We start from the raw sequence: 42,994 nt of genomic DNA on the forward strand, positions 1-42,994 counted from the left end.
GGAGAGTTTCCAACTGAAGAAACGGTGGATGCTGATCTGATCAATGCGGGTAAGCAGACCGTAACAGCCCGGCCCGGCGCTGCATTTTTCTCAAGTGCCGAGTCCTTTGCCATGATTCGTGGTGGACACGTCAATATTGCGATTTTAGGGGCAATGGAAGTTTCCGAACAGGGAGATCTGGCCAACTGGATGATTCCGGGCAAGAAAGTTAAGGGCATGGGCGGAGCCATGGATCTGGTTGCAGGTGTACAAAAAGTCGTAGTGCTGATGGAGCACTGTGCGAAAGATGGAACACCAAAAATTGTAAAACAGTGTAGCCTGCCACTTACAGGTAAAGGTGTAGTCCACCGGATTATTACAGATTTAGGGGTAATGGATGTCACCGAACAGGGAATCGAGCTGATTGAACTGGCTGAACAGGTAAGTTTTGAAGATATTCAGGCTGTAACCGGAGTCAGGCTCATCAATACAATTTCTACAGAACTGGCAGATTAAAATATTTAAATACAAATTTTAAAGTGGTTGTAAACAGCCACTTTAATAAGCTTTGGGAACTAAAAAATTTAATTCAATTAGGATATAAATTTAAAGTGAATAATTAACTATTAAGGACGTGTTAAACTTTGTAAAAAAAAATTAAGAGTGTATCTATAATATATTTTTTTTATATTACATATAAGAAAGGAATCCAAATAATAAGAATTATTCTCTTTTAAATCAATCTATAAAATTGCCTATAATTTCTACAAAATATAAAAATTATCTCCAGTCAGCTAATTTTATAAATAAATTAAATACTTATAAAAGTTTTTATTTAGCCTGCATTTATACTGACAATGTTTACATAAGTTCTCGAATTAGTTGCATTTTTCAATATACAGTTTGCTAAGCATATTGCAAACTGATCATGAGCTTATCAATGACCCTTTTATTTCACTCCAGAGATCTCAAGGTCATTGTTCTCCTCAGCTGGGATAAGAAAGTCAGATAATGGCTTTCTTAGCTCCCATTTAGGGCCCCTTCACTCTCGCTCCCAACCAGGGGCTCTTTTTTTACCTATTAGTTTTGATAGCAGCCGTATCATTAAGCGCAGTAAGATTTTTCTGGTCGTCTCTCTGCTGATTGTTATATTTAGTCTCAATAGCCAATTCAATCATTTCCAGTTTTTCCAAGGTAGCCTCCCGACCAGCTTGCATGCTGGCTTCACGCCCACGCACATCAAAAATATGGGCTTTTTCATGTAAGTCAGGCTGGATCACTATATCAGCATACTTCAACTCTTCATTAGCTAGCCGGTTCTGCATGATGTTAATATTCTGATTAAACAGCCCCCAGACATTTGAAGTTTCGGTATGAGTAGGCTGTGCCAGAATATCAACTGCAATAATAATATCAGCGCCCAGATCACGTGCCACCTCAACCGGTACCGGACTGGTCAGTCCCCCATCAACATATTCTTTATCACCAATACGGGTAGGAATAAACATGCTCGGAATAGATGCCGATGCGCGTACTGCCTGTCCGGTATTTCCATAGTTAAATACAGTACGGGCACCCTCTTTGAGTTCAGTGGCTACTGCATAAAAAGGTATTTTCATTTTTTCCAGCGGCATGTTATCAACCTGCTGATTAATATAGTCTTCAACTTTCTTGCCATCAAAAAAGCCTTTCATATCCAGGGTAATATCGCGTACATCAGTGGCTTTCATATTAAGAGCAATACTCCGCAGCTCTTTTGCAGATTTTCCACTGGCATATATAGAACCTACAATACTGCCCGCACTGGTTCCCACAATAAAATCTGGACGGATTCCCTGCTGCTCCAGAACCTCAATTACCCCTATGTGCGCATAGCCCCGGGCACCGCCGCTACCCAAGACCAAAGCCACAACTGGCCGCTGCTCTAGTGTTTTAATCTGAGCAAAAGGAACCTTTTCAAACTGTGCCCGTGCATCAGTGACCATCTGTGCAGCCTGTGGCTCAGATGTTTTAAAATGTTGGCAGCCGGTCAGGCCGACCAGACTCATCCAGAGTAAGCAGAATGTGAGCTGTTTCATGGGCACTTGAGAGATCTGAGTTATTTTTCTGAAAAAGGAATTGTAGAAGTACATTTCAGAAATTGCTGTATAAAATTTATTTAAATTGTCATGATTGGACTTTAAACTCAAGCCATTTGTGAGAAGAATATCGATCATGAATTTATCTGTTCAGTATCTCACTATTTTTCTTATTTTTTTAAAACTGGGTTGTACCTCATTTGGAGGACCAGCTGCACACCTGGTCTTTTTTCACCGCACCTTTGTTGAAAAATATTGCTGGCTGACTAGCGATGAATATACGCAACTGGTCGCATTAGCCCAGCTTCTTCCCGGCCCTACCAGCAGTCAGGTTGGACTCGGTATCGGTTACTTACAAAGGGGTTATGGGGGCGCTCTTCTGGCTTGGCTTGGTTTCACCTTACCCTCTATAATTTTAATGCTGGGCTGTGCACTACTGAGCGTTTCCCTGTCTTCCTGGCTTTCTTCATCAGTTTTTCATACAGTACAACTTATCGTACTGGCCGTCGTAATTTTTGCTTTCTGGCAAATGTTAAAAAACTTCTGCAGTACGGTCTGGCAATTTATTCTGATGCTGACTTCAGCACTTATTATTTATGTTATACCGCTAGCCATGAACCAGCTGCTGGTGATTATCTTGGGTGGCGTGGCAGGATTATACTGCGTTCATACAGCGAAACTTGCTGCACCAATAGTTGTAAAAGATCAGCCAGAAATACAAAAAAATGTCTCTACACCCTTTCGTGCCTATTATTGGCTGTTGATATTTGTTGGCCTGTTTATATTACTTTTTATCATGCAATGGTGGGCACCTTCTTTTGCTGTACAAATATTTGAAAGTTTTTACCGTTCAGGCTCACTGGTATTTGGCGGAGGACATATTGTGCTTCCTCTCTTATATCAGGAATTGGTAACGTCCAGACTAATTGAAGAATCAAATTTTGAACTAGGTTATGCCTTTGCACAGCTTGTACCTGGGCCTTTATTTACTTTTGCTTCTTACTTGGGTGCATTTTTACCGGTTACTTCTTCCCCATTAATTAATGCAGCGATTGCTACAGCCGCCATTTTCCTTCCTTCATTTTTACTGATTTTTGGAACGCTGCCTTACTGGTCTATCTTATTAAGGCAGACAAAAATTCAGGCTGCGGTTTATGGAATCAATGCCGCAGTAGTCGGTTTACTGCTGGCAATGGTAGTGCAGCTCGGACAAAAAGGTATCCAGCACTGGAGTGATATAATTTTTGTTGGACTTGTTATTGCTTTACTGAACAGTAAAATTCCGGTTCTATTGAGTTTACCACTCTCATGTTTAGGCTATTTTTTATTTTCACTTTATTTCTGATCATAAAAAAGCTCCTCGCAAGGAGCTTTAAACAAGTTCTACCAAATATCTGAATCAACTTTCTTCTTGAGTTCCGGATACTTATCTATTTTAAATTCCGGCTCCTTAATGCCTTTTTTAAGCTGAGAGCTATAATCTTTCAATAACATTCGCAAGAAAGGCGTCAGGAGTAAAATAGCAAACAGGTTAATTGTTGCCATTAAGCCCATGGATAGATCCGCCATTGACCAGACCAGTGGTACGCTGGTAATCGCGCCAAAATATACCATTGCCAGTACCAGAAGACGAAATACAAACATGACTTTTGGCTGATTATTGATAAATTGAACGTTACTCTCAGCATAGGCGTAATTCCCGATAATAGAAGAGTAAGCAAACAAGAATAAAATCAGGGCCAGAAAATCATCACCCCAGCTACCGATCTGACTGACAATGCCATCTGGGTGAGCGTAACGCCCTCAAAACCTGCTTCATGATACAGACCGGAAGCCAGAATGATAATCGCAGTACATGAACACACTACAAAGGTATCTACAAATACTCCAAGCATCTGTACTAGCCCTTGGTCTACCGGATGTTTTACATCTGAAGCAGCTGCAGCATTCGGTGCAGACCCCATGCCGGCTTCATTTGAAAACAGGCCACGTTTAATACCTTGCATCATAGCCATCGATACCATTGCACCAAAAAAACCACCCGCAGCAGCATCAAACTTAAAGGCTTCAGTAAAGATCAGTTTGAATATATCTGGAAGAATACTGAAATTTATTATGGCAATATAAAGTGCAACTGCCAGATAGAGCACAGCCATTAATGGCACCATACGCTCTGCCACGACCGCAATACGCTTGATTCCACCAAAAATAATTGCTGCGGTCATAATGACCAGTACTACGCCAACCCAAGAAACTTCAAAACCCAGTCCACCCAGATCAAGCATAACATTTGCACGGTCCCAGCCCCAGGCATGAGCAGTTGCATCTACAATCGAGTTAGCCTGTACTGCATTAAATACAAAGCCATAAGCTAAAATAAGAGAGAGTGCGAATACAACGCCTAACCATTTCTGCTTTAAACCTTGGGTAATGTAATAAGCTGGCCCGCCACGGAATTGCTGGTTCTGATAATCACGTACTTTAAATAGCTGTGCCAGTGAGGACTCAACAAATGCTGAACTCATCCCCAGAAATGCAGTAAACCACATCCAGAATACGGCGCCCGGACCACCAATTGCAATTGCAATTGCGACACCTGCAACGTTCCCTACCCCAACCCGACTCGCCAGACCCGTAACAAAAGCCTGAAACGGGGTAATACCATGCTGATCTTCACCTTCTTTACGGCTGCCCTTCATTACACGGATACTGTGTAAGAACAGGCGAATCTGAACTGCGCCGGTTAAAAGTGTATAAAACACTCCAACCACCACCAGAAAGACCACCAGAAAATCCCATAAAGGATCATTAAAGAAACTTACCCAAGCCATTAAACGGGTATTTAGTTGTTCATCCATACAATCTCTTGCTACTCAAATTTGTAAAATATCGCCGACTTCAACCTCAATAAAAAAGCCCCGTATGAGGGGGACTTTTTTATGAATGCCTGTTAAGCAAAGAATTTTAGAATCAGCTGAATCACGGTTGCGTTGATCAGGTCAACAAAGAAAGCGCCACATAATGGTACGATCAAAAAGGCTTTATGTGATGGACCATACATATTGGTAATCGCCTGCATGTTTGCAACCGCTGTTGGGGTTGCGCCCATACCAAAACCACAGTGGCCAGCAGCCAGTACTGCGGCATCATAATTTTTGCCCATTACCCGGAAAGTAATGAAAGCTGCATACAATGCCATAGTTAAAGTCTGTGCGCCTAAAATCACTACCAGTGGACCTGCCAGATCAGCCAGTTGCCACAGTTTTAAAGACAGTAATGCCATAGCCAGATAAAGTGACAGTGAAGAATTACCAAAGACATCAATTGCACGATCAAAGATATCAACTTTGAATATACTTTCTAGAACGTTACGCAGAACTACCCCACCGCCCAAAGCCCATACAAAGGTTGGTAGTTCAAACCAGGTACCTTTACTGTAACCCGTCATAAACTCGGCAAAGGCCAGACAGGCAGCGAACATGCCCAAGGTCGTAATCGCATTGTCAGCAGTAATCAGGCGTACCTGATGCGGATTTTCAAAAGGTGCAAGCTCGGGAAAATCGGGTGCAGGATGTGTATCCCGATCATTAATCTGACGCACGGTGCGTGGCTGAGACAGGTTGTATCGGTTAATTAAAAGTTTAGCCAATGGGCCGCCAATAATACCGCCAATAATCAGACCGAATGTTGCACTGGCCATCCCCAGAGCAAGTGCGCCTTGAATACCGTGTTCAACTTCCAGGATTTCGCCCCAGGCACCCGCTGTACCATGCCCACCGGTCAGAGTAATTGAACCTGCTATCAGACCGATCAGCGGATCAACTCCCAGCAAACTGGCCAGACTCATACCGACTGCGTTTTGTACTACAATAAATGAAGCAACACAGATCAGGAATACCACCAAACCGATACCACCTTCTTTTAGCTTCATAAAGTTGGCACTTAGGCCAATGGAAGCAAAGAAAATCAGCATGAAACTGGTCTGTAACTCACTGCTAAAAGTAATACTGTAACCCCAGAGGGAATGCACAAGTAACGAGACTACCGCAGCAACCAGACCACCGGCCACAGGTTCGGGAATGTTATAACGACTCAGAAAACCAATCTTGTTTACAAGGAAGCGGCCAAGAAGTAAAACAATTACTGCTGCAATAAGCGTGTAAAACGCATTAAAGGTAAATTCCATAAGAAGATCCATCAAATATGGCTAATGTCTTTCTTCATACTTTATTTTATATAAAATGCCGATTTTATAATCTATAGGCAACTTTACTTCAAATAAATTAAAGCATGCTGTAATCACAAGAATGTATCGCGTCTTTAAGTTAAGGATACATGAACTGTTCTATCTAAGAACGGAAAGTATCAAAACTCGACTGTATTACATCTTGTCTTATATTGAAGAAACATGGCCTTTGCATTTGGACCCCCATCCGGGATGCAAAACACAGCAACTTTAATGTATGGGTAAATACATGTTGAAACTGCTGAACAGGCTTAATACTGAGAGATAAACTCATTATAAGCTCCAAACTGTTGAATGAGTTCTTCTATAGAATACTACCTAGAAGTTGACTCGATGGAAGTTAAATTATCTTGGGTGTACAGATTAAAAAATTTGCTGATTATGCAGTTTTTTTTAAGGGATGTCTTGGGGGGATTGCAAATTTATCTACGACCTTAGTCTGACCTTTTTACTTCATTTTTATTGGAATTAGTCGAAAATATAAGAAAAATTCTTATTTGAATATAAAAAAACTGAGACATGTGCCTCAGTTTTTATTTTATTTACAATGATTTAGAAATCGTATTTAGCCATCATGCCAATGCGATTATCTTTACCTTTGTCACCGGCAGCAGTTTCACGCTCACCATACACATATTCAGCACCAAAAGTGATTGGTTTAACCGGATTAAACATTACGTTTAACCAGCCTTGTTGTAGCTGATCATTTTGCGAGCCAGTTGCATCATCATAGAATATTGCGCCGTAGCCCAAGGTACTACGCCACTGCGGTGTGAACTTGTAGGTCGCGCCTAAAGACACAGCATTAAATTCATTCAGCTCAATACCATCGCCCTCAGGGGTATAACGGTTTTCTGTGTAAAGCAGGAACTTGTCATCACCCTTAACATGAGAATAATCAGCATTTAAGGTTAATTGGTCAGTTGGTTTAAAGTTGGCACCCACTGCCAGACCCCAGCCTAATTCTGTTTCATCGAAATAAGGCGCTGTGCTATTTAAAGCTCTCGCGCGCACTTCCTGTAACAGCGCACGACCAGTTACTACGCCTGCACCATCAGCAAATTTATGGTTAATTTTAGCAGTAGCTGCTGGCAGGCGGTTATCATCATTACCTTTTTCCAGACCCAGGAAGTAGCGGGTATTGGCATCTAGAGTATGGCTATAACGTACCATTGGAGTACGGTAGGTTCCGATACCCAGCGGTGCATTAAAGTCGAGCATTTCTGGTGTAGTTTCAGAAGAAAGGAATGATGAAGTAGTCTGACCAAACAACCAGTCATTATAAGTCAGGTAGGCATGACGAATACGTACTGTGTCATTGCTGCTTCCACCACGGAAATCGACTTCAACTTTACCCCCAATATCTGCACCCTGGATTGGAGTTTTAAAATCCACTCCGATACGTGTAGTAGTCGCAGTTGCATCAAACCGATCTTCAGTGGCTTCCTTATCTGACGCATTATCCAGAGTTACTGTATTAATGCGGTTAAAGATCCCTCTTCCACCTTCAAACTGATAAGCTGCATCACCACGGACAAAACCATAAAGCTTAACTTCCGCACCATTTGCTGTGCGGGCTGTTAAACCGGTTGCAGGCGTAGCAGGTGCCGGCGGGCTGGCATTATTTCCAGACTGCTGAGATAAAGGTACAACTTGAGGTGTAGCTTGCAGTGCTGAAGAACTTGCTACAGTATTTTGCCCCTGATTGGAAGCTTGAGGTAAATGCTGGTGAATCAATGCCTTAAGTTCTTTAACCTCAGCACGAAGCTGTTGAAGTTCTTGTTGTTCTGTCATGGCATGTGCCGAGTTCATCATCAGTGCAGCAACTGCAACCGCGAGTCCCTGTGGCAGAAAAGCTTTTCGGCTAGATACTTTGCTCATCCTAATCTCCAGAAATATTATTATGTCCGCATCCGTGCAAGGTTGGCCAGGTCAGCCTGCAAGTTCAATTATGCTATTCCTTAAGTACTGCCAAACTCTTTTAAAAGTACTGCACTTAAATGCTTACAAAAATTAAAATAAAAACGCTAAAATTCCGTTGTTAGTAACATAATGTGTATTACTTAGGGCTAATGTAACAAGTTCTCTTTGTTATTAAAATCAGTTTTAACGTCTATCTTTAAATTTACGATCGTTTTTTGTGATATAAAACACAAATACCTTATTATTCTTAAGGTTATAAACCGGTATATAAAGCTATTATTTTATTTATAAGACTATTGTATATAGTAGAAGTAACTATAAATCAGCCTGAACCCGGTATTTTTATGAACCCTGAGCAAGTTCGCCATGTCGATGAAGCCATCACTTCCCGTCATTCAGTCCGCGCATTTTTATCCACTCCAGTAGACCCAAAACTGATTCGGGATATTCTTTCAGTAGCCAGCCATGCGCCTTCCGGTACCAACACTCAGCCTTGGAAAGTATATGTTGTTTATGGCCAAAAGCGTGATGCTCTAGTTGAAGCCGTATGTCAGGCCCAGATTGAAAGCAGTCAACATCCAGAACTGGCAGCACAATATAAAGAAACTTTTGCCTATTATCCCTCTACCTGGATTTCCCCTTTTATTGACCGGCGTCGTGAGAATGGCTGGGGACTATATGGTTTGCTAGGCATTCAAAAAGGAGAAAAAGAAAAAATGGCTGAGCAGCAGTTACGTAATTTCAAACTGTTCGATGCACCAGTTGGCCTGTTTTTTACCGTTAATAAAATTATGGGAATCGGGTCGAAGATGGATATTTCCATGATGATTCAGAATGTGATGGTTGCCGCTAAAGCTCGCGGTTTAGATACTTGCCCGCAAGCTGCCTGGAATCATTTTCACCCCCTGGTTTTAGAAATTCTGGGCGCTGCGGAAGATGAAGAACTGGTTTGCGCAGTTGCGCTAGGTTACGCAGACCCAGAAGCACTGGTTAATACGTTTATTACTCCACGCGAACCGGTAGAAAATTTTGCAGTTTTTCTGGATTAAACCACAAGAGATCTTTTATAGATTCCTTTAACTTTAATCCTTAAAGAGCTAGAGAGTTTCTAGTTTTAAATATACTGGCCACACCAATTACGATAAAGAACAGCATTACCAGTGCCATATTTAGCAGGGGGCTCCAGAACAGAAAATTCAGGATTAATCCGCCAACCAGGCCACAGGCAAATTGCATACTCCCCATGATTGCGCTGGCTGTACCGGCACGACTGCCTTGCTCGGCCATCGCCAAGGCCATTGCATTTGGTCCGGTAAAACCAATACCCGATACAGCCAGAAACAGTCCTGACATCACAATAGCAAGTGCAGTATCGTCATACAGTCCTGCACCAAGCAGAATAAAAACACCCATTAACTGGAGAATTCCACCAAGCTTTAAACGCTGTATGATCGACATATTTCGGGCCAAGCGTTTATTAATGGATGAAAATAGGGTAATCCCTACAGCATTAAATCCGAAAGCATAGGCAAAGTGCTGCTGACTTAGATGATATTGATCAATCAGGACGGATGCAGCTGAACTGATATAGCAAAACAGTACTGCGCCAGTAAAACAGCCAATCACCATCGGACCACGGAAACTTTTATCCTGAAAAATTGTTTTATATAAACTGAGCACCTGTCTCGCACTTAACTTTAAACGACGTTCAGGTTGCAGGGTTTCCTTAAAAAATAAAGCGACACAAATACAGCAAATTATCCCAATCAGAGCTAAGGCAACGAAAATAGCATGCCATTCAAAATAGATGAGGAGCAAGGCGCCTAAGGCCGGTGCCATAACAGGCGCGATTCCCATCACAATCATCATACTGGCAAAAGCCTGTGCAGAAGCTTGAACATCCAGCCGGTCACGGATTGCAGCACGGGCAATCACAACACCCACACATCCGCCTAGAGCCTGTAATATTCGGCTGAAAATCAGGCTCCATTCACTGGTAGCAAATGCACATAGCAGACTGGCCACGACGTACAGAAGCAAACCAAAATAGAGAGGTTTTTTCCGTCCAATACGGTCACTGACCGGACCATAAATCAGCTGTCCGACAGCAAGTCCCAAGAAATAGGCTGGCAAGGTATTGGCCACCATTTGTGTACTGACGCCAAATTCCTCTGCCATGCCGGGTAAAGCCGGCAGATACATGTCGATCGAAAGCGGGCCTAAAGCAGTCAGCGAGGCCAGCAGCATCAGCCATGGCAAGCTGTAGTGCGAACGGCTATTATCCTTGGATAGGTCCATAGATGATTGATGAATTTATAAGATTAAAGACAAGCTTACACGCTCCATAGTATGATTTGTCATAGTGATTCGTGAAGTTTCACATTATGCAGTGCCTTTGAATAATTTTTATACAACCTGTTCTTAAAAAGGTGTCGATTGAAAGCTTGGCTTACCCGTGTTCAGCAGGCCACGTATAATACGTCCTTCATGTATAACGTGCGCATGATTATTGCCTTTACTGCAACCGCATTTGTGCCTTATCTGCTGGGTCAGCAACTGGCGACCATTCCTTTAACTTTGGGTGTAGTCGCGGCTGCACTAAGTGATATTGATGACCGTTTTTCAGTCAGGATTATGAATCTAGTCTATACCTATATCGGGTTCTTTATCACGGCTGCTTCTATCCAGTTTCTGTTTCCCTATCCAGTCCTGTTTGCAATCGGGCTGATCATTTCCTGTATTGGCTGGATATTGCTCGGTTCTCTGGGTCGGCGTTATGCAACTATTTCATATGGCTGTCTGGTTATTTCAGTTTACTCAATGTTGGGAGTACACCTGTTTGATCACTGGTATAGCCAGCCTTTGCTCTTGGTCGCAGGCGCAGTCTGGTATGGAGTGATTTCCACCATCAGTTTCCTGCTATTTCCAGTACGTCAGGTACAGGATAAACTTTCCCAATGCTATTCGGCACTGGGTGATTTCCTGTTTGCCAAATCTGCCCTGTTTGATGTTGATATGACACCCGACAGCTATCAGCAAAGTATGATTGACCTATCACTTGAAAACGGCAAGCTTGTGGGTATTTTCAATGAAATGAAAACTGCCCTGCTCACCCGATTAAAAGGTGACCGGGGTCAACGTGATACCCGTCGCAGTCTGCACTATTATTTTGCGGCCCAAGATATTCATGAGCGGGTTGACTCAGCTCATATTGACTATCAGAAACTTGCGAAAATCTTTGAACATAGTGACATCTTGTTTCGTTTTCAGCGCATTCTCACTATTCAGGGCAAGGCCTGTAAAGACTTGGGTGAAAGTATTTTAAAGCGGACGACGTACCAGCATAACCGCCGCTTCAAGCATGCATTTGAAAACCTGCGTATTTCATTAGAGAAGCTGCGGGACGAACAGTATTATGATCAGGTTTGGGTAAATGCACTGTTTGCCTTGTATCGCAACCTAAAATCGATTGATGCCCAGCTGCGTAATGTTGAAACTGAACGTTATGTAGTTGAAAGAAGCAGATACCTTGAAAACCAGCTTAAAGATGATGATTTAAAAGGCTGGGATGATATTGTAATTCGTATCAAGCAGCATCTGACACCAGAATCTGTCCTGTTTCGCCATGCTGTGCGTTTATCAATTGTACTGTTTATAGGGTATGTGTTCGTACAACTCACCAATATTCAATATGGTTACTGGATTTTGCTCACCGCCCTATTTGTAAGCCAGCCCAACTTTAATGCTACCAAGCGCCGCTTACGTTTGCGTATTGTAGGTACACTGGTCGGTATTATTATTGGATATGCCATTTTATATTTTGTACCTTCAATAGAAGGCCAGCTTTGTTTACTGGTATTAAGCGGCGTTCTGTTTTTTGAGCTGCGCAGTAAACAATATGCCCAAGCTACTGCATTCATTACCATCTTAGCCCTTATCAACTTCAACTTGGACGGAATGGGATTTACCGCCGCCTTACCGCGTATGATAGATACCCTAATCGGCTGCGCGCTGGCATGGTTCGGTGTCAGCTTTATCTGGCCTGACTGGAAATTTCGCCGATTGCCACGCAGTATTCAGCGAGCACTCAGTGCACAGTGCGACTATTTAAATGAAGTCGTTCAGCAATATCATGAGGGCCGTAACAATGGTTTAACCTATCGGATTGTTCGCCGTAGCGCGCACAATACCGATGCTGAAATGGCATCTCTCATTTCTACCTTGGCAACTGAACCCGATTTTGATCCGTTACAGAAAAGTCGGGCATTCGAATTTTTATGTCTGAGCCATACCTTTTTAAGTTACATAGCAGCATTAGGTGCTCATCGGGAACAGGTAAAAGACCAAGAGATTCTTAAACTGCTAGATCAGGCTTTAGATGACATACGCGGCGCTCTGTTACGTGATGAGACACCAGACCTGAGTGCCCAGAATATACTTATTGCAACTCGCGAACGTCTCAGACAAAATCATGAAGAAGATCAAAAGTCTCTGATTATTCTGCAACAACTTTCACTAATGCTCAGTATTTTGCAACAGCTCAGTACGCTCAAGCAAAGCCTTAGCAATGAGCAGGATAATGCTGCGACCGAATTGGCTTCCTTGTAATTCAGTCTTAAATTGGCACAATATACTCCCTGAACGGGCAGAATTAATGCTAAACTTTGAAGAGTTTACCATTCATTATTTGCACTATGAACGCGAAAAATACTTATAGCTATACTTTACAGCCGGTCAATTACGAAGTTTCAGAAGCCGAACAGCGTCAGGTTCAGTTGCTGATCTGGCGTAGTACCAACAAGATCGGTATGAAAGCCTGGGCCATTATGGGCGTAATTGTCGTTCTGGCTATTTTGGGGATTATCTTTCTTAAAAACTACTCAACCATTTTCTGCTGGGTAGCTCTGGTTGGTGTAGCGCTTTACCTGCTGGTACGCAAATATGGTCTGGAGTGGTATGTTAAGCGCAAAATGACTGAATTTCCGGTTCAGGAAATCAAGGGAATTCGTTTGGGCGTTCAGCCACATGGCATTGTTATGCGCCAGAAAATGGGTATGCAGGAAGGTGTAGGAACCATCGGCTGGAAAGATGTTTATGAATGGTATGATGCGCCGGACTTTATTCTGATGAATTTTAAAGTAAAAGATCAGCCAGGTGCATATATCCTGCCAAAGCGTATGGACAGCAAGAATTTCTCTTTTGCCGTTATTCGCAAGCATCTCAAAGAAGCTGTGGGTGAACCTAAAACCATCTGAGTATTTTAAAATTCAGAGTTAAAAAACCTTCTGCTTATGGAGGTTTTTTATAAATTACTTAAAATAAATGATAATGAGAATGTCTATTAATCGCAAAATCCATTTTATCTACTTAATTTTTGTTTATAATCGGTGCCATTCTTGGCACATGATAATTTCACTACGCACATGTTTAAAAAAACATTTTTCCAAGTTCACTGGTTTCTGGGGATTACTGCGGGGCTGATTCTCTCGATTATGGGAGTAACGGGAGCAATTTACTCCTATGAACAGCAAATCTTAAAATGGATTAATCAGGACAGTTATGTAGTTCAGGCCGAACAACGTGACAAGCTGACACCTGCCGAGCTGTATCAACATTTCCATCAGCAGTCGCCTGAGCTTAAAATTAACAGTATTACAGTCGACACTGATCCAGCTGCTTCTTCTACAGTCAATATCGAGAAAAAAGGAGAGCGCCGCGGTTATAACATGATGGTAAACCCCTATACCGCAGAAGTTCTACCTGAAATTCAAGGACGCAAGTTTTTCCAGTTTATTCAGCAGCTGCACCGTAATCTAACAGTAGGCCCGGTCGGCAAACAGATTACCGGTGCCTGTACATTAATGCTGATTTTCTTTGTGCTAAGCGGACTCTATTTGCGCTGGCCCAAAAAACATTCATGGCGTCAGTGGTTTTTCATTAAACCCCGCTTAAAGGGACGCAACTTTATCTGGGATTTGCATGCCGTAGTTGGGACTTGGGTAGTGATCTTCTATCTGATTTTGGCCTGTACCGGCTTATTCTGGTCATATGAGTGGTGGCGTAATGGTATGTTTAAGGTACTGGGTGTAGAACGTGAACAGCCTGCTTTACAGGGAGGTAACCAGCCACGAGGGCAAGAAAAAGAATTGCAAGCGTCTACCGGTAGAAGCGGTGGACAGCAGACAGGTGACCGTGAAGCTGATCGTAAGCGTGGTCAGGGCCTTCCTCCCGAACAGGTACAATTGGCACTGACTCAAGCCTGGACAGGCTTTAATACACAAATTGGACGTGAATATTCAAGTCTGACCCTGACATTACCTAAAAAACCGGATGGTAAAATTGAGCTGTCCTTTACAGATGCTGTGCCTCAACATGAGCGCGCCCGCAATAAAGCAGTCTTCGATTATCGGACGTCTCAACTTGAAAATCTTGAGCTTTATGAAGATAAAAAGCTGAATGAAAAAATCATGAGCAGCATGTTACCCGTGCACCGGGGCAGTTTCTTTGGATCGGTTTATCAGTTTTTGGTTATGCTGGCAGCACTGGCCATGCCACTCTTCTTTGTTACAGGCTGGATGCTGTATTTAAAACGCCGCAAGCAGAAAAAACTGACACAGGCTGCACGTAACAGCAGTACTGCTCATTCTATTGATCCGAATGCAAAATCCTGGCTCATTACCTATGCTACTCAAACCGGTATGTCTGAACAGCTGGCGTGGCGTACTGCAACCAGCTTACAAGAAGCCCGACAACCGGTTACTGTCAAACCGATACAGCAGCTGCATGAGGCTGACCTTAAACAGGCAGAGCATGTATTATTTGTAGTGAGTACCTACGGTACTGGTGAAGCTCCAGATCTGGCCACTGGTTTTGTTAAAAAGCTAATGAAGAGTGATCTGGATTTAAGCCACTTGAACTATGCTGTTCTGGCCTTGGGTTCACAGGAATATCCTGACAGTTATTGCAGCTTTGGGCATGAGGTGAATCACTGGTTAAAACGCTCTGGTGCTCATCCCCTATTTGATGTCATTGAAATTAATAATGGCAGTAATGAAGATATTCAGCGTTGGAATCAGGCCCTGGCTCGGGCTACCCGGCTTGATTTAAGCAACATGAATATTGAAAAAGTATTTGACCAGTGGATACTGGATAAGCGCGAGCTGCTTAATCCGGGCAGCTTGGGTCGTCCGGCCTATAATGTCGAGCTGAAAGCCAAGCATGATGTAATCTGGCAGGCGGGCGATATTGCCGAGATACAGCCGGGCAATAGCCAAGCACGTATTCAAGACTTTCTGAACCAGCATCAGCTGGATGGCAATACGCAAGTAAATTCAATAAATATGAGCCTTGCAGAGGCTTTATGGGATCGTGACCTGACCGGAACGGTTGAAGTCTTTAATAGCGTTGATCAGTTACTGGAACAGTTACCTGCCCTGCCTTCACGCGAGTATTCGATTGCCAGTATACCTTCACAGCAGGTTTTGCGTCTGGTGGTACGTCAGTGTGAAGGAGCAGATGGTCTTGGTTTGGGGTCAGGCTGGCTGACCAAGCATGTACCCTTACACTCACCGGTGGCACTACGCATTCGTACCAATGAATCTTTCCATCTGATCGATGATAATCGTCCAATTATCTGTATTGGTAATGGAACAGGTATCGCAGGACTGATGAGCCTGCTGCACAGCCGTGTACGCCAAGACTATACGCAAAACTGGCTGATTTTTGGTGAGCGCCAACGCAACTGTGACTACTTCTATCAGTCTACCCTAGAAGCGTGGCAAACTACAGGTATGTTGCAACGTCTGGATCTGGCCTTTTCACGTGATCAGGAGCAGCGTATTTATGTACACCATATTTTACGTGAACATAGCGAAGAGCTAAAAAGCTGGATTGAACGTGGCGCAGTAATTTATGTCTGCGGCAGTATTAACGGAATGGCAAGCGATGTAGATCAGGCCCTGATCGATATTTTGGGTGAATGCTGTGTGGATGATCTTCGCCAAAATGGCCGCTATCGCCGTGATGTTTATTAAACTTTAGACTAGATGTAAAAAACCGGGCATATAGCCCGGTTTTTATTTACAAGTTTTGAAATTAACGGAAAAGGCCCGTCTGATAATTTGCCTGTCCTACGCCCGTCGAGGCCTGATAAGGATGAGTAAAGTCTTGCAGACCAGCCGCAGCTTCCTCAACATCTTTACCTTCCTTAACCACGAAACTGTCAAAGCCGGAACGTTTCATATAGTTCAAAACGTCCTTAAAAATATCACCTACTGCACGTAGTTCACCTTGAAAGCCCTGACGACGCAGTAACGCTGCAAAGGAATAACCACGGCCATCATTAAAACCGGCAAACTCAATAAAGATGGCATCCAGTGCATTTAACGGAAACTGGTGATCTTCTGGTGAGTCATTGACTGTCAAATAAAGTGCCTTTTTACCTTGTACTTGTGCCAGCTGCTCCAGCTGTGCTGTAGTCAGTAGGACATCCCCCGTAGGTAACTGACCATCTTCACCAATCAGCTGATAGGTATTATCCGCAATCGTGCTATCTTTATAAAGCACAGGTAATGCTGTATTAAGCATATGCACGCTCCTTAAAGGTCTGAATTCCTACGCGGCGGTAAGTATCAATGAATTTTTCATTGTCTGTACGCAAATCCAGATATGTATTTAAGATTTCTTCAATAATATCTGGTACCACTTCAGCTGCAAATGAAGGCCCGAGAATGTCGCCAATAGAAGCGTCATGGTCAGCATTACCACCGAGTGTAATCTGGTAAAACTCAGCGCCTTTTTTGTCTACCCCTAAAATACCGATATTACCGACATGATGATGACCACAGGCATTCATACAGCCTGAAATATTCAGATCAAGCTGACCCAGATTATACAGCGTATCCAGGTCTTCAAAACGGCGGGTAATCGCTTCAGCAATCGGAATAGACTTGGCATTTGCCAGTGAACAGAAATCTCCGCCCGGACAGCAGATAATATCTGTCAGGAATCCGATATGTGCACGTGCCAGGTTCTGTGCATCAAGAGTCTGCCATAATTCAAACAGGTCTTTTTGTGGCACATCGACCAGCGCAATATTCTGCTCGTGGGTAGTACGCAGTTCACCAAAGGTATAACGGTCTGCCAGGTCAGCAATCAGATTCATCTCTTCCGTAGTCATATCACCAGGCGCCACACCAGCACGCTTGAGCGAAATGGTTACAATACGGTAACCCTGCACTTTATGAGCATGGGTATTGATATTAAACCAGTGCTTGAACTTAGGATGAGCTTCAAACAGTTCAGCAAAGTCTTCATCAGCCAGATTCTGGTAATCAAATGGTGTGAATTCTTCATCCAGCTTTTTAAGAACTTCTGGCTGAATTTTCAGACTTTCACGAGTATGTGCAAATTCGGCTTCGACTTTCTCTGCAAATACTTGTGGTGTCAGGGCTTTAACCAGAATCTTGATCCGTGCTTTATATTTATTGTCACGGCGTCCATGCAGGTTATAGACACGTAATACTGCTTCCAGATACGCAATCAGGTCTTCACGTGGCAGGAATTCACGGATTACACTGCCAATGATAGGAGTACGGCCCAGACCGCCACCTACCATAATTTTATAACCCAGCTCGCCCTGTGCATTACGTATAATATAAACACCAATATCGTGAAACGCAGTCGCAGCGCGGTCAACTTCTGCAAGTGCTGAAACAGCAATCTTGAATTTACGCGGCAGGAAAGCAAATTCCGGGTGAAATGTACTCCACTGGCGGATCAGCTCGCAAGTTGGTCGCGGATCAGCAATCTCGCCTGCAACCACACCGGCATACTGGTCAGTCGTCGTATTACGTATACAGTTACCCGAAGTCTGGATCGCATGCATCTGTACTGTTGCCAGTTCAGCCAGAATATCAGGCACATCTTCAAGTGCCGGCCAGTTCAGCTGGATGTTCTGACGGGTAGAAACATGTGCATAACCACGGTCATATTTTTTTGAAATTTCAGCAATTTTTCTTAACTGCTTGGAATTCATTAGGCCGTAAGGTACCGCCATACGCAGCATAGGTGCGTAACGTTGTACATATAGACCATTCTGGAGGCGCAGTGGACGGTACTCATCCTCGGTAAGTTTACCGGCTAAATAACGTTCTGTTTGATCACGGAACTGTGCAACGCGTTCATTGACCAGCTGTTGATCGAAATCAGTATATAAATACATGGCGTACGGCTAGATTCATTATAACGGCTGATAGCATAACGAGCTTTGGTTCATCAACAAAATGCGTTTTTTACATATTTAATAGCGGTTTTATTGATAAAGAGCCAAAACACGATGATCAGTTGTTATTCTACCTGTTCCTGTGCAATTTACTGAGACGATTCAGGCCAGTTTCCCTCTCCTAGGCTCTGACCGCTAAATGTATAGCGTGCTTGTGATCGGGAGAACTTGATAGGACAAGCCAGCTGCGGTTCGGTTTTTTTCAGGTCTGCTGCTACAGGCACTTGAACAATCCATTTACGGGCTTGTGCTAAAGGAGAATTTAGGGCTTCATCCAGCCTCAGCACCGGTTCGACACAAATATCCAGTGCTGCAAAAGTATTACTCCACTCTGCCCAGGTTCTCCTTAAGATTTTAGCTTGAATAGCCTGTTTGACTTGTTTTCGGTCATCACTATCAAAAGAAGCACCTTTTTCTAGCAGAACAGGAAGATCCAAGACTTGGGCCAGACCTTGCATAAACTGCGGTTCCAGACTGCCGACAGATAGATAACGGCCATCTTTAGTCTGGTAATAGTCATAATATGTCCCGCCATTTAAGTGTTCCTGTTCTGGCATCTGCGGAGTTTGCCCGGCCAGAGCAGCGGAAGCAGCCATACTGTTTAAAGTCGCTACACAGTCTGTCATGGAAATATCAATATATTGTCCGAGTCCGCTTTGCTGACGCTCGATCACTGCAGTGAGAATACCGATGACTGCATGGAGTGAGCCTCCTGCAATATCTGCCACCTGAATGCCCAGAGGGGGTGGACCATCTTTTTCTCGTCCGCTATGGCCTGCGATACCAGCAACAGCAAGGTAGTTAATATCATGTCCTGCCCGGTCCCTATAAGGACCATCTTGACCATAGCCAGTGATTGAACAATAAATCAGTCGCGGATTAAGTTCGGCCAGTACAGCATAGTCTAGGCCTAAACGTTTCATTACGCCTGGCCGGAACTGCTCCACTACAATATCGAATTCACTTATTTTTTGCCTGATCAGTTCAATACTGGTCTTATCTTTCAAATCCAGAGTTACTGACTGTTTATTCCGGTTTAAATAACTGTGTGCAGTTGCCTGTCCATTAGCATAAGGCGGTAAAAGCCTGATCAAGTCGGGGCGAGTTGCAGACTCGACATGAATAACTTCTGCACCGAGATCGGCCAGATACAAACTGGCAAAAGGTCCAGGCAATAAAGTCGAGAAATCCAGTACCTTCAGTCCATTTAAGGGGGTAGTCATTATTGTTTTATCCAGATAAGGTTTCATTTCATCTTAAAAAGATAAAATCGGGTAAACAATGTCATGTTCAGCCATTTACCTTGATCATTTCGGCAATTTATCATGTAAAAATGGTAGTCTACCTATTGTAAATTGCCAATTAAATAATTTTTAGCGTCATTTAGGTCAACCACACGTGAACATAAAAGAGACTGAAGGATTTAACATGAGCCGTGATACGATTAGTATCCATTTCGTTAATGCGGCTCTGACTGGTGTAAAACGCCTCGGCATGGATGTAGAAACCTTACTTTCACATGTCGGTATCGAGGCCGAACTGCTACGCCAGCCGAAAGCTCGTATCTCGCCTGAACAGTACACCCGTTTCATTAAAATGCTATGGATGGTCACTCAGGATGAACACGTCGGTTTTGACGTACAGCCACGTCGGCTCGGCACCTTTGCCATTATGTGCCAGCTGATTATACATGCCAAAACTCTCGGTGATGCACTAGAACTTTCTTCACAGTTTTATAAGCTGTTTGGTGATGAATGGTCAGTTACGCTAGAGCGTGACAAGCATGAAGCACGGTTGGTGCCATTAATTCCTAAAAGTATGGACCCGGACCACTTTATTACTGAAAGTATGCTGATGATCTGGCATGGTCTGGCTTCTTGGCTGATCGGACGCCGCATACCGCTAGAACGGGTACATTTTGGTTATGCCCGCCCTGCCCATGCAGATGAATATGATGCGCTATTTTTTGCGCCGGTCATGCAGTTTGATGCACCACGTACTGAAGTAACTTTCGCTGCCGACTATCTGGACCTGCCCATTCGTCAGAATGATGAGTCATTGGAAGAGTTCCTGAAAACTGCGCCAGCACAACTGCTGGTGAAATTCAAAAATGTAAATTCTCTTACATCGCGTATTCGTGATGTGTTAAAGAGCCAGATTGGCGAAGAGATGCCAACCTTAAACGATGTTGCTTCCATGCTTTATCTGTCACCGCAGACCCTGCGCCGCCGTCTGGCCGCAGAAGGTAAAAGCTATCAGGGAGTTAAAGATGCCTTACGCCGCGATGCTGCCATTCACCTGCTGCTTAATCCGGAATTAACCCTGGAAGATGTTGCACAGCAGGTCGGTTTTAGTGAAACCAGCACCTTCCACCGCGCTTTCAAGAAATGGACTGGCGTCACCCCGGGTCTGTACCGCCAATTACATGGTTATCATTAAGTCTTAACTCAATTTCCGAGTTTTCCTCCGCCCAGGTGTAAACACTTGGGCTTTTTTATAATTATTTATATTCAGTATTGGCAAAAACCAACATTTAGCCTGATTCGTTCTCGTCATTGCACTCTGTTTGCTTTGCAGTACACTCAAAAATTAGAAAAACCAGTCATTCAATATAAAAAGGAAAAATTATGAGCGAGGCTTATATTATTGATGCCATTCGCACCCCGCGAGGAAAAGGGAAAAAAGACGGCTCACTTTATGAAGTTAAACCGATCAGTCTGCTCACCGGATTACTCAACGAATTACAGCATCGTCATCAGCTTGATACTTCTAAAGTTGATGATATTGTTTTGGGCTGTGTAACGCCTGTAGGTGACCAGGGGGCAGATATTGCCAAAACCGCAGCTGTCGCAGCGGGCTGGAATGATGACGTTGCCGGTGTACAAATTAACCGCTTCTGTGCTTCAGGCCTTGAAGCGGTCAATATGGCGGCAATGAAGGTTCGCTCTGGCTGGGAGGATCTGGTGGTGGCAGGTGGTGTCGAGTCTATGTCACGTGTACCGATGGGCTCAGATGGTGGTCCTTGGGCACTTGACCCGGAAACCAATTTACACAGTGGTTTTGTCCCACAGGGTATCGGAGCTGACCTGATTGCTACACTGGACGGCTATACCCGTGAAGACGTAGACCACTTTGCGCTACATTCACAGCAGAAAGCTGCACAAGCCCAGGCCAGTGGTTATTTCAAAAAGTCTGTAATACCGGTTAAGGACAAAGCAGGTGTTGTCATTCTGGCAGAAGATGAATTTATCAAGCCGAATACCACGGCTGAAGGGCTAGCCAAACTTAATCCGAGCTTTGAAATGATGGGCCAAATGGGCTTTGATGCAGTAGCCCTACAAAAATATCCGGTAGCACAAAAGATTCATCATGTACATCATGCCGGAAACTCTTCTGGTATCGTTGATGGCGCTGCACTGGTACTGATTGCCTCTGATAAAGCAGTGAAAGAACAGAATCTGAAACCTAGAGCTAAAATCTTGTCGACCGCTCTGGTTGGCACCGATCCGACGATCATGCTAACCGGGCCAGCACCTGCTGCACGTAAAGCACTAGAAAAGGCTGGACTGAGTATTGATGATATTGACCTGTTTGAAGTCAATGAAGCTTTTGCAGCAGTGGTCATGCGCTTTATTCATGAGCTCAAGGTTGACCCAGCCAAAGTAAACGTCAATGGCGGTGCAATTGCAATGGGACATCCACTAGGTGCAACTGGCGCCATGATTCTTGGGACCTTACTAGATGAACTGGAGCGTCAGGATAAAAAACGTGGCCTGGCGACTTTATGTGTCGGCGGCGGCATGGGAATTGCTACTATTATCGAGCGCGTATAAGGAGAATAACATGAGCGCAATTCAATACGAAAAGAATACAGACCAGATTGTAGTGCTGACCCTAGATTCCAGCGGCCAGTCAGCTAACACCATGAATGCCGAGTTCCGTGAATCGCTAGATAAAGTTGTTCAGCAGCTCAGAGCTGAAACTGAAGTAAAAGGTATTATTTTCCGTTCAGCCAAAAAAACATTCTTTGCCGGTGGAGATCTTGACGAGCTGGTGACTACCACACCGGCACAGGCAACTGAATTTTTTCATATGGTACAAAAACTCAAAGCAGATTTGCGCTATATCGAAACTCTGGGTATTCCAGTGGTTGCCTGTTTAAATGGTACAGCTTTAGGTGGTGGCTGGGAGCTGGCACTTGGCTGCCATTACCGTATCGCTTTAAAAGACTCTGAAACCAAATTCGGCTTACCTGAAGTGACCTTGGGTTTGTTACCGGGAGGTGGAGGTATTGTCCGGATGATCCGACTGCTGGGCATCCAAACTGCCCTGCCTTATTTAATTGAAGGAAAACAGTTTGGTGTAGAAAAAGCTTTATCACTGGGTCTAATTCATGCTACGGCAGATCATGAAGAAGAACTATTACAAAAGGCCTTTGACTGGATTCAGGCTCATCCGCAGTCACAGCAGCCTTTCGATGTTAAAGGCTTCAAGATTCCGGGCGGAGATCCAAAACCCCCTGCGGTTGCCCAGATGCTGGCGATTGCTCCAGCCATACTGATTGATAAAACGAAAGGCTGCTACCCTGCCCCTGAAGCGATTCTGGCAGCAGCTGTTGAAGGTGCGCAGGTCGACTTTGATACTGCACTTACGATTGAATCACGCGCTTTTACATATCTGGCCACCGGACAGGTGTCTAAAAATATGATCGGAACGTTCTGGCATGGCTTAAATGCCATCAAGTCAGGGGCTAGCCGTCCGGCAGGATATGAAAAATGGCAGGCTAAAAAGGTAGCTGTTTTAGGCGCTGGCATGATGGGAGCAGGAATCGCTTATGCTATTGCAATTAAAGGAATTTCAGTAATACTCAAAGATGTATCTATAGAAAATGCTGAAAAGGGTAAAGCCTACAGCCAGAAACTGCTTGATAAGAAAGTTAGTCAAGGCCGTATGAGTGCTGAAAAACGTGACCAGATTTTACAGTTGATCCATCCTACAGCTGATATAAGCACCCTGGAAGGTTGTGATCTGGTGATAGAAGCTGTATTTGAAAATCAACAGCTTAAAGCACAGGTTACCCAGCAAGCAGAAGTCTATTTAAATGAAACGGGTGTGATGGCATCAAATACCTCGACCCTGCCCATTTCTGATCTGGCACAGGCCAGTCGTAATGCTGCGCAGTTTATTGGTCTGCATTTTTTTAGTCCGGTCGACAAAATGCAACTGGTCGAAATTATTAAGGGACAGCAGACCTCGGCAGCCACACTGGCTAAAGCCTATGACTTTGTGCAGCAGATTGGTAAAACTCCTATTGTGGTCAATGACAGTCGTGGTTTCTTTACCAGTCGGGTGTTTGGCAAGTTTGTACAGGAAGGTCTGCGCATGCTGGCTGAAGGAATCCATCCGGCACGTATAGAAATGGCAGCGCTCAAGGCAGGTATGCCCGTCGGTCCACTCGCAATTCAGGATGAAGTTTCACTGACTTTAAGCGAGCACGTCGCAAAAGAAACCCGTAAAGCGTTACAGGCCATAGGTCAAGATTTACCCCTGACACCGGCTGATGAAGTGATTAAAACCATGATTCATGAATTTGACCGTAAGGGTAAAGCCGCAGGTCAGGGTTTTTATGAATATCCGGCCCAAGGTAAAAAATATTTATGGAAAGGCTTGAGCCGCTGGAATAAAAATAAGGAAGTGCCAGAGCAGGAGCTGATTGAGCGCTTTCTTTTTGTGCAGGCTCTAGATACCTTACGCTGTCTAGAGGAAGGTGTGCTGGAATCTGTAGTCGACGCCAATGTAGGTTCTATCTTTGGCATCGGTTATGCACCCTGGACTGGTGGTGCCATACAGTACCTGAACCACTACGGATTGGAACGTGCCTTGGCTCGTGCTGAACAGCTGGCTGCAGAATATGGCGAGCGTTTTGCTCCACCACAGCGGTTAAGACAACATGCACAATCTGGACTACCAATCGCTGCTTAATGATCAGAACAAAAAGACGCGATTGCGCGTCTTTTTTGTTTCTCATGTAGACATTTCATATTTAACCATTTTTAGCTTTTATATTTTAAACAAAAAATTCTTTTTTCATTTTCAGTATATTAGAAATCCCCAGTCTATTTCTTGACAGTTTTATGCTATAACTATACCCAGTTTAGTCAGTATTTTTTCTTACTTTGGATATTTATTATGGTAGATCATTCTTCTCCTGAGCATTCTCCATGGGGCTGGAAAGCACTGATTGTTGCCGTGATTCTAGGCTGTTTCTTTATGGGCTTTTTTTATCTGGCTGTAACCAATGAGCCAGACTATATGCCAAGTCAGCAGCAAAAAAATACTCAGCAGCATGCCTTTAAAAATGCACCGGCCATGTCACCTGAAGCCATGCAGGCAGCACAGGCTAACCAGCAAAAGGCTAATGCAACTCAGCAGCCGGATCAGCCCTCTACTGAAACCTCAACCGCTCCGGGCGAACATATTGAACATAGCCACGGTGATCAGGAACATTCTCATTAAACTGATGAATTAAAAGCATATGACAGATCTAACACGTAATGCACTTGTAGTAGAGGGCGGCGGTATGCGCGGCTCTTTCACCTGTGGTGTGCTCGATGCTTTCTTAAAACATGATTTTAATCCTTTCAGTTTATTTGTGGGGGTTTCTTCTGGCTCAACCAATGTAGCTAACTATCTTGCAGGCCAGATAGGAAGGAATATTGATATTTATCTGGATCATTCCCTGCGCCGTGAGTTCATCCACTATGGCCGTTTTCTTAAAGGGGGTGATCTGCTAGACATGCAGTGGATGTGGGATGTTGTTGAACAGGAATCACCTTTGGATCAGGATGCACTGTTCAGGCAAAATCCAGATTTTTATATGGTTCTGACTCATGCCATTCATGGCCATGCTGAATATGTACGCGCTAGTCAAGAGAACATTTTCGACGGATTACGTGCGTCTAGTTCCATCCCGGTACTGACCCGTCAACCCGTACTGGTAAATGGTGAACCTTATTTCGATGGTGGCGTAGCAGATGCCCTGCCAATACAGTGGGCAGCAGCCCAGCCTGATGTTACGCAACTAATGGTGATTCGTACCCGGCCAAAAAACTATTTTAAAGCCAGCAGTAAGGGTGACCAGTTTCTGGCAAAATATATAGTTAAAAAGAATCAAGGATTTGCCTTAAGTTTGCAAGAACGCTGTGAACGCTATAATCAGTCGGTAAAGTTCATTCGACAGGCTCAAACTGCACCGGTGACACAAAAGATTCTGGAAATCTGCCCACCAGATGACAAACGGCTTGCCAACCGTCTCTGCAAGGATAAACGAAAACTGCAATATACCTATGAAGTGGGATTAGATGTGGGTCTGCAGGCTATTGAGGCATGGAAAGCCTTGAGATAGTCCAAGGCTTTTATAATATTTTCAGTTTTGCGCTATTTCATTCTGGTTCACAGTGCACTAGTGCTTAGTTAAAGACTGAACAGATTTTCCAGGTTAACATTTGCAACCAATATCCTGTTGATCCCATTGGTCATTTAACAACAGTTCTAGAGAATGCTTGCGGATACCATACATCTCCTTTAAAGCCCTGATCTGTTCCAGTACAGACTGGTCAGGCTGCTTGAAGTTCTTGCGCTTGGTCGCGAGTATCATTTTGTTCTTACTGGTATGTTCTAAAGATATAAATTCAAAGACTTTGGTATCATAGCCATAAGCTTTGAGTAATAAGGCACGGATAGTATCTGTCAGCATCTCGGCCTGTTGTCCGGCGTGAATTCCAAATTGCAGCATTGGCTGGAGAACCTCAGGACTTTCTAGCTGAGGGCGTAATTCTTTATGACAGCATGGTGCGCACATAATCATGGATGCATTTAAACGGATACCGGTATGAATGGCAAAATCGGTTGCCACATCGCAGGCATGCAGGGCAATCATGACATCAAGATGCTCAGGATGATAGGTCCGCACATCTCCTTCAAAAAAATCAAGATGTTCAAATCCAGATTTCTGTGCGATTTCCTGACAGAAACTGACCAGATTAGGCCGCAGTTCTACTCCGGTAATTAAAGGCAATTTCTGTTTCTGTTCTTGCAGATAGTCATATAGAGCAAAGGTTAAATAGCCCTTGCCTGAACCAAAATCAACAATTCGTACTATATCTTGTGTAGTAATCTGTTCAAAAGCACCTGAGAAAATTTCAATAAACTTATTAATCTGTTTCCATTTACGCGCCATGCTCGGAATAATCTGGGCCTTTTCGTCGGTAATTCCTAAATATTTTAAAAATAGGCGATCTTGTGCAACATAACGCTGCTTTTCCCGGTCATGACTAATAAGCGGTGTATCTTTGCTGATTATGTCTTTTCTTTTTGTACGGGTAAGCATGACCTTTTTCTTGTTTTTCTTCAGCTGTAGTTCATGAGATGCAATCAGCAGGTTAGCCTGTTTACAGTCATGAAGCAGAGATGTAATGTGCAGCACCGCCTCTTCTAGAGTATAGTTTTTTGTGACATCTTGAGTCTGATAATGATACAGCCCAGAGAGTTTTACTTGATTTTGCAGCTCAACCAGACGGAAAGTAATCTTTTGCAGCCCCTCAAGCTTACCTTGATATTGACTTAATATCAGACGTTCAAAATGATTTAAATCAAGGGATTGCTGAAATTCTTTTAAAAATTGCTGTTCCTGTTCAGAAAAGCTTTCAGGAGATGTCATGGAAAGAATCCTGGATAAATTAGTAATAATTTTAAATGTTCTTACCTGAAAAGCAAAACTGTATTAATATACACTTGTACTTTTAAATATATTGGTTGGTTTATGACTTCTTCACTTGCGGAATCTTATCATCCGAGAGAAGAACAGTTTAATGCATATAGCCATGCAGTCGGTGCAGTACTTGCCGTGATCGCCGGTGTCCTGATGGTCATAAAAGGCAGTGATCTCCCGACTGGTCAGTGGATTGGATTATGGATATATGCAGGCAGCATGGTATTACTGTTCACCAGTTCAACGTTATATCACTTTTCCAGAACCGAGCAGCGCAGATTCTGGTACAAGAAACTGGACCACACAGCCATTTATTATCTCATTGCAGGTACTTATACGCCTTTTTTAAGTATTGCATTGCCTACCACTAAAGCACATAACCTGCTTATTGCCTTATGGGTCATTGCTGGTATTGGTACAATATTTAAATTAATTTTTATTCACCGTTTTCAAAAGATTTCCCTGCTGGCCTATCTGTTGATGGGTTGGATGGCGTTGCTAGTTATGGATGACATGCGGCAGTACCTGTCAAAACAGACCTTAACCCTTTTAATTGCAGGCGGTTTGGCTTATACGATTGGTGCATTGTTTTATGCCTTAAAAAGAGTAAGATATACTCATGCTATCTGGCATATTTTTGTATTGTTAGGCGCAGGATTACACTTCCTGGCGATCTATCTTTACGTAATCTAATTCATTTGTACTCACTTTTCAGTGACCCTGAACGAGATTAATGGATTAATTTTCGTTGTTTTTTTAAGAAATTACGCCTTTTTTAAAAAGATTACGCTTTTAAAACTAATATTTATTTTTACGAAGTGTAAGGTTACCCATGGCGTCATCAACTACTACAGCTGCTACCACCGAAGTAGCGACTAACTCTAAGGCTCGTGTTTTATTCGCGAGCCTCGTCGGCACGACGATTGAATTTTTTGATTTTTATATCTATGCGACTGCCGCAGTGATTGTTTTCCCTCACCTGTTTTTTCCGGCAGGAAGCGGTAGCGCGGCAGTACTCCAGTCTTTAGCGACTTTTGCTATTGCGTTTATTGCCCGCCCAATTGGTGCAGCACTATTTGGCCATCTCGGTGACCGGATTGGCCGTAAGGCAACACTGGTAGCTGCCCTTCTGACGATGGGTATCTCCACAGTCTGTATTGGTTTATTACCTACCTATGCACAGATTGGTATTATAGCTCCGTTATTATTGGCACTTTGCCGTCTGGGCCAAGGTTTGGGGCTGGGGGGTGAATGGAGTGGTGCAGTATTGCTGGCTACTGAAAATGCACCAGAAGGCAAGCGTGCCTGGTATGGCATGTTTCCTCAGCTTGGTGCTCCAATTGGCTTTATTCTGGCGACTGGCTCATTTCTGCTCCTAGGCGCTCTGATGTCTGAAGAAGCATTTTTGCAATGGGGTTGGCGTATTCCTTTTATTGCAAGTGCGGCACTGGTTATTGTAGGTCTGTATATCCGACTGAAATTACATGAAACCCCTGCTTTTCAGAAGGTGCTTGATAAACAGAAAGAAGTTAATATTCCATTTAAAGAAGTGTTTACCAAGCACTTTTCAATGCTGGTTTTAGGTACTGTGGCTGCGATCTGTACCTTTGTTGTCTTTTATCTAACCACCGTATTTGCATTGAACTGGGCCACAACACAGTTAGGTTATTCACGGGGTGAGTTTCTTGAACTGCAACTGATTGCAACTTTATGTTTTGCTGCTTTTATTCCACTCTCTGCAGTATTTGCAGAAAAGTTTGGCCGTAAAGCTACTTCTATTGGGGTATGTATAGCGGCTGCCTTATTTGGTCTGGTATTTTCTTCCATGCTGGAATCAGGTAGTACCTTGGTCGTATTCCTGTTCTTATGTACCGGCCTTGCAATTATGGGAATGACTTATGGGCCAATTGGTACGGTTTTATCTGAGCTGTTCCCGACTTCAGTACGGTATACCGGTTCTGCTTTAACATTTAACCTCGCAGGTATTTTCGGTGCATCATTTGCACCGCTGATTGCGACTAAACTGGCTGAAAATTATGGTCTGGCAGCAGTTGGTTATTATCTCTCAGCCGCTTCTATTCTTTCACTGATTGCGTTTATGCTAATCCGTGAAACTAAAAATGAAGATGTAAATAACCAGATCTAAGCTGAAGCAGTTATAAAAAAGACGGGAGAAGCCCGTCTTTTTTATATCAGGTGATGAAACTGCCTGCATCAAATTAATTCAATAATATCAATAGTTGGCGGTACACGAAAACGAAAAGGTACCCCAACCATTCCAGTCCCTACCGTTACAAATACATCTGCATGTTCGTGCTTGTACAAACCGCGTTTATGCCCCAGTATCGAGACTTTCTTCATAATATAGTTGGTTACCCAAGGCAGTTCGACCTGTCCACCATGAGTATGGCCTGAAAGCATGAGGGGACGTGTCGGTAAAGCAGGTACCATATCTACTGTATCTGGATTATGCGACAAAATTAACCAAGGCTTGTCTTGAGGTAACTCTGGAAGTAAGCGCATGTCTGTTTTACCTGCCCACAAGTCACCTACTCCAATCAGTCGGAATTCATCAAATTCAACAATCTTCCCCTCAATGTCGATGACATTGTTACTCTCTAATGCGTGTCGTAATAATTCCTGAATAGGCGGTCCCGGATACTGTTCGTCATGATTGCCGGTCACCGAATATACGGGTGCCTTAATCTCACGCAACATCTCAAGTTCTTTTGCCAGCTGGTTTTCAGGTTCATATGTCCAGTCTCCGGCAACCACAACAATATCAGGATTTTCCTGATTAATTTTATTTACAATAATCTTAAGCTGGCGTTCATGTCCGGAAAATAAACCTATATGCAAGTCAGCAACCAGAGCAACCTTAACCGGTTTTTGAAAAGGTTTTTCAGGATTTAAAGAGAACCGGTGCCGATGTACATGCACTAAATGAGGCTCAATAAAACGTGCATAGATCAGCACACTGCTGAGAAGAAAGACAAATACAGCTTCATGGATACTGAAATAACCACTCCAGCCTGCATACAGGCTAAAAAAGAATAAGGGAAAAAGCAGATAAGAAAGATAGAAAGCCAATAGATGCACAAAGGCTTTAAAAGGATGAATCGTTTCGGTACGCGATTGGCTGATCCAGGCTTGAGAGACTGCCCAGAGCGCAATGAGTCCAAAGCTCAGATAAAAGTAAAATACTAGGGATGTCAGTTTCAGCATACTCTATCTCTGATCCATATCGCCCCGAATGGGCTATATATTTATATTTTGTTACGACCCAATTATACTCTAGCTCAGTTCTGTACTCGTAAGCATATTGCTACGGTTTCTTCTGTCCTATCGGTCACTCTTATTTATGCGTTTACGATCTTTGAAATCTTCGTCTGGCGCTGTGCTATTAGCGAGCTGCAGTTTACTGCTCACTGTTCCGGCTTGTACCACGCTACCTCGACAAATGCCTCAAGTTCCTCAGTACGCCCATGATATTGATGCAAGCCAAACCAGCCTTTCGCAGATCGTTACACCACTACGTGAACAGAATCCGGGCCTGACAGGTTACCATGTGCTATATGATCCACTTGAAGCATTGGCAGCACGTCTACGTCTCATCGATAAAGCTGAAAAATCTTTAGATCTGCAATACTACATCTGGGACAACGACCGGATTGGTGCACTGGCTCTGCATGCCCTGATTCGTGCTGCAGACCGCGGTGTTAAAGTCAGGCTCCTGATAGATGATAACAATGCCAAGAACATGGAAGGAATTTATTTAGCGTTATCACAACATAAAAACATTGAAATTAAACTATTTAATCCGTATCGCTTCCGGAAATACCGTGCCATGGACATGGTGCTTGACCTAAAACGCATCAACCGACGTATGCATAATAAAAGTTTTATTGCTGACCACCAAATTGCCCTGATCGGTGGACGTAACATGAGCAACCAGTACTATAACGTTAGTGAAACCTATCAGTTCTCAGATGTTGATGTCATGCTGGTAGGGTCAGCAGTTGATGATATTGTGCATTCCTTTGATGACTACTGGAATGATGATTATGCCTATCCGGTTAAGGAAATTGTCAGTGCACAGCGGCATCATTTACGCTATGAAAGCCTGAAACGTCAGCTCGACATCCATAATCAGGAAGTGAGTGTACAAAACTATCTGGATCTGACGAACCGTTCTAAAGCATTTGATGAATGGCTTTATCACAAAATTGGTTTTGACTGGGTAAAAGCAGAGGTCGTTAAAGATCCACCTGAAAAAATTAAAGCAAAAGCAAAAAAGGAAGGTTTACTCAATTTTCAGTTATTAAAATATCTGGATAAACCAGAACAGAGTGTTGATCTGATCTCGGCCTATTTTGTTCCTGAAAAGCAAGGTGCGAAAATGCTGAGCCAGCTGGCAGAAGACGGTATTAAAGTTCGGGTACTCACTAACTCTTATGCAGCAAATGACGTCGCCGTTGTACACGCATTTTATGCCAAGTACCGTCAACAGTTGCTCGAAAATGGTGTACAGCTTTATGAGTTTCTACCTGCTGTCACGGATGAAGAACTAAATGAAGTAAATCAGGAGATTTCAAAAAAAGCCAAAGTCAGCATGAAAGGACTCAGTCGCTCCAGCCTGCATGCCAAAATGATGGCACTAGATGAAAAACAGGTATTTATTGGTTCTTTTAATTTTGATCCCCGTTCAGCCTATTTAAACTCTGAAATTGGAGTCATTCTTAACAGCCCTCAACTGGCGAACGCTGTGCATAAAACTATGGATGAAAATCTTAAAAAATATGCATATAAACTGGTTTTAGATGCCAATAATAAACTGACCTGGGAATTCCAGCCACAAGAGCCGGGTGGAAAGATCTATCATAAAGAGCCACGAATGAAATGGTGGGAACGTGCCGGCATTAAGGCCCTGTCTTGGTTACCTCTAGAAGGCTTTATGTAAAGTATTCAGAACAGAAAATAAAAAGCTCAGACGACCGAGCTTTTTATTTTCAAATTGGCTATTCAATTTAAGATATAGCAGTAGTTTTTAAAACATTTTGATGTAGTTCGGCCAGACCGTTGACCATAGCCTGCTGGACTTCAGCAGTTAAGCTCTCAAGCGTATGGCCTTCTACTGAAATAGCGGGTAAAGCCATCAGGTGGGCTGTAACAGGTGGCATTTCAAGTACACGGCGCACATGTTCAGCAAAAGTCAGATCATCAATAAACGGAACAATCGTATCTAACTTTCCCTGCTGGTTAACATAACAGATCAGCGCAATCTGTACCGGTTTGTGTGCAGCCAATGCGGCGCCCAGCAAACGGCCATATATCCGCTTGATATAACTGCCATCAGATGTAGTGGCCTCAGGAAAAAATAGAACCGGAATATCCTGTTTCAAAAAATCGGTAAGCTGCTCACGAATTCTGGTTGAATCACCAGAACCCCGTTTAATAAATAACGTACCGCCTGCTTTAGCCAGTTTACCCAGCACTGGCCACTGTTCAATTTCGGCCTTGGCCAAGAAAAATACCCGTGCTGCTGAACCAATTACTGCGATATCCAACCATGAAATATGATTACTGACCCAAAGTGCTGGCTGGCGAGGAATAGTGCCATGAATCCGCACCTCGACATTAAATACCTCGCCAAGACGGCGACAGAAATACTGTACATAACGGGTATTTTCTACTTTATTAGGATGCTTATATAACCTGTGACGATAAACCAGATAAAAGCCCTCTATGATAAGTGCTATACCCGTGACGATTTTTTTACTGTAAAGCCAGATTTTAGAAAGCCCGGAGACCGGCACAGGCTGAGTGGAAAGCTGAGACATAGAGTTATCACTAAAACTGATCATATTTTAACAATTTCAATTGCAGCTCCATTCTATACTTTTAAAGCACTCCTTGCATTGATGATAAAAACCGAACATAAGGATAAAAAAATTCAATTTTAATTATTTTATCCAATCAAATATTATATATTCATCGGATTAATAAATAGAGGTAAGGTGATGAAAGTATCTAACCAGCAGCAGCCCCCTGTAGAACATATTGAAATGTTTTCTACCTTAAAAACTATTTTAGGCTGGTCAATTCTGTATGCCGGTGGAATGATCTTAACAGCTCAGGCCTTTTCCAGCATGATCTAAAGCTTGTTACCGAATTTAATTAATTAAGCTCGCGTAGGATACAGCTTTTATTTAAAATGAAGTTTTAATGCTAGAGAGTCTACAGATTAGTGGAATATTTTGAGCGACATCAAGGTGGTGAACGAGCAATCCTGGTCAGTGTTTCGGTCCAGTTATTGGAAGATATCGATACCGAAGAGTTTCGCCTTTTAGCTCAATCAGCAGGCGCTGAAATCCTACACCATGTAACTGCACAACGTATTAAGCCAGACCCAAAACTTTTTATTGGTTCAGGTAAAGCAGAAGAAATTGCTGAACTGGTCAAGACTGAAGAGATTGATCTGGTTATTTTTGACCATTCCCTGTCTCCTGCACAGGAACGTAACCTCGAACGAGTCATGCAGTGCCGTGTCATTGACCGGACTGGCCTTATCCTGGATATTTTTGCACAGCGTGCTCGGACTCATGAAGGTAAACTGCAGGTTGAGCTGGCACAACTTGAACATTTGTCTACCCGTCTGGTGCGTGGCTGGACTCACCTAGAACGACAAAAAGGCGGGATCGGCTTGCGTGGGCCGGGGGGATCACAGCTAGAAACAGACCGTCGCTTACTGCGGATCCGTATGGGCCAGCTAAAAGACAAACTTGAAAAAGTACGCCAGACCCGCATGCAAGGACGTGCTGCACGTCAGAAAGCTGCTATTCCAACTGTTTCACTAGTGGGTTATACCAATGCCGGTAAGTCTACCCTGTTTAATATATTGGCAAATACTGAAGTCTATGCGGCTAACCAGCTCTTTGCCACATTAGATCCAACCTTACGGCGACTGGAATGGGATGGTATTGGCAGTCTGGTACTGGCTGATACGGTAGGGTTTGTACGTAACCTGCCCCACTCTCTGGTAGAGTCATTTAAGGCTACGCTCGAAGAAACACTGGAAGCGACTTTGTTGCTGCATGTGATTGATAGCAGCACCCCTGATATGATGGAACAGATTGATGCCGTAGAGTCAGTGCTTAAAGAAATTGGAGCTGATGTACCTGTACTGCGCGTATACAATAAGATCGATGTAAGTGGTGAAGCAGCCAAAATTATCTATGCCAAACCGCACATGCCGGAACGGGTGTATGTATCGGCACATTCAGGCCAGGGACTTGAACTGCTACGTCAGGCTGTTCAGGAATGCCTGATGGGCCAACTCCAGCAATTTGAACTGGTCCTCAATCCTGCTTATGGCAAGCTACGTACACAGCTTTATGCTCTGAATGTGATCCAATCAGAAGCCTATGATGATGAAGGTCAACTTCATCTGACTGTGAATATGGCCCCCCACAAACTCGAGCAACTGATCAAGCAAGCTCATTTACCCATTGATGAAATACTTGGTCAGAACTCTCAACAGTTCAAACGACCACTGGAAGAGTTTGAAATCAGGGACCAGATAGGTTAAAACGTGATAAATAACGTTTTAAAAAAGCTGAATAAGACATGGACCGAATTAAAAATATAGACTGGGCCGCTTGGGCAGGTACGCTTGCCCTGATTGTTATCTTCCGTGAAGCTGCTGTTTGGGTCATGTCAATCTGGAATCATCCTGAACTGGGTAATCTGACTGGACTGATCAGCCTGCTGATTATCCTGTTGATCTGGCGTAGATTTAAAAAATTGCCACACCGTCTGGTGGATACCAATAATAAGATCATGAAAGAAAGCGCTTTTGCCTTTTTACCCATCTGTGCCGGCTCACTTATGATGCTGATACATATGGGTAAAGATATTCCGTTATTTCTGGTAGTGCTGGTGATCAGTACCCTGTTCCCGTTATGGGTTTATGCAAAAATGGCAAAACGCTGGTTATAAGGAATAAAAACGATGCTCATGATTATTTTTGGCTTTTTGCTAACTACAGTCAGCTACTTCTGTGCAAAATATTTGAATCAACGATTTCCTCAGGTCCCTCTACTGGTTTTTGGTATGTTCATTGTGGTCGGACTGCTAGCCTTGCTTCAGCAGCCTTATGAAGATTACATGCAGAATGTCAATCCAATTTTTAATCGACTGCTGGGTTATGTAACTGTCGCTTTAGCTGTCCCGCTGGCGGCCATGCGTTATGACGATCTTCCCTTAAAAACAATGGTCGGCATTCTGGTCTTTGCCAGTGTTAGTGCGGTTGCATTACCCATGACTCTTGCTTATTTATTGCACATGTCTGAGCCCACTGTTTTAGCTTTTGCAACCCGGGCAGTCACAACACCAATTGCACTGAACATTGCTACCTTGTTACATGCACCTTTGACTCTCGTCACCCTGATTGTAATTCTATCCGGTGTGATTGGGGCTGCTTTTTCACCTTTGCTCTTGAGACACATTAATGATGAACGGGCGTCTGGCCTTGCACTGGGGTTAGCAGCACATGCAATTGGTACAGCTCAAGCTTGGCAACGTGGACAGGTTGCCGGTCGTTATGCAGCATTTGGAATGGCTGTCAATGGTGTATTTACCGCAATCTGGCTTCCAACATTCTTGCTTTATTTACAATAAATGTGACCTGGTAATCATAAATAAAGATTGAAGAGTTTAAAGTTTAACCTTACTATAACATTTGTGATCATTTTCATACAAAAAGGATTTGAATGATGCAGAAAATTAAGTTTGCCAGCGCCATCATTTTTTCCGCATTGTCGAGTGCAGCCTTTGCACAGGATATTTCGGGGACCTGGAAAAATATTGACGATAAAACTGGCTCATCTAAAGCATTGATTGAGATCAGGCAGGAAGCCAATGGTTCATTTACTGGTCGTATTATCAAAGTTACACCACGTCCAGGTTATACACCTAAAGAAACATGTGTAAATTGTCCAGCGCCTTATACCAATAAACCAATTCTTGGTATGGATGTATTAACTGGTCTCAAACATACTGAAGGTGAAAATTATACGGGCGGCCGTATTATCGATCCTTTAAGTGGAAAAATTTACAGCATGAAAGCCAAACTGAGTTCGAATGGTAAACGTCTTCAGTTACGTGGTTATGTTGGCGTTTCTGCTTTGGGGCGTAATCAGACTTGGATTCGTCAGGACTAATTCAATCTATAAAATCTTTTCATTAAAAAACCACTCATACCGAGTGGTTTTTTATAGATTATTTCTAACAATTTTTTCTAGCATATTGCTCATTAAGAAATTAATAAGCCTCTAGTCAACGCAAGGATTATCGACTTTAAATAATTGCTGATCTTCTAGACGAAATGCAACCAGCTGATTTCCCCAGACACAGCCTCCATCAACATTCTGAATATTCGTACTGACAGTCTTAGCCTGTAAGGCTGCCCAATGACCAAATACAATCTGATGTGTTTCTGCGGCTTTAGAATCAAATTCAAACCAAGGCTGAAAGCCTGCCGGCATTGGATCATCTAAAGAATCCTTGAAGCTGAACTCAAGACGGCCTTCTGCATTGCTAAGGCGCATCCGGGTCAAATAATTGGTAATACAGCGTAAACGCGCATTACCCTGCAATTTATCTGACCATATGTCTGGTTCTGTGCCGTACATCGCGCTTAGAAAGTCATCCAATACTGTAAAATTTTCATGAGCCAGTATAGCCTCCACCTCATGGGCCAAGCAGGCAGCCTGTTCTGCGGTCCAGATACAAGGCACGCCGGCATGGGTTAGTATTGTTTTCTCGTCAGGAAATAGACACAGGGGCTGTTTTCGCAACCAGTCAATCAGCTCGTCACTATCTATAGCATCAATCACTTCCTGAGTTTTATCTTTAGGTTTGGTTTCTTTCAAACCACGGGCACAGGCCAAAAGATTCAGATCATGATTTCCCAGAACTGTAGCTGCTGCCCCATTCTCAACCAGTTTTTTGACAAAGCGCAATGCACCCAGTGAGTTTTCACCACGTGCGACAATATCACCAGCAAACCAGATAAAATCTTGGCTAGCGTCAAACTGAATATGCTTGAGTAATGCTTTTAAAGCCTCAAAACAGCCCTGTATGTCTCCGATAATATAGTTATAGCGTTTTGCCATATCTTAGTTCACCATATTGTCAGAAAGAGCAACAAATTCGGCAAGTGTTAATGTTTCCGGACGTGCCATCGGATTAACCCCGGCTTTTTCAAAACCATTTTCTGCCAGCATTCCTTTTAAGCTGTTACGCAGAGTTTTACGACGCTGGGTAAAAACATGCGAAACTAAACGTGCCAAAGCCTTTTCATTCTGGGCTACGATCGGTTTGTCTTTGTAGGGTTCCAGACGAAATACTGCAGATGTCACTTTTGGTGGTGGATTAAATGAACCGGGTGGCACTTCAAACAAATAGGTCGGCTTGCAATAATACTGAATCATCACTGACAGGCGCCCATATTCTTTAGTATTTGGTTCAGCGGTAATTCTATCTACAACTTCTTTTTGCAGCATAAAATGCATATCTTTGACTTTATCGCCAAACTCCAGGAGATGAAACAATAATGGCGTAGAAATATTGTAAGGCAGATTGCCTACTGCACGTAATGGCTGACCTTCTTTAAAAAGCTGACTGAAATCATATTTTAATGCATCGGATTCTATAATGGTCAAACGCTCAGGATAAGGTACCCGTCCAGGCAAACCTGCTGCAAGATCACGGTCCAGTTCCACCACGGTCAGTGCTTCACACTCGGCAATAAGAGGTGCAGTTAACGCAGCCAGTCCAGGACCAATTTCTACAATATTATCACCCGGCTGAGGATTGACTGAACGTACAATTTTTTCAATTACCCGTTGATCATGCAGGAAGTTTTGGCCAAAGCGTTTTCGCGCCTTATGCCCTTCATCTTTAGGGTTTAGGGCATTAATATGATACATAGAACGATTTCCAACAAAAATTAGTGAGCTAACTCAAGCGCCAGGTCAACCGCAACCTGTAGGCTTGAACTTTTTGCCCGACCAGTTCCGGCAAGCGATAATGCAGTGCCGTGATCAACTGAAGTACGAATAAACGGTAAACCCAATGTAATATTGATGGCTTCACCAAAACCTTGAGATTTTAACACAGGTAGCCCTTGGTCGTGATACATGGCCAAAACAGCATCAGCATCCTTTAGGTTTTCTGGCGTAAATAATGTATCAGCGGGCAGGCTCAGACTCATATTAATATCTTGTGCACGGTAATGTTCTAACACCGGGTTAATTACTTCAATTTCTTCACGGCCCAGATAACCATTTTCACCTGCATGCGGATTTAGTCCACAAACCAGAATCTTCGGTTGCTCAATCTTAAATTTAGTTTTTAAATCATGAAGCAGAATATTGATCACTTGATGCAGGCGTTCTTCTGTAATGGCATCTGGAACAGCACGCAAGGGCAAATGAGTAGTGACCAGTGCTACTCTTAAGGTTTTGGTTGCCAGCATCATCACTACACGCTCTACTCCGGCAAACTCCTGATAGTACTCAGTGTGTCCACTAAATTTTATTCCAGCTTCATTGATTACAGATTTTTGTACAGGTGCAGTCGCTACCCCCGCGCTTTTTCCTGTCATGGCATAAGCCGCCGAGCGCTGTAACTGCTCAAGTACGTATGCTGAATTTTGGGGATTTAACTCACCATTTTTACAAGGTACTTTTAGAGGAACATGTTCGACATATAATTCACCGGGAACACAAGCTTGCTGCTGTCCTGTATAGTCTATCAGTTTAAGGCTATAGCCCAGTTGTTCCGCACGGTCGAGTAACAATGTGCGGTCAGCCAGAATAACAATCGGCCGTCGATCCATACGTTCTGCCAAACTGAGACAAATATCTGGACCAATTCCTGCCGGCTCACCACTGGTCACATATAAAGGCAGCATACTTAACGACTCCTGAGTTTTAAGGATGATTAACTTCAGACCTAATCATCTTTAATTTATATTGTACAGCTGAGAGCATTGTATAGGGTCTTAAATTGTATGTAGCAGCGTTATGCTTATTAAAATAAAGAAGCTTCCAGATAAAAGATTTTATAGCTTCATCAATTTTATTTAAAACTCTATAGATATAGAGAATACTAGCAGTAAAATTAATATTTAAAATATTAGGGCTCGTCATATAGTGCTAATACAGACTATAAACTGACTAGCCCTTTTTGAATCCCTTCATTCTTTATGAAGTACAAGCACTTCACACAAATTTAGTGCCGTATTTTTAAAAAGGCCTACCTTTCTTTAACTAAGATATCTTTATACAAATTTGCTTTAGAAGGATCCAGTAAACAACCTTCTCTTTTTATAATTTAAAGCGTAACATTAGAAGCCTAATACTCGATTTTTTTATTGTGGTTCTCCTGATTATCGGGTAGAATTCGGTCTCCTTTTTGTTTGGACAGCTTCTTTGTCCAAACCAACTATAATAGGTAGTGGTTGAATGAAAACTCTCAGCGCGAAGCCAGCTGAAGTACAACACGACTGGTACGTTGTTGATGCTTCTGGCAAAACTCTTGGTCGTCTAGCGACTGAAATCGCTCGTCGTTTACGCGGTAAACACAAGACTTCTTATACTCCTCACGTTGACACTGGTGATTACATCGTTGTGATTAACGCTGAGCAAGTTCAAGTAACTGGTAACAAGGCACTTGACAAGAAATACTATCGCCACACTGAATTCCCAGGCGGTTTAAAAGAGACTAACTTTGAAAAGTTAATCGCTCACAAACCTGAAGCAGTTCTAGAAAAAGCTGTTAAAGGTATGTTGCCAAAAGGTCCTCTTGGTTATGCAATGATCAAGAAGATGAAAGTGTACGCTGGTAGCGAGCATCCACACGCTGCTCAACAGCCACAAGTTTTGGATATCTAAGGGATACAGCACATGGCTACTAACTATGGCACAGGTCGCCGTAAGACCGCAACTGCACGTGTTTTCCTATCAGCTGGTACTGGTAAACTCGTGATCAACAACCGTTCTTTAGAGCAATATTTCGGTCGTGAAACTGCTCGTATGGTTGTACGTCAGCCTTTAGAGCTTCTTGAAGCTACTGAAAAATATAACCTTTACATCACTGTTAAAGGTGGTGGTATCGGTGGTCAAGCTGGTGCAATCCGTCACGGTATTACCCGTGCTCTGATCGCTGCTGACGAAACACTAAAACCGTCTCTTCGTCAGGCTGGTTTCGTAACTCGTGATGCTCGTGAAGTTGAACGTAAGAAACTTGGTCTACGTAAAGCACGTAAACGTCCTCAGTTCTCTAAACGTTAATTCGTTTACTGAATCGGTCAAAGAAGCTCTGGTTTTTATCAGGGCTTTTTTATTGATTCATCCTTCTATTCTAAAGCAGACGATTAGGTTTTTATTGCTCATGAACATCCTTACCCCAGATTCCTTCATGACACCAGAATGACTTGTTTAAATAGTAATTAATTACCCCGATCATAATAAAAAATATTAATAGCATTAATTTAATCATCATTTTATCTCACTCCTGTCATTTTTCTTATAATCTATCCCGTCTTAATAGGATTAGTCCTTTATGGTTCGTGCTTTTTAGGTTGAATTTTAGTATCCTAATTTATCCACTTTGCTTCTTGCTGGTTTATGTCTTTGGAAAATACACCACTACAGGGTATTACGTTATATAGTCATGCAGATGACTTCCGCTCACACTGGATTCGCTTGGTACTGGCTGAAAAACAGATTAAATACCATCTGGTATTGGTTGATCATGAAGATGAAGACCTAGCCAGCCTGAATCCTTATAACCGCTTGCCAATGCTGGTTGAACAAGATCTTAAGCTCTTCAATACAGTCATTATTTCTGAATATATTGATGATCGCTATAGACAAAATAAGCTTTATGCGGATGCACCTATGCAGCGTGCAGAGCAGCGTCAATATATCTGGCGTCTTGAACAGGACTGGCTCAGACTTGCAGACATCCTGCTATGCCATAGCGACACATTGAGCCAGCCAGAACAAAAACAGGCACGGCAGGAGCTTAAAGATACCTTGGTTTCATTAACTCCGCTTTTTCAACATTTTCCCTATTTTATGTCTGAAAACTTTACAATATTAGATTGTATGCTGGCACCTATTTTTATACGGTTAAAATCTATGGGAATTGAACTGCCAAGACAGCATTGCCGGCCAATCCTGCTTTATTGTCAGCGTATTTTTAGCCGTCCTGCTTTTGTCAAATCGATGACCCAGCAAGAAAAAAACCGTTTCAATGAAATTCTAGTTAATCAATAGAGCTCGATTATGACTGAACAAGAACTTAACTTGTCCCCTACCCGTCCTTATCTGGCCCGGGCAATATATGAATGGATTTGTGATAACCAGCTAACACCACACTTGCTGGTCAATGCAACCCATCCTCAAGCGATGGTTCCAGAACAGTTTGTTCAAGACGGACAGATTGTGCTTAATATTGCACCTCATGCAGTACATCAATTTCATATGAGTAATGAGGCTATTACTTTCTCCGCACGTTTTTCCGGCGCATCTCGCGAACTCTATGTTCCTATTGAGGCAGTACTAGGCTTATATGCACGTGAAAATGGTCAGGGCTTATTTTTCGATCCAGCAGAATATCCAGATACCCAAACAGAAAAAGATACTTTAAAATCTGCTGAACAAGAAACAACTGATTCACCTAAGAAAAAACCGAGTTTGAGACTTTTAGATTAAAAAAATTAGGGAGTTCACCATGGCTTTTGATTTAGTCCAATATTTCGCTGAGCAAATACAAATTCAAAAGCCTCAGCTGCTTAAACAATACCCAGCTGACCAAAGAAAAAAGTATATTTGTGAAATTAATACGCTTGCTTTAGCAAAGCTGATTACTTTATGGCGTTATGATGCCAATAAGGTTTATCAAGAAATTCGTACTCAAGATCAGCTGTATATACAGGAAATCGCCCGGCATTTAACCACCTGCCCTAAGAATCAGTCCAATTTAAGTAAATTTGAGCTGGAAGATGCGATTACACAGGTATTATCAGTACAGTTCTCTGAAATTAAACAGTTAGATGATACGGGGAATTTCGGTCCTTCAGGACTAAAAGAACTCTTACTAGGACAAATTGAACACCTATCCGGACAGGCAGATGACTGGGTTTGGGCAACAAGTGAGCTAACTGAGTTGATAGGTTCTAAACCAATTGAGCAAGAAGAGTTATCATTAGAAGAAACCATGAAGGAGTTTAATCAAATGGTAAATCAGCAAAATATTCAAGAGAGCCCTCATCAGGAGCCTGTACAAGCACTACAATCCACTACAGAGTCTAATCCACTTGTGCCTGGGTGGGCACGAGTCCTTGAGCCAATTGTAGCACTTGTGATTCTTTGGATTCTGTTTAGTGCTTATCATAATCTGATGGGTTAACTAATATAAAACTTATAAGAATTAGGGCTGAACTGCCCTTTTTCTTTATCCTCATAATTTTTTAGTTAGTTAATTTTTCATAAGTTTAAATAATTTTTTAATAGTCAGCCCCTACTAAAGGTACTTCCACTTTTCCATCCCCTGCATAAAAAAAAGCCCCCTCAATGAGGGGGCTTTTTAGAATAATGAGCTGGCGATGACTTACTCTCACATGGGTAACCCCACACTACCAT

General features: G+C 43.0%; 37 protein-coding genes and 1 pseudogene. 24 read left to right on the top strand and 14 right to left on the bottom strand.

Annotated features, from left to right (window positions below; all coding sequences use genetic code 11):
- On the top strand, positions 1–495 hold a 495-nt coding region (locus tag J502_RS09615), incomplete at its 5' end, for a succinyl-CoA--3-ketoacid-CoA transferase (protein ID WP_034683934.1).
- Between the two features lie 557 nt (positions 496–1,052).
- On the opposite strand, the gene J502_RS09620 is transcribed toward J502_RS09615, so the two are convergent.
- Positions 1,053–2,057, bottom strand: coding sequence for a patatin-like phospholipase family protein (locus J502_RS09620; protein ID WP_034683954.1), 1,005 nt, complete (start codon positions 2,055–2,057; stop codon positions 1,053–1,055).
- 136 nt (positions 2,058–2,193) lie between these two features.
- On the opposite strand from J502_RS09620, the gene chrA reads away from it, so the two are divergent.
- On the top strand, positions 2,194–3,402 hold the full coding sequence (gene chrA, locus J502_RS09625) for a chromate efflux transporter (RefSeq protein WP_034683936.1): 1,209 nt from the start codon (positions 2,194–2,196) through the stop codon (positions 3,400–3,402).
- A gap of 38 nt (positions 3,403–3,440) precedes the next feature.
- Here the strand turns inward: chrA and J502_RS09630 are convergent.
- The 3 genes and pseudogenes from J502_RS09630 to J502_RS09640 form a co-directional block, all read right to left on the bottom strand.
- A pseudogene (locus J502_RS09630) lies at positions 3,441–4,915 on the bottom strand (alanine/glycine:cation symporter family protein).
- A 92-nt stretch (positions 4,916–5,007) separates the two neighbouring features.
- Complete coding sequence (gene gltS, locus J502_RS09635; protein WP_005016037.1) at positions 5,008–6,243, bottom strand: sodium/glutamate symporter; 1,236 nt, start codon at positions 6,241–6,243, stop codon at positions 5,008–5,010.
- Between the two features lie 612 nt (positions 6,244–6,855).
- Positions 6,856–8,184, bottom strand: coding sequence for a DcaP family trimeric outer membrane transporter (locus tag J502_RS09640; RefSeq protein WP_034683939.1), 1,329 nt, complete (start codon positions 8,182–8,184; stop codon positions 6,856–6,858).
- 386 nt (positions 8,185–8,570) lie between these two features.
- Here J502_RS09640 and J502_RS09645 point away from each other — a divergent pair, with 386 nt between their 5' ends.
- Positions 8,571–9,275 carry a nitroreductase gene (locus tag J502_RS09645; RefSeq protein ID WP_005406950.1) on the top strand — a complete coding sequence of 235 codons (705 nt, stop codon included), beginning with the start codon at positions 8,571–8,573 and terminating at the stop codon, positions 9,273–9,275.
- Between the two features lie 40 nt (positions 9,276–9,315).
- Here J502_RS09645 and J502_RS09650 read toward each other — a convergent pair whose 3' ends face one another.
- Positions 9,316–10,524, bottom strand: a complete 1,209-nt coding sequence (locus tag J502_RS09650) for a multidrug effflux MFS transporter (RefSeq protein WP_034429049.1) — start codon at positions 10,522–10,524, stop codon at positions 9,316–9,318.
- Between the two features lie 138 nt (positions 10,525–10,662).
- Between J502_RS09650 and yccS the strand changes: the two genes are divergently transcribed.
- The 3 genes from yccS (at position 10,663) to J502_RS09665 (ending at position 16,259) form a co-directional block, all read left to right on the top strand.
- On the top strand, positions 10,663–12,834 hold the full coding sequence (yccS, locus tag J502_RS09655) for a YccS family putative transporter (protein WP_034676168.1): 2,172 nt from the start codon (positions 10,663–10,665) through the stop codon (positions 12,832–12,834).
- A gap of 86 nt (positions 12,835–12,920) precedes the next feature.
- A complete protein-coding gene (locus J502_RS09660; protein WP_034683941.1) occupies positions 12,921–13,481 on the top strand; it encodes a hypothetical protein in 561 nt (186 codons plus the stop codon).
- A gap of 168 nt (positions 13,482–13,649) precedes the next feature.
- Positions 13,650–16,259 carry a PepSY domain-containing protein gene (locus J502_RS09665; protein ID WP_034683944.1) on the top strand — a complete coding sequence of 870 codons (2,610 nt, stop codon included), beginning with the start codon at positions 13,650–13,652 and terminating at the stop codon, positions 16,257–16,259.
- A gap of 61 nt (positions 16,260–16,320) precedes the next feature.
- Here J502_RS09665 and J502_RS09670 read toward each other — a convergent pair whose 3' ends face one another.
- The 3 genes from J502_RS09670 to J502_RS09680 form a co-directional block, all read right to left on the bottom strand.
- Positions 16,321–16,812 (bottom strand): DUF934 domain-containing protein, encoded by a 492-nt coding sequence (locus J502_RS09670; RefSeq protein ID WP_005016056.1) that lies wholly within the window; start codon positions 16,810–16,812, stop codon positions 16,321–16,323.
- A complete protein-coding gene (locus tag J502_RS09675) occupies positions 16,805–18,448 on the bottom strand; it encodes a nitrite/sulfite reductase (protein WP_005016058.1) in 1,644 nt (547 codons plus the stop codon). Before J502_RS09675 ends, J502_RS09670 begins: the two co-directional genes overlap by 8 nt.
- 149 nt (positions 18,449–18,597) lie before the next feature.
- A complete protein-coding gene (locus J502_RS09680; protein WP_005016060.1) occupies positions 18,598–19,731 on the bottom strand; it encodes a CaiB/BaiF CoA transferase family protein in 1,134 nt (377 codons plus the stop codon).
- A 205-nt stretch (positions 19,732–19,936) separates the two neighbouring features.
- Here J502_RS09680 and J502_RS09685 point away from each other — a divergent pair, with 205 nt between their 5' ends.
- From J502_RS09685 to J502_RS09705, 5 genes are all read left to right on the top strand, one after another.
- The gene (locus J502_RS09685; RefSeq protein ID WP_005016061.1) at positions 19,937–20,947 is read left to right on the top strand and encodes an AraC family transcriptional regulator; all 1,011 of its coding nucleotides are present in this window, start codon (positions 19,937–19,939) and stop codon (positions 20,945–20,947) included.
- A 188-nt stretch (positions 20,948–21,135) separates the two neighbouring features.
- On the top strand, positions 21,136–22,341 hold the full coding sequence (locus J502_RS09690) for an acetyl-CoA C-acetyltransferase (protein ID WP_005016063.1): 1,206 nt from the start codon (positions 21,136–21,138) through the stop codon (positions 22,339–22,341).
- 10 nt (positions 22,342–22,351) lie between these two features.
- Entirely contained in the window at positions 22,352–24,490 is a 2,139-nt protein-coding gene (locus J502_RS09695) for a 3-hydroxyacyl-CoA dehydrogenase NAD-binding domain-containing protein (RefSeq protein WP_034683946.1), read from the top strand.
- Between the two features lie 207 nt (positions 24,491–24,697).
- On the top strand, positions 24,698–25,024 hold the full coding sequence (locus tag J502_RS09700; protein WP_005016067.1) for a hypothetical protein: 327 nt from the start codon (positions 24,698–24,700) through the stop codon (positions 25,022–25,024).
- A 19-nt stretch (positions 25,025–25,043) separates the two neighbouring features.
- Positions 25,044–25,913: a patatin-like phospholipase family protein gene (locus J502_RS09705; RefSeq protein WP_005016077.1), complete on the top strand. Its 870-nt coding sequence runs from the start codon at positions 25,044–25,046 to the stop codon at positions 25,911–25,913.
- A 93-nt stretch (positions 25,914–26,006) separates the two neighbouring features.
- Here the strand turns inward: J502_RS09705 and J502_RS09710 are convergent, their stop codons facing one another.
- Complete coding sequence (locus tag J502_RS09710) at positions 26,007–27,227, bottom strand: class I SAM-dependent methyltransferase (protein WP_034683948.1); 1,221 nt, start codon at positions 27,225–27,227, stop codon at positions 26,007–26,009.
- Positions 27,228–27,329: 102 nt separating this feature from the next.
- On the opposite strand from J502_RS09710, the gene trhA reads away from it, so the two are divergent.
- Together trhA and J502_RS09720 are read left to right on the top strand one after the other, a co-directional pair.
- A complete protein-coding gene (gene trhA / locus J502_RS09715) occupies positions 27,330–27,971 on the top strand; it encodes a PAQR family membrane homeostasis protein TrhA (RefSeq protein WP_005016082.1) in 642 nt (213 codons plus the stop codon).
- 139 nt (positions 27,972–28,110) lie between these two features.
- The gene (locus J502_RS09720; RefSeq protein ID WP_034683950.1) at positions 28,111–29,424 is read left to right on the top strand and encodes an MFS transporter; all 1,314 of its coding nucleotides are present in this window, start codon (positions 28,111–28,113) and stop codon (positions 29,422–29,424) included.
- A 68-nt stretch (positions 29,425–29,492) separates the two neighbouring features.
- On the opposite strand, the gene J502_RS09725 is transcribed toward J502_RS09720, so the two are convergent.
- Positions 29,493–30,503 carry a metallophosphoesterase gene (locus tag J502_RS09725; protein WP_005016086.1) on the bottom strand — a complete coding sequence of 337 codons (1,011 nt, stop codon included), beginning with the start codon at positions 30,501–30,503 and terminating at the stop codon, positions 29,493–29,495.
- 136 nt (positions 30,504–30,639) lie between these two features.
- Between J502_RS09725 and J502_RS09730 the strand changes: the two genes are divergently transcribed.
- Positions 30,640–32,238 carry a phospholipase D family protein gene (locus J502_RS09730; protein WP_005404333.1) on the top strand — a complete coding sequence of 533 codons (1,599 nt, stop codon included), beginning with the start codon at positions 30,640–30,642 and terminating at the stop codon, positions 32,236–32,238.
- Positions 32,239–32,305: 67 nt separating this feature from the next.
- Here J502_RS09730 and J502_RS09735 read toward each other — a convergent pair whose 3' ends face one another.
- Entirely contained in the window at positions 32,306–33,118 is an 813-nt protein-coding gene (locus J502_RS09735; RefSeq protein WP_034680291.1) for a lysophospholipid acyltransferase family protein, read from the bottom strand.
- Positions 33,119–33,298: 180 nt separating this feature from the next.
- On the opposite strand from J502_RS09735, the gene J502_RS16955 reads away from it, so the two are divergent.
- From J502_RS16955 to J502_RS09755, 5 genes are all read left to right on the top strand, one after another.
- Positions 33,299–33,436: a hypothetical protein gene (locus J502_RS16955; protein WP_005024813.1), complete on the top strand. Its 138-nt coding sequence runs from the start codon at positions 33,299–33,301 to the stop codon at positions 33,434–33,436.
- 89 nt (positions 33,437–33,525) lie between these two features.
- Positions 33,526–34,866 carry a ribosome rescue GTPase HflX gene (gene hflX / locus J502_RS09740; RefSeq protein ID WP_034672559.1) on the top strand — a complete coding sequence of 447 codons (1,341 nt, stop codon included), beginning with the start codon at positions 33,526–33,528 and terminating at the stop codon, positions 34,864–34,866.
- 38 nt (positions 34,867–34,904) lie between these two features.
- Positions 34,905–35,276, top strand: a complete 372-nt coding sequence (locus tag J502_RS09745; protein ID WP_005016094.1) for a hypothetical protein — start codon at positions 34,905–34,907, stop codon at positions 35,274–35,276.
- A 12-nt stretch (positions 35,277–35,288) separates the two neighbouring features.
- Entirely contained in the window at positions 35,289–35,957 is a 669-nt protein-coding gene (locus J502_RS09750) for an LrgB family protein (RefSeq protein WP_005016095.1), read from the top strand.
- Positions 35,958–36,052: 95 nt separating this feature from the next.
- Positions 36,053–36,499, top strand: a complete 447-nt coding sequence (locus J502_RS09755) for a DUF2147 domain-containing protein (RefSeq protein WP_005404335.1) — start codon at positions 36,053–36,055, stop codon at positions 36,497–36,499.
- Between the two features lie 111 nt (positions 36,500–36,610).
- Here the strand turns inward: J502_RS09755 and J502_RS09760 are convergent, their stop codons facing one another.
- Genes J502_RS09760 through pdxA form a run of 3 tightly spaced genes read right to left on the bottom strand, consistent with a single transcriptional unit; the run spans position 36,611 to position 39,255 of the window.
- Positions 36,611–37,453, bottom strand: a complete 843-nt coding sequence (locus J502_RS09760; RefSeq protein ID WP_005016098.1) for a symmetrical bis(5'-nucleosyl)-tetraphosphatase — start codon at positions 37,451–37,453, stop codon at positions 36,611–36,613.
- Positions 37,454–37,456: 3 nt separating this feature from the next.
- Positions 37,457–38,269: a 16S rRNA (adenine(1518)-N(6)/adenine(1519)-N(6))-dimethyltransferase RsmA gene (gene rsmA, locus J502_RS09765; RefSeq protein ID WP_005016100.1), complete on the bottom strand. Its 813-nt coding sequence runs from the start codon at positions 38,267–38,269 to the stop codon at positions 37,457–37,459.
- 20 nt (positions 38,270–38,289) lie between these two features.
- Entirely contained in the window at positions 38,290–39,255 is a 966-nt protein-coding gene (gene pdxA / locus J502_RS09770; protein WP_005016104.1) for a 4-hydroxythreonine-4-phosphate dehydrogenase PdxA, read from the bottom strand.
- Between the two features lie 553 nt (positions 39,256–39,808).
- Here pdxA and rplM point away from each other — a divergent pair.
- The 5 genes from rplM (at position 39,809) to J502_RS09795 (ending at position 42,761) form a co-directional block, all read left to right on the top strand.
- Positions 39,809–40,237 carry a 50S ribosomal protein L13 gene (gene rplM / locus J502_RS09775; RefSeq protein WP_005016108.1) on the top strand — a complete coding sequence of 143 codons (429 nt, stop codon included), beginning with the start codon at positions 39,809–39,811 and terminating at the stop codon, positions 40,235–40,237.
- 12 nt (positions 40,238–40,249) lie between these two features.
- Positions 40,250–40,636, top strand: a complete 387-nt coding sequence (rpsI, locus tag J502_RS09780; protein ID WP_034683952.1) for a 30S ribosomal protein S9 — start codon at positions 40,250–40,252, stop codon at positions 40,634–40,636.
- Positions 40,637–40,972: 336 nt separating this feature from the next.
- Complete coding sequence (locus J502_RS09785; RefSeq protein ID WP_005016115.1) at positions 40,973–41,626, top strand: glutathione S-transferase N-terminal domain-containing protein; 654 nt, start codon at positions 40,973–40,975, stop codon at positions 41,624–41,626.
- Between the two features lie 9 nt (positions 41,627–41,635).
- Positions 41,636–42,064, top strand: a complete 429-nt coding sequence (locus tag J502_RS09790; RefSeq protein WP_005016118.1) for a ClpXP protease specificity-enhancing factor — start codon at positions 41,636–41,638, stop codon at positions 42,062–42,064.
- 19 nt (positions 42,065–42,083) lie between these two features.
- The gene (locus tag J502_RS09795) at positions 42,084–42,761 is read left to right on the top strand and encodes a hypothetical protein (protein WP_005016122.1); all 678 of its coding nucleotides are present in this window, start codon (positions 42,084–42,086) and stop codon (positions 42,759–42,761) included.
- The last annotated feature ends 233 nt before the right edge of the window (positions 42,762–42,994 follow it).

The sequence above is a fragment of the Acinetobacter sp. 1294596 genome (genome assembly GCF_000582925.1).
GTDB classification, from domain to species: domain Bacteria; phylum Pseudomonadota; class Gammaproteobacteria; order Pseudomonadales; family Moraxellaceae; genus Acinetobacter; species Acinetobacter radioresistens.

Coding starts and splice junctions, on each gene's coding strand:
- J502_RS09620 (WP_034683954.1), bottom strand. CDS start 2,057: ATGAAACAGCTCACATTCTGCTTACTCTGGATGAGTCTGGTCGGCCTG.
- chrA (WP_034683936.1), top strand. CDS start 2,194: ATGAATTTATCTGTTCAGTATCTCACTATTTTTCTTATTTTTTTAAAA.
- gltS (WP_005016037.1), bottom strand. CDS start 6,243: ATGGAATTTACCTTTAATGCGTTTTACACGCTTATTGCAGCAGTAATT.
- J502_RS09640 (WP_034683939.1), bottom strand. CDS start 8,184: ATGAGCAAAGTATCTAGCCGAAAAGCTTTTCTGCCACAGGGACTCGCG.
- J502_RS09645 (WP_005406950.1), top strand. CDS start 8,571: ATGAACCCTGAGCAAGTTCGCCATGTCGATGAAGCCATCACTTCCCGT.
- J502_RS09650 (WP_034429049.1), bottom strand. CDS start 10,524: ATGGACCTATCCAAGGATAATAGCCGTTCGCACTACAGCTTGCCATGG.
- J502_RS09660 (WP_034683941.1), top strand. CDS start 12,921: ATGAACGCGAAAAATACTTATAGCTATACTTTACAGCCGGTCAATTAC.
- J502_RS09665 (WP_034683944.1), top strand. CDS start 13,650: ATGTTTAAAAAAACATTTTTCCAAGTTCACTGGTTTCTGGGGATTACT.
- J502_RS09670 (WP_005016056.1), bottom strand. CDS start 16,812: ATGCTTAATACAGCATTACCTGTGCTTTATAAAGATAGCACGATTGCG.
- J502_RS09675 (WP_005016058.1), bottom strand. CDS start 18,448: ATGTATTTATATACTGATTTCGATCAACAGCTGGTCAATGAACGCGTT.
- J502_RS09680 (WP_005016060.1), bottom strand. CDS start 19,731: ATGACTACCCCCTTAAATGGACTGAAGGTACTGGATTTCTCGACTTTA.
- J502_RS09685 (WP_005016061.1), top strand. CDS start 19,937: ATGAGCCGTGATACGATTAGTATCCATTTCGTTAATGCGGCTCTGACT.
- J502_RS09690 (WP_005016063.1), top strand. CDS start 21,136: ATGAGCGAGGCTTATATTATTGATGCCATTCGCACCCCGCGAGGAAAA.
- J502_RS09695 (WP_034683946.1), top strand. CDS start 22,352: ATGAGCGCAATTCAATACGAAAAGAATACAGACCAGATTGTAGTGCTG.
- J502_RS09700 (WP_005016067.1), top strand. CDS start 24,698: ATGGTAGATCATTCTTCTCCTGAGCATTCTCCATGGGGCTGGAAAGCA.
- J502_RS09705 (WP_005016077.1), top strand. CDS start 25,044: ATGACAGATCTAACACGTAATGCACTTGTAGTAGAGGGCGGCGGTATG.
- J502_RS09710 (WP_034683948.1), bottom strand. CDS start 27,227: ATGACATCTCCTGAAAGCTTTTCTGAACAGGAACAGCAATTTTTAAAA.
- trhA (WP_005016082.1), top strand. CDS start 27,330: ATGACTTCTTCACTTGCGGAATCTTATCATCCGAGAGAAGAACAGTTT.
- J502_RS09720 (WP_034683950.1), top strand. CDS start 28,111: ATGGCGTCATCAACTACTACAGCTGCTACCACCGAAGTAGCGACTAAC.
- J502_RS09725 (WP_005016086.1), bottom strand. CDS start 30,503: ATGCTGAAACTGACATCCCTAGTATTTTACTTTTATCTGAGCTTTGGA.
- J502_RS09730 (WP_005404333.1), top strand. CDS start 30,640: ATGCGTTTACGATCTTTGAAATCTTCGTCTGGCGCTGTGCTATTAGCG.
- J502_RS09735 (WP_034680291.1), bottom strand. CDS start 33,118: ATGTCTCAGCTTTCCACTCAGCCTGTGCCGGTCTCCGGGCTTTCTAAA.
- J502_RS16955 (WP_005024813.1), top strand. CDS start 33,299: ATGAAAGTATCTAACCAGCAGCAGCCCCCTGTAGAACATATTGAAATG.
- J502_RS09745 (WP_005016094.1), top strand. CDS start 34,905: ATGGACCGAATTAAAAATATAGACTGGGCCGCTTGGGCAGGTACGCTT.
- J502_RS09750 (WP_005016095.1), top strand. CDS start 35,289: ATGCTCATGATTATTTTTGGCTTTTTGCTAACTACAGTCAGCTACTTC.
- J502_RS09755 (WP_005404335.1), top strand. CDS start 36,053: ATGCAGAAAATTAAGTTTGCCAGCGCCATCATTTTTTCCGCATTGTCG.
- J502_RS09760 (WP_005016098.1), bottom strand. CDS start 37,453: ATGGCAAAACGCTATAACTATATTATCGGAGACATACAGGGCTGTTTT.
- rsmA (WP_005016100.1), bottom strand. CDS start 38,269: ATGTATCATATTAATGCCCTAAACCCTAAAGATGAAGGGCATAAGGCG.
- pdxA (WP_005016104.1), bottom strand. CDS start 39,255: ATGCTGCCTTTATATGTGACCAGTGGTGAGCCGGCAGGAATTGGTCCA.
- rplM (WP_005016108.1), top strand. CDS start 39,809: ATGAAAACTCTCAGCGCGAAGCCAGCTGAAGTACAACACGACTGGTAC.
- rpsI (WP_034683952.1), top strand. CDS start 40,250: ATGGCTACTAACTATGGCACAGGTCGCCGTAAGACCGCAACTGCACGT.
- J502_RS09785 (WP_005016115.1), top strand. CDS start 40,973: ATGTCTTTGGAAAATACACCACTACAGGGTATTACGTTATATAGTCAT.
- J502_RS09790 (WP_005016118.1), top strand. CDS start 41,636: ATGACTGAACAAGAACTTAACTTGTCCCCTACCCGTCCTTATCTGGCC.
- J502_RS09795 (WP_005016122.1), top strand. CDS start 42,084: ATGGCTTTTGATTTAGTCCAATATTTCGCTGAGCAAATACAAATTCAA.